We start from the raw sequence: 57,671 nt of genomic DNA on the forward strand, positions 1-57,671 counted from the left end.
ATTGGTTTTTGTTGAACCCTTCCCGTGTCAGCGAGGGTGCATTATAGAGATCCGAATCACATTGGCAAGCCCTAAAAGTAACTTTTTCTACTTTTTTCATCTGTCTGATTGTTTTTTATTCTTAATGATTAAAAAACCGCTTAAAATCAGCATAAATCACATTACAAACGCTCAACTAAGAGATAAATATGACTTCAGTTCGTAGTTTCAAAGGAATTTGCCCGCAGTTCGACTCTTCTGTCTATATAGATAACACCAGTGTCATTGTGGGGGATGTTCACCTTGGTAAAGATGTGAGTATTTGGCCATTCGTCTCAGCGCGTGGTGATGTCAATCGTATTGAGGTTGGAGACAGGACGAATGTTCAGGACAACTCTGTTTTACATGTGACCCACAAGAATCCAGATAATCCTGAAGGTTATCCATTATTGATTGGTTGTGATGTCACGATTGGTCATCAGGTCATGCTTCACGGCTGCACTATTCACGACCGTGTATTGGTTGGAATGGCAAGCATCATATTAGATGGTGCTGTCATTGAATCCGACGTGATGATTGGAGCGGGTAGTTTAGTTCCCCCAAATAAACATCTTGAAAGTGGCTACCTATACGTAGGCAGCCCAGTAAAACAAATTCGCCCACTGACAGAAAAAGAAGCCGCATTTTTACAGACGTCATCAAACAATTATGTACAAAATAAAAATGACTACATTAACCATGTTGACGTTATTCGTTAGCCCACTTTAATGTTACCTTGTTCATCGAAGTCCTCATCTTCAATGAGGGCTTCTGCACACTCTTCAATATCAAATTGCGCTTTTTTATATGCTTCGAAAGCCTCTTCTTCACTATTCACTCGCATAGAAGCTAACTGACCTAGCTTTTCAGCAGCAATAGCACAAGTAATTAGCATACCGGACTGGTTGGCATGAAATGTTAATGTCCGCGTTAGGGAATTCCACACTATGTCATCAGAAAACAATATTGATTGATTCATACTACTAATTTTCCAGATTTCTACGAAGCTCTCGCAAGATTTGTCGAGAGCCTGGGCGTAGTCCGCGCCATAGCATGAAGCTTTCTGCAGCCTGCCCCACTAACATACCCAACCCATCATAAGTGACGGCAGCACCCGATTCACTAGCCCACTGATTAAATGTTGTCAGTCCCGAACCATAAGCCATGTCATAACTCACCGTCTGCGGACCAAAAATAGCGTGGCTTATATTTGGAAGTTCTTTGTATAAACTTGCGGATGTGGAGTTGATAACAACATCATAGCTTTTCGAAATACTCGACATCTCCATGGCATTGATAGCCCCAAAGCTGGAAAAAATGCTCACTAGCTCTTCTGCTTTGCCATAAGTACGGTTGGTCAACGTAATTGAAGATGGGTTTTGATCTAAAAGTGGTTTAAGCACACCACGAGCAGCACCACCAGCCCCTATAACAAGAATTGATGCACCCTCGAGCGTCACTTGATGTTGTAATAAGTCCTGAACTAACCCTTCGCCATCAGTATTGTCTCCAATGATCTCACCATCATCGACTTTCTTTAACGTGTTAACCGCTCCAGCTAGTTGCGCTCTTTCTGTCAACCGACTCGCAAATTGATAGGCTTCTTCTTTAAAGGGAGCCGTGATGTTGCACCCTTTACCACCTTTATTAAAAAACACCTCAACGGCCGATATAAATTCTGTGTTATCCGGTTGCTGACGGCCATACTCCATATTTTGCGCAGTTTGCTTAGCAAACAAGGTATGGATAAAAGGAGATTTACTTTGGGTGATAGGGTTTCCGAAAACAACATACTGATCTGGCTTGTTCATGTCCCTGCCTGCTGCATACTAAAGTGATATGAAAGACACTATCACTTCAGCATGCTTTCGCCAAGTTACCAGTCTCTTGGCTTTAGATAGTCCGAGTAAAGCATTGCTTCTGGTGTGTTTTCTTCAGGTTGATAACTATATTCCCAGCGCGCTAAGGGTGGCATCGACATTAGTATCGACTCTGTCCGCCCACCACTTTGCAAGCCAAACAAAGTTCCACGATCATAAACGAGGTTGAACTCTACGTATCGACCACGACGATATAGCTGAAAATCTCGCTCTCGCGAGCCAAACTCGATGCCTTGCCGTTTATTTACTATTGGTAAATACGCGTCAAGATAACCATTCCCAACCGCCTGCATATATTCAAACGATTTATCAAAGCCCCATTGATTAAGATCATCAAAAAACAGGCCGCCGATACCACGGGTTTCATTTCGGTGGGGTAAAAAGAAGTAATCATCGCACCATTTTTTATGTTCGGCATAAATATCACTGCCAAATGGAGCACATAAATTTTTCGCTACTTGATGCCAATGCTGGCAGTCTTCCTCAAATGGGTAAAATGGCGTTAAATCAAAACCACCACCAAACCACCAAATAGGTTCTTCACCCTCTTTCTCTGCTACAAAAAAACGCACATTGGCGTGCGAGGTCGGTACATACGGGTTTTTGGGATGCAACACTAAAGAGACACCCATAGCTTCGAATTTACGGCCCGCTAATTCTGGCCGATGAGCGGTAGCTGACGCCGGCATTTTGTCTCCAAACACATGGGAAAAATTAACGCCACCTTGTTCAAACACTCCGCCATCTTTAAGCACTCGACTGCGCCCACCACCACCGAGTTCTCTTTGCCATTCATCTTCAACAAATTGGGCTACACCGTCTACACTGGTTAGTTGTTCGCAAATGGTATCTTGCAACTGTAACAAGAATGCTTTCACTTGATGTTTATCTACACCTGACATTGTTTATCGACCTCTCTACCCTTGCCTAATCATTTGCCCAGTTCTTGCGTCACGAATTTCACTCGGGTTTTCACGCCCGCCAACTTCACCGTTGAGAATACCAGCTAATCGCTCTCCAAGTTGTACCTTCACTTCGCCTACCGTCATGCATGAAGGCATGCCGGTTAAATTAGCGCTCGTCGATGTCACTGGCTTACCAAATTCTTGGCATAGCGCTTGAACAAGAGCATGGTCGGTCACCCTTACGGCAATAGTATCAAACTGACCACTCAACCAAGGGGATACCTTTGTACTGGCTGGCATCACCCAAGTATAAGGGCCAGGCCAAGTAGAAAACACACGTTCAAGTTGCGTCTTACTAAGTTGAGTCTCATCAATATAGGGGCGCAGCTGTTCATAACTACTCGCAATCAAAATTAGCCCTTTATCTACCGGTCTTTCTTTTACCGCTAATAGCTTTTTAATCGCTTCTATGTTGTCCGGATCACAGCCGACACCAAACACACCTTCTGTTGGATAAGCTATCACCTCACCCGACTTGAGCATATCGACAATAGAGAGAACGTTATTCACTGCGCCTTCCTTCCCTTAAATCTAAACATTTTTTTTACAATTCACCGCACTATGCTTAAAACCCTGTCTAGAATCCAGAAAAAAACCCAACTTTAACTCACGCAAACGTTTTCCTATGAAAAAAATACTCGTATAATGCGCGCAATTTAATCCATTTGAACATGCTTTGAAGGAGCTTCGGATGAAAGTCGGTATTATTATGGGTTCAAAATCAGACTGGCCAACAATGCAACTGGCTGCTGATATGCTAGACCAATTTGGTGTGGAATATGAAACGAAAGTTGTTTCCGCTCACCGCACACCACAACTACTAGCAGACTACGCGACTTCTGCCAAAGAGCGCGGGATTTCGGTTATCATCGCAGGAGCAGGCGGTGCTGCACACCTTCCTGGTATGGCAGCGGCATTCACGAGCGTTCCTGTATTAGGTGTACCAGTGCAAAGTCGTGCGCTTAAAGGAATGGACTCACTGCTTTCTATTGTTCAAATGCCAAAGGGCATTGCAGTCGGTACTTTAGCCATTGGTGAAGCTGGTGCTGCTAATGCGGGCATCCTAGCGGCCCAAATCATCGGCATTCACCAACCGGCTGTTATGGAAAAGGTCGAAGCATTCCGCCAAACACAAACGGATACTGTACTCGCAAACCCTGATCCATCAGAGGATTGATCATGAAGCACGTATTGGTTTTAGGAGCTGGTCAGTTAGCACGAATGATGGCTCTGGCTGGCGCACCCCTCAATATCAAGATATCGGCGTTTGACGTAAACAGTGAAAATATCGTCCACCCCTTAACACTTGAAATTCTGGGTAACGGTTTACAGCAAGCGATCGATCTTGCCGACGTGATTACGGCGGAATTTGAGCACATCCCACTTGCGGTTTTAGACATCTGTGAAAAAAGTGGCAAGTTTCTCCCTTCAACGCAGGCGATAAAGGCCGGTGGCGATCGACGCATTGAAAAAAATCTGCTTGATCAAGCAGAGGTAAAGAATGCCAAGTACGCCATTATTCGCTCACGACAAGATTTCGATGCGGCCATTTCTCATGTCGGTTTACCAATGGTGCTTAAAAGTGCTCTCGGTGGCTACGATGGTAAAGGTCAATGGCGGCTTAAATCACTGGATAACGTCGAATCGATTTGGGCAGAAATGCTAGCGTGTATTGAACAATCAGAGAATCAAGCGGTTGTCGCAGAAGAGTTTGTCCCTTTTCAGCGTGAGGTATCACTGATTGGTGCTCGCAATCAACAAGGTGACATTGCGATTTATCCTTTGGCAGAAAACGTGCATACCGATGGCGTATTAACGCTATCAACCGCGATCGATGAAGCAGAACTGCAGCAGCAAGCCGCTAAAATGTTCACTGCTGTTGCAGAGTCTCTCGATTATGTCGGTGTATTAGCGCTAGAGTTCTTTGACGTCAATGGTGACCTACTCGTCAATGAAATCGCCCCTCGCGTGCACAATTCCGGACACTGGACACAACAGGGTGCCGATACTTGCCAATTCGAAAACCATTTACGCGCAGTGTGCAACATGCCGCTTGGTTCAACGCAACTCACCCGCACAACGTCAATGGTCAATATCTTAGGCGAAGATTGTGTCCCAGAGGCTGTACATCAACTACCAGGCTGTCATGTACATTGGTATGGTAAAGAGAAACGAGCTGGACGTAAGATGGGGCATATTAATGTTTCAGCCTCAGACAACACAGAACTGAAAGCGACGCTTATTAAGCTCGCTGATATTCTCGACCCAGTGGCCTTTCCTGCACTGAAGCCTGCTGCACAGGCTTTATAAACACCCAAAGATATTTTTTGGTCAAAGATTATCTCATCCCAATAAAAAAACGGCTCATTAAGAGCCGTTTTCGTTTTGAATCTTATGACACGAGCGAGAAGCACATTCAAGAACCACTCCAGACGCTCGTTTCTTTTCCGTCAATAACGGATAGCCACAACTATTACACTTGCCAACTACTGGCGGGTGGTTCACTGCAAACTTACATTTAGGATAGGCATCGCAAGCATAAAAAACTTTGCCAAACCGAGACTTTCTCTCTGTTAAGTGTCCTTTCCGGCACTCAGGGCAAGCAACCTCAGCGACCTTATTCTGTTCATTGTCTTCAGGCTTATTGGGCGATTGAATAAAGTGGCATTCCGGATACCCACTGCAACCAATAAACATTCCGTAGCGACCTTGACGAAGTAATAGCTCGCGACCACAGTCAGGGCATGACACTCCTAACGATTTAATGATATGACCATCATTTTGATGCAGTGGTTTAATAAAATCACAACCCGGGTAATCGCTGCAGCCTAGAAAAGGGCCATGTTTACCATTCTTTAGTTGTAACGTACCGTGCTGGCATTGCGGACATGACTCTTTATCGAGTGCATGCTCATGAGCCGAAAATAGCTGATGATCAATTTTACCGCTCATGAAACTCTCTTTTATAAAACGTTAAGGGTCGGTTTTTAATGAACCATACCTTGTTCCGTGGTGTAGATCAGCTCTTCCATAAGCGTATATTCATTTTCATTACCAGGAACATTGAACAATACCATTAAGATAATCCATTTCAGATCATCCAATTCAAATTCACTTGTTTCCAGCCCCATCACTCGATCTATCACCATCTCGCGAGTTTCGGTCGTCAAGACACCCACTTGCTCCAAAAACATCAAGAAACCTCGGCTCTTCACGTCAATACGTGACATTTCTTTGGTGGTGTAGATACGAGTTGAAGTCGAAGCACTCATTGAAATTGCAGAGTGCTTATCAGTATCTTGAAGTTCCGCTAAGTCTTCTAACCATTGCAGCGCTTTGTAAATATCTTTTTGCTGAAAGCCTGCTCGAAGCAATTCTTCTTCCAGTTCGTCTTGGTCTACCTGTAGTTCCGCATCGCTATGGATATAGGTTTCAAACAGGTACATCAGTATGTCCATCATCATAGCTTGCCTCTCCCTTTAAGAATATAACCACCGGTAACGGCAACAATATGGCCAAGTAATTCAAGCTCAAGGAGCTGTTGCATGACCTCATGCACAGGAATATGGGTCTTTTGAGCCAAAATATCAACAGGTGTCGGCTCTATTCCTACGTTAGCCAACAGTTCTGGATATGGCAATGCTTCTTTATCAGTTACTTGCCCATCTACCGATTGGTCAAAAAAACTGGGTTGATGATCTTTAGACCAATTAGTCAACGATTCTATTTCATCCAACACATCCTGTGGTGTTTGTACGAGACAAGCACCATTTTTTATCAATGCGTGGCAACCACTGTGGAAAGGGTGTCGAATGGAGCCCGGAATAGCAAAGACATCTCGACCTTGCTCAGCGGCGTATCGAGCAGTAATTAATGAGCCACTTTTTTCTGTGGCCTCAACCACCACGACACCAGCCGCCAACCCACTAATAATACGATTTCGACGAGGAAAAAACTCTGGCCTCGGTTTGCTATAAGGAGGATGTTCGCTAATCAACGCACCTTGCTCCTGAATTCGGCTCGCGAGCCCTTTATGTCGATGGGGGTAAATATGCTGTAAGCCCGATCCCAACACCGCCACCGTTTTACCACCAGCATTCAACGCCCCTTGATGAGCGTGCCCATCAATCCCCAGTGCGAGGCCACTCGTGACAACAAAACCTTGCTCAGAAAAAGTGTGTGCGTAGCTCGATGCGGTCTCTAGCCCTTCTCGTGTGGCATTGCGGCTGCCAACCATCGCAATTTGCGGAGCACTCAACACTTGTGGATCACCAATAACAAACAGTATTGGTGGATACCCCTTGGTTTCTTTAAGCAACGCAGGGTAATAAGGGTTTATCGACAACAATATATGGTGGAATGGGCGATTCTGCCACTCTAAGCAAGCTTGCACGACTTTCGTGGCATCATTGTGAATGAACCCAATTTGCTTCTCTTTGAGACCAATGGCGCGTAACTCAAGTTCATTGAAACCAATAAGCGTTGAAGGTGCTGCGATCGCGCAAAGCTTATGAAACGTCACCGCACCAATCCCCGGACACAAAGCTAATGTCAGCCATGCTGCGAGTTCATCTTCCAACGACTTACTGCCAACCATCAGCGTTATTACCCTGCTGGCGCTTCAATTAAGGCCATCATTGATACCGGCTCTGTCGATGTCGTGATCACAGCAATGCTGAAATGTGCATACGGACGAATCACCATCAGTTGCCCGATTTCAACGTTAGGGAATATTGATGGTTCTGCGCTTTTAGTCAGTCCTTTCTCACCAGACGAAAAGCGAAAGTCTTCTGAGCGTCGTTTGATAAGGTAAGTACTCCCTTGCTTCACACTATCCAACGCCCCCACATTTAACACTACCGTCTGCCCTTGCACCGCATAGTTCAACGAATTTAACGAACCGAGCAGCTGCACGGACTTTGATGTAATTTCAGGCCCTGGTTGGGGCGAAAAACTGGCGGCTAAAGCCATATCTTGATGGACGCTAAACGGAATGACGAGGTCACCTTTTTTAAGCTCTCTTTTAAGGCTGGTTATCGCTAACGTCGTCATACCTTCGATCTGTTCAACGGTATGGGCTTCCGCCAAGAGACGTATTTCTGTCATTTCAACCAGCTCATCACTCGAACTGTAATCTTTGCCAACGCGATAAATGCCCCAGTCACGCTCTCCCCCTTCATATTGAATGTAGAGCTCATCACGATCCGTTACATAATCCAATCCACGACTGGATCCCGCAACAACTGGGAATGTGTCCAAGCGAGAAGACTCGACAAGCCCCTCTTTTTCTAGATAACGGGTAACGGTAGAGCGCTCCGCGCCCGAAATAGCCAGTTTTTGGCTAGTGCGAATACGGGGTGATAACTTTTCGACGCTCTTCTTTGTCAAGCGAGGCTTACCATTAACCCACGTGAGTGTAAGTCGATCGCCTGGGTAGATAAGATGTGGGTTGTTGATGTGCTGATTTTGCCCCCACAGCTCAGGCCACCGCCAGGGTGAATGCAAATATAATGCGGAGATTTCCCATAACGTATCGCCTGTCACAACGACATAAGTCTTAGGGACGTTGGGTTTGATCTTCAATTCATCGGAATCCACAGAAAAGCAAAGAAATACCGAGAGAATAGGCAGAATAAACGGCCACTTTGATCTCATTACTCGTTGTTTCATTATCAGCATTCCCTTGCTTTGTTTCATGGGATGCTGTCATTTAGGTGCGAAAATGTCTAGAATTGAACCAACGAAGTCCGTGCCTATTCGGCACAGTTCAATATTTTGAGTGTATATGTCTGTATTACAAGTATTAACTTTCCCGGATGAGCGCCTAAGAACAGTCGCAAAGCCTGTCACTGAAGTCACTCCGGAGATTCAAAAAGTCGTTGATGACATGATTGAAACCATGTACGACGAAGAAGGAATTGGTCTAGCGGCAACGCAAGTAGACTTCCATCAGCGTATTGTTGTCATCGATATTTCGGACACACGCGATGAACCTATGGTGCTTATCAATCCAGAAATCACCGAAAAACGCGGTGAAGACGGTATTGAAGAAGGTTGCTTATCCGTACCTGGCGCACGTGCGCTCGTTGCTCGCGCAGCAGAAGTCAGCGTGACAGCGCTTAACCGCGATGGTGAAACCTTCTCTTTTGAAGCCGATGACTTACTCGCAATTTGTGTTCAGCACGAGCTGGATCATTTAGAGGGCAAACTTTTTGTCGATTATCTTTCCCCTCTAAAGCGTAAGCGTATCAAAGATAAATTAGAAAAGATTCAGCGCTTCAACGCCAAACAATAAACATTAAGTGAGGTTTCTGTGAGCCAATCATTACGCATTGTGTTTGCCGGTACTCCAGACTTCGCCGCCCGTCACTTGGCGGCGTTATTGTCTTCGGAGCACGAAATTATTGCCGTTTACACCCAACCAGATCGACCGGCGGGTCGCGGCAAAAAACTAACCGCTAGCCCAGTAAAAGCCATGGCGGTTGAGCATGATATTCCTGTCTACCAGCCCGTGAATTTTAAGTCAGATGAAGCAAAACAAGCGCTGAAAGATTTGAATGCCGACCTTATGGTTGTCGTCGCGTATGGTTTACTGCTCCCACAAGCGGTCCTTGATACCCCTAAATTAGGTTGTATCAATGTTCACGGTTCTATTCTGCCTCGCTGGCGTGGTGCTGCGCCAATCCAGCGCTCTATTTGGGCGGGAGACAAAGAAACTGGTGTCACAATCATGCAGATGGATATCGGTCTTGATACTGGTGACATGCTGAAAATCGCAACACTCCCTATCGAAGCGACCGACACCAGCGCTACCATGTATGACAAGCTCGCCGAATTAGGTCCACAGGCTTTAGTTGACTGCCTTGATGATATTACTGCTAGTAATGCAAAGCCGGTAAAACAAGACGACGAGCAAGCCAATTACGCCAGTAAGCTGACCAAAGACGAAGCAAAAATTGATTGGTCGCAAGACGCGGAATTTATCGAGCGCTGCGTGCGAGCCTTTAATCCTTGGCCAATGAGTTTCTTCTCGGTAGAAGAGAACAACATCAAAGTTTGGCAATCTCGTGTCGAAGCGAGTACGGCAGAAATGACAGTAGGCACTATCCTTAAGGCTGATAAAACAGGAATTTACGTTGCAACCGGAAAGGGCACCTTAGTTCTGGAGCAAATCCAGATCCCAGGTAAGAAAGCCATGCCGGTCAGTGATGTCCTAAACTCCAAAGCCAACTGGTTTGAAGTCGGCAGTATCTTAGCTTAACGATACTCCCTGCATACAATCTTTAGGGCCAGTACTGACCAGTGCAGGCCCTAGTTTGTTTTAATAACAACACAATTTTAGGTAACTAACATGAACGTTCGTGCTGTTGCGGCCAACATCCTGTTTCAAGTGGTTGATAAAGGTCAATCACTATCCAATGCGCTTCCTGCCGGTCAACAGCAGGTCAAACCTCGTGACCAAGCTTTGCTACAAGAGATTTGTTTTGGTGCCCTGCGAATCCTGCCTCGCTTAGAATCTATTGCTTCTGAGCTCATGGAAAAACCGCTTAAAGGAAAACAGCGTGTTTTTCATCACCTGATTCTTGTCGGCATTTACCAAATTGGCAATATGCGTATCCCGGCACACGCCGCGGTTGGTGAAACGGTTGAAGCAACGAAAACGCTGAAAGGTCCGAAATTGCGTGGACTCATCAATGCCGTATTACGAAATTATCAACGTAATCAAGAGCAGCTTGATGAAATATCCATGAGTCACAATGCTGGAAAATATGGTCACCCAGGCTGGCTGCTAAAACTGCTGCAAACCAGTTACCCAGAGCAATGGGCAGACATTCTAGAAGCGAACAACACCAAAGCACCAATGTGGTTGCGAGTTAATCACCAGCATCACACAAGAGATGAATACCTAGAACTGCTCAAAAATGAAGGCATTGATTGCACTGTACACTCACAGGCTCAAGATGCTCTAAAATTGGCCGCGCCTTGCGACGTCAATAATTTGCCTGGCTTTGATAAGGGCTGGGTGTCGGTACAAGATGCGGCTGCGCAACTCTCGCTTAACTATCTCCAACCTAAAGATGGTGAGTTAATTCTAGATTGCTGTGCTGCGCCAGGAGGCAAAACAGCCCATATTCTTGAACGCACTACAGGCAGTAACGTCGTTGCGATAGATTGCGATGAAACCCGCCTAAAGCGCGTTCACGACAACCTGAAACGATTACAACTTAAAGCGACTGTCGTTTGTGGCGACGCAAGAACACCACAAGAGTGGTGGCAAGGCGAACAGTTCGACCGTATTTTGTTGGATGCACCTTGCTCTGCAACCGGTGTGATTCGTCGTCACCCTGATATTAAATGGTTGCGTCGAGCCGAGGACATTGCTGCGCTTGCTGAGCTGCAACGCGAAATATTTGATGCAATGTGGCAACAGCTTAAAACTGGCGGCACCATGGTGTATGCAACATGCTCAATTACACCACAAGAAAACGTGGAACAAGTAAAAGCATTCTTGGCACGCACCAATAATGCCCAGTTAATAGATTCAGATATTAACCATCCAGGTCGTCAGATTTTGCCTGGAGAAGAAGATATGGATGGCTTCTATTACGCGGTATTAAAAAAAGCATAGAATGCTAACGTATTGATAGTTATTCTAGCAACTCGTTGAGTCGACATTAAAAAAAGAGCGAAACGTTATGAAAATCATCATTCTTGGTGCAGGGCAAGTCGGTGGCACACTCGCAGAAAATCTAGTGGGTGAAAACAATGATATTACCATTGTAGATAAAAACAGTGACCGTCTGCGTGAACTACAAGATAAGTATGATTTACGAGTGGTCAACGGCTATGCCAGCCACCCCGACGTATTGCGTGAAGCGGGCGCTCAAGATGCCGATATGTTGGTTGCCGTCACCAATATGGACGAAACCAATATGGCAGCCTGTCAGGTGGCGTTTTCGCTCTTTAATACCCCAAACCGTGTCGCTCGTATTCGCTCACGTGAGTACCTCATCGAGAAAGAAACGCTGTTTAATTCAGGGGCAGTACCCGTTGACCACTTAATTGCGCCAGAAGAACTGGTCACCAGCTATATCGAACGCTTGATTCAATATCCCGGTGCCTTGCAAGTGGTCAGTTTTGCTGATGAAAAAGTCAGCTTAGTGGCGGTGAAGGCCTACTATGGCGGTCCACTTGTCGGCAATGCCCTATCAACGCTACGTGAACACATGCCGCACATCGACACTCGTGTCGCCGCTATCTTTCGCCAAGGCCGACCTATTCGACCTCAAGGCACCACGATTATTGAAGCCGATGATGAAGTCTTTTTTGTTGCCGCCAGTAACCATATTCGTTCGGTAATGAGCGAACTGCAACGTCTCGAAAAGCCTTATCGTCGCATCATGATTGTTGGTGGAGGTAACATCGGTTCAAGCCTATCGAAACGTCTAGAGCAAAACTACAGCGTTAAGCTCATCGAACGCAGTTACCAGCGAGCTGAGAAGCTTTCTGAACAACTTGAGAACACCATCGTGTTTTGCGGTGATGCTGCTGATCAAGAGTTACTTGCCGAAGAAAATATCGACCAAGTTGACGTCTTTATTGCGTTAACTAATGAAGATGAAACCAACATCATGTCTGCAATGTTGGCGAAAAAGATGGGTGCTAAGAAAGTAATGGTGCTCATTCAGCGAGGCGCGTACGTCGATCTCGTCCAAGGCGGCACTATTGATGTGGCCATATCACCCCAACAAGCGACTATTTCAGCACTGCTAACCCATGTAAGACGTGCTGACATCGTCAATGTATCGTCATTAAGACGCGGTGCCGCAGAGGCGATTGAAGCCGTCGCGCGTGGTGATGAAACCACATCCAAAGTCGTGGGCAAAGCCATTGGTGAAATCAAGTTACCACCCGGAACCACCATTGGTGCGATTGTTCGCGGTGAAGAAGTTCTGATTGCTCACGATCGAACCATTATTGAACAAGATGACCATGTGGTCATGTTCCTAGTGGACAAAAAGTATGTTCCCGATGTAGAAGCACTATTCCAACCAAGTGCATTCTTCTTATAAGGCACACTTATGGTCAATGCTCGTCCAGTCGCGTTCGTTATTGGGTTAGTTCTTTCAAAACTGGCCCTGTTTATGTACGTCCCGACATTCGTTGCCTTTTTCACGGGTACTGATGGTTTTCTTGATTTTGGCTTAGCCGTAGCAATTACTCATCTTGTGGCATTTCTATGCCTATCAATCGGTCGCACCAAAAATTTTCACCTAAGTGTGCGCGACATGTTCCTCATTACCAGCCTTGTCTGGATGATTACTAGCGCATTTGCCGCACTGCCTTTTGTGTTCATTAACCATATCAGTTTTACCGATGCGTATTTTGAAACCATGTCAGGCATCACTACGACGGGGTCAACCGTCCTTAGCGGGCTCGACAATATGGCACCCAGTATTTTGTTATGGCGCTCTATTTTGCAATGGCTTGGTGGTATTGGCTTCATTGTGATGGCGGTGGCGGTATTACCAATGCTCAATGTCGGGGGAATGCGCCTATTCCAAACTGAGTCCTCTGATTGGTCAGATAAAAGTAGCCCAAGAGCTAAAACGGTCGCTAAAAATATTGTTGTTGTGTATTTGGTGTTGACCGCTCTGTGCCTGCTTGGGTATTTGGCGACTGGAATGTCTTTATTTGAAAGCATCAATCACGCCTTTACGACACTCTCCACTGGCGGTTATTCAACCTCCGATGGGTCGATGAACCACTTCTCCAAAGGCGCTCATTGGGTGGGCACCATTTTTATGTTTTTGGGGGGATTGCCATTCCTATTGTTCGTCTCTGCGATCACAAAGCGTAACCTTCGAGTGCTAGTTAATGACGCGCAAGTTCGAGGTTTTACTTATTTGTTCTTAGCATCAAGCACCATCGTTGCATTGTGGCTAATTGTTCGAAATGATTATGCGTTGAGTGATGCCTTCCGAGTCGCGATGTTTAACATCGTCTCAGTAGTGACAACCACAGGGTTTGGTTTAGAAGATTTCACCGCGTGGGGAGCCCTACCCAGCGTTATTTTTGTGTTTGTGATGATGGTCGGCGCCTGCTCTGGTTCTACGTCTGGTGGCATCAAAATATTCCGAATTCAGATTGCCATTACGCTCTTAAACAAACAGATGATGAAGCTGATCCACCCATCTGGTGTTTTCGTTCAACGCTACAATTACCGCCCAGTCAATGATGATATTGTTCGCTCTGTTGTCGCATTTGTATTGATGTTCTTTGCAACAATTATAGCGCTTGCAGCATCACTGAGCGCGATGGGACTTGACCCTGTCACCAGTATTTCAGGGGCGATTACGGCCGTGGCTAACGTAGGGCCGGGGATGGGTACTGTCATCGGCCCTACGGGCAATTTCTCATCACTACCCGATGCCGCTAAATGGTTATTAAGTTTAGGTATGTTAATGGGACGCCTAGAGATTCTGACACTGCTTGTGCTCTTTTTTCCTGCGTTCTGGCGTCGTTAGTGGCAATGGGCTCGTGACTTAACGTGGCTGTACATACCAATAAATAGCAAAGAAGTGACAAGCCGCACCCGCTAAAACAAACACATGCCAGATAGCATGATTAAATGGAATCCGCTCACACGCATAAAAGACCGCCCCCAAGGTATACGTTACCCCACCCAACGCTAACAACATGACACCTGACGGGTCTAGGCTTTGAGATAACTGATACAAAGGGATAACCGATAACCACCCCATGGTTAAATAAGTCACTAAGGAAAAACGCTTGATACGATGGGCATAGAAAAGCTTCATGACAATACCCACGACCGCCAACAACCAAACAATGACCATAATGGATACCGCAAGCGGTGTCCGCAAACACACCAGCATAAATGGTGTATAACTCCCTGCGATTAACAGGTAAATGGCACAATGGTCAAAGGTCTTCAGACGGCGCTTTTGCGTGGGGTCATCAATAGAGTGATAGAGTGTCGAGGCCAAAAATAACGTCACCATGCTGCAGCCATAAACGCTCATACTAATGAAGGTCAGCGTATCGGCATTGGCTTGAATCGATTTTATTACAAGTAACACTAACCCAACTGCAGACAACGCAACGCCAAGCGCATGGGTCATACTATTCGCGCGCTCTTCGTGCAAACTATATGTTGAAGTTGATGACATGGTACGTACTCAAGACAGGACTTGGTTGCAGCATGACACATTCAGCTTACAAATGTAAGCTGAATAATTGACCGTATTTTTTTAGGAGGTTTGATCGAGATAATCGAGCACTTTCTTACCCGCTTCCTCTGCAGTCATTGAGCTTGGCAAGATCAATTCACGCTTCAGTTGCCCAAGCCCAATTAAGCTCGACAACATGCCTCCTACGCCATCTCTATTTCTATCTATCTCAAACCACAATTTAAGATCGTTTTCATCACGGTAGGCCACAATTTCAAGCTCTCGCCAGCGACCATGATAAGGGCCGGTTGTTGGTACAAACTCAAACTCTTGCACAAATGGCATCGCAAACCCTTTCGCCGCTTCGCATTCAACCTGTCGAATACGTAGTCCCTCATGCTCTAACGTTGAAAAAATTCCATCAAGTAAAGGATCGGGTCTTACCGTAAGTAAATCTTTATCTGTGGGATCCGCAGCTAGCGCAATATCAAGCCCGGTTTCGAGCCAAACTTTAGAGTTCCCTAACGTGACAGGCGTATTCCAAGGAACCGCCAGTTCCACTTCAAAATCTCGGGTTTCGCCTGGTTCAATCGTAAACGCATAAGGTAATGTCCACGTTTCCAACTCATAGGTTTTCGCTACTCGCTTTTTAGGGCTGCCTGGCTGATTTTGATTATCATGATGACTACGAGCGACTTCATCAATATAGCGACAACATAGACGCATATTAATATTATCGACCGTCTGGGCAGTCTTGCCACCATAAACGTGAATTGTCACTTTGACATTCTCGCCTGGATATAGGAATTCTTGGTGCAAGACCGAATCCACTCGTGCCGCACCAATCCCAAAGCTTGCTAAGGTTTTCTTAAAAAAAGACATACGCACCTCCATTCACTACTCACCGTTTTATCGCAATTAATACGATAAAACAAATATACATAGCAAAAAAACAATATGTGCAAAAAAGCAGCAATTATTTCAATTAGGCTATCGAACCGAATAACACATAGTGATATTCTATACGTGATATGCATGCATATCGTTATTCCTGATTGTTTATTCGGACTGGCAACTGCCAAAAAAGAGCCATTGTATTTCAATGACTCATAAATAATCAGGCCATTAGATTGGCAATGGAATTGCCTGACTGTTAGGTATAGCAATGCGCCCTACTCCTGTCAGGTTTTCGCACTCAAATCGTGGTGCGTCGCGTCGTCGCAGTGGCTTTGCTCCTGCTTTTGTCGCAAAACAGGCCGCTCCTTCTATGACGCTTGTTGAAAAAAGTGCTCTTTTGGCACCAACGCCAACAAAAGTCGTTAAAGCAGCATAATAAAAAAGCGCAGACACCCTGCGCTTTTTTTATGCCTAGACGTTTCTCATATTGGTTATTGCCATGAACTTTGATATTTTGATGCAAAAATCACTATAAATATTGTGGAGTAATGTATGAAGTGTCATCGCCTCAACGAAATCATCGAACTTATGCAGCCTGAGTGGCAAAAAGAACCGGACCTCAACTTAATGGAGTTCATCGTTAAACTCGCCAATGAAGCGGGTTATAACGGAGAGCTTGCCGAACTGACTGACGATGTGCTCATTTATCATCTCAAAATGCGTAATAGCCAAAAAGACGACATGATTCCAGGTCTTGCCAAAGACCAAGAAGATGACTTTAAAACCGCTTTACTGAAAGCTCGCGGCATCATCAAATAATCCCACTCTACTTTCCAAAACGCTCCTCTATCCTTAGGAGCGTTTTTATATGCGTTGATTTCATCTTTCTTGTTAAAGGTTGATAGCCTTAAAGAAAAGAGTTTGTTATCGAGGTTATAATCGGCGCGGTTTCTAGTTACATAGACACTGATACTTATCGATAGTTTTAGCTACTCGCTTTTTTCATGGGTAAACACTACCTCGCAATGTCGGAAAAAATAGAGCATGTCAAAACATGCCGCCAGCCTAAGAAGGACCGCTTCACATGAGTCAGGATAAGATTGACATAAAGGACGTGACACCAAAAACGTTCAATCCTAAAACACACAAAGGTAACGGAGATCGTTTTAACCCTAGCAATCGAATTTATGTACGTGAGAGTAAAGGAACGTTTCAAAAGCTCAGGCGCTACGGCGGCTGGTTCTTGCTGCTTTTATTCGCAATTATCCCTTGGATTCCTTATGGAGAGCGTCAAGCGATTCTCCTAGACATTGGTAACCAGCAGTTTAACTTTTTCGGTACTACCCTTTACCCGCAAGATTTAACATTACTTGCACTGCTGTTTATGGTGGCCGCTTTCGGGCTATTCTTTATCACCACCTTCTTGGGACGTGTATGGTGCGGGTATTTATGTCCACAGACAGTTTGGACCTTCATGTACATCTGGTTTGAAGAAAAACTGGAAGGCAGCGCCAATAAACGACGCAAACAGGATTCAAACAAACTCACCGCAAATCTGGCAGTCCGAAAGGCCCTGAAACATTTAGCATGGTTAACCATCGCACTGGCTACAGGCTTTACCTTTACCGGGTACTTTGTGCCGATTAGCGATTTAGTTGTCGACTTCTTTAGTTTTAACGCCAGCTTTTGGCCCGTCTTTTGGGTGTTATTTTTTGCTGGTTGCACCTACGGAAATGCCGGTTGGATGCGTTCTATCATGTGTATTCACATGTGCCCTTATGCCCGCTTTCAATCTGCGATGTTTGATAAAGATACCTTTATTGTCGGCTACAACCCAAAACGCGGGGAACAACGTGGTCCTCGCCCTCGCAAAGCCGATCACAAAGCTTTAGGACTCGGTGATTGCATTGACTGCGACTTATGTGTTCAGGTCTGTCCAACGGGTATTGATATTCGTGATGGGCTGCAGTACGAGTGTATAAACTGTGGGGCTTGTATTGACGCCTGTGATAATACCATGGACCGCATGGGCTACGAGAAAGGTTTAATTAACTACACCACAGAGCATCGTTTGTCAGGTAAACACACGAAAGTCATGCGACCAAAACTGCTCGGGTATGGCGCCATCCTTCTTGTCATGATTGCTCTGTTCTTTGTACAAATATCCACGGTCGACCCTGCTGGATTAAGTGTATTGAGGGATCGCAGTCAGTTATCTCGAACCAACAGCGACGGCTTAGTTGAAAATACCTACACGCTAAAAATAATTAACAAAACACAACAAGAACAACAATATACTCTTTCCGTCTCAGGCTTGGATTCCGTTGTTTGGTATGGACGACAAACCATAACCGTCGACCCAGGTGAAGTGTTGAACTTGCCAATGAGTCTTGGTGTTGATCCAGAACAACTCCGTTCACCCGTTGCCACAATTCAGTTTATACTGAGTGACAATAATGACTTTTCTATCGAAGTGGAAAGCCGGTTTCTTAAAAAACTCTAGGCGAGCGCCCCTTCACCATAAATAATAGGAAAAGGCTCAGCAATGAGCCTTTTTAGTTGGATAATGACAGACCAAGCGTTCAATTTTGACGCTCTAACACCAGACTTTATGTGGTATGCACTAGAGAGTATTGGTATTCGAGCGGAGTCCGGGCTTCTTCCCCTTAACAGCTACGAAAACCGGGTCTATCAGTTTACCGATGAAGACAAAAAACGATTTGTCGTCAAATTCTATCGCCCACAGCGATGGTCACTTGCACAAATTCAAGAAGAGCACGACTTTGCCCATGAATTGGTCGCCCATGATGTCCCTATTTCAGCACCTCTTATTCTTAATGGCACAACCATTCATCAATATGAAGGCTACTTTTTTACCCTCTTTATCAGCGAGGGCGGCCGACAATTTGAAGTCGACAACTTAGAGCAGTTAGAGTGGGTGGGACGCTTTCTGGGTCGAATGCATAAAGTAGGTGCAGCACAGCCTTTTGAGCACAGGCCAACTATAGGTTTGGAAGAGTACCTCTACCAACCAAGAAAGCTGCTGCAATCCTCAAGCTTTATCCCCATGCATCTCGAGAACGCCTTCTTCAGTGACCTCGATATGCTCATTGGCCAAATTGAAACACATTGGGAGCCAAGCAGCATCATTCGTTTACACGGCGATTGCCACCCGGGTAATATTCTGTGGCGCGATGGACCTATGTTTGTCGATTTAGATGACGCTAGAAATGGTCCAGCGGTGCAAGACCTATGGATGCTATTAAGTGGCGACAGACAAGATAAAATGATGCAGTTAGACATTATTCTTGAAGGCTACCAAGAGTTCCATGACTTTCCTTCTAGCCAATTGAAACTAATTGAGCCCCTGCGCGGTCTACGTATGGTGTATTACATGGCTTGGCTGGCGAAGCGCTGGAATGATCCGGCCTTCCCTTTGGCTTTTCCTTGGTTCAATGATCCTAAATACTGGGAAGGGCAAGTGCTTGGCTTTAAAGAACAAATGGCTGCCCTCAATGAAAAGCCACTTTCATTACAGCCACAGTGGTGACAAACTAACGACCATCCGCTTAAGGATTTGAATTGTACATGGAGACAACAATGAAAAGATTTATCGCATTATTTGCTACGCTTCTTGTGAGTGTAGGTGTAAGCGCTGCGCAATTTGAAGAAGGCACCCATTATAAAGTGCTAGAAACAGAACCTACCACCAAGCCAACGGTCACTGAATTTTTCTCTTTTTATTGCCCACACTGCAATAGCTTTGAGCCAATCATTGAGCAGCTAAAAACAAAAATCCCAGCTGATGCCAAGTTCCAAAAGAACCATGTATCATTCATGGGAGGCAATATGGGTATGTCAATGAGTAAAGCGTACGCCACTATGGTTGCTTTGAAAGTTGAAGATAAAATGGTGCCGGTATTATTTAATCGCATTCACACCATGCAACAAGCGCCTCGTAATGACGAAGAACTGCGCCAAATTTTCTTAGATGAAGGCGTTGATGCGAAGAAATTTGATGCGACATTTAACGGCTTTGCGGTCGACTCAATGGTGCGTCGTTTTGATAAACAATTTAAAGACAGTGGCCTTTCAGGCGTGCCTGCCGTTATCGTCAACAACCAATACCTTGTCGAAGCGGGTAGCATTCAGTCGCTCGACGAATATTTTGAGTTAGTCAACTTCCTACTGAAGAAGTAACCGCTAACCATTCACTAAACCGAGCAATTATGCTCGGTTTTTTTTCACTTCAAGAAAATACCTCTTAGTAAGCCGATGAATTTATTGTCTTGTTAGTCACACAAAACGCGCTTATTCTGATCCAATAACATAAGCGAAACATATAATTAGATTAACAACGTCTTTAAACAAAAAAGGGAAACGTATGAATTTGACATGGACTGTCATAGCAATTGCTGTCAGCAGTATTTCAGCGCCTTCAATGGCGAAGCTAGGCGAAAGTAACGGCTTTAGTGGTGAAATTGCTGTGAACGCAGCATATAGCAGCACAACGTCTAACTTAACCAACACGGATGATGAATTTCGGCTTTATAATGGAGACCCACAGAACAACAGTTCAGCTCTGGTTTTACCTCTAGGTAACGTGCAATACACGTTTGGTTCTCGTTCAAATCATCAAGTGTTTCTTGGTACATCAAGAGCGGACATTGCCGTCGGTACGGTCGCACTAGAAGCGGGCTACAAATATTTATTTAAAGATCGCACAAAAGTCAGCTTATCTATTTTGCCAACGATTCTTGAAGGCGAGGTATGGCAAGATCCCTATACGAGCGACGCGCGAACCACCACCAATGAAAAAGGCACGGCCTACCGAGTACAATTTGACAATATTGCCGGCTCGTTATTCAGCCTTGACCTGGCCTATGGTAAACGTGAACTGGACGAGGAAAAGTCTGGGTTGATAAATAGCGCCATCACATCGGAGCAAGCTCAAACTCTAGATCGCAATGCCGACATCCTCTACGGTAAGTTTAAGATGATGCTCCCCATCAGCCGAGAATTGCTTCTTTACCCAGCCTTGATTTATACCCAACAAGACGCCCAAGGTAGCGCTATGAAGCATAACTCTTATGGAGCCGAGATATCCTCTTTTGCCTCACTTGGTAATCACAAATTAGCATTCACCCTGGGCTACTTAAAACGTGATTATGATGCGAGCAACCCTCTTTTTTCCGATACAACTCGTAATGATGATGAATGGAAAGCATTCCTAGCGTACGAATACCCTGGCATTTTTTATTCTAATAACCTTTCCCTTGTTGCCTTTGGAGGTGTTACCAACAGTACCTCCAATATTGCTTTTTACGATGAAAAGAACTGGATTACTGCAGTTGGTTTAAACTGGGCCTTTTAATAGGTTACCTAACTACCCATTAGCTTGAGTGATAGTTGGCTTAACAAGGCATTTTGTTAAGCCATTTTTTATCGCTACAGTACCACCCTAAATTTTTGAAGCGGATAAATCACAAGCCTCCGATTCACTTACCACGGGATGGACAATGACTGCACGGCTGCTTTTTCTCTCACTTTTCACTTCTCTGACTTATGCCCCAGCGTCATTTGCAGCCTTAGCTCCTGTCCAAGGATTCAGTGGAGAAATATCATTGAGTAACGCAAAAGTTGGTGATAAATCGAATCTAATTGCCAGTGATAACCCCAATATCAGTACCTCTGAAGAAGCATACGATGACTTTTGGTTACCTCTAGGTACCTTAAACTACACGTACGGAGCAACGCGCAACAAACAATGGTTTTTCGGTACTTCCCGCAATGATATCGCCGTAGGCACCTTTGTACTTGAAGGTGGTTACAGACAACAATTTTCAGATAACTCTATTTGGAGTGTCTCTTACCTGCCAACCGTGGTCGGAGAACCGATTTGGAAGAATCCGTACGTTGCCGCAGACCAATTGGAGCAAGCGGAAGCTACAGGCGATGCCTATCGACTACAAATAGAAAACATTGCCGGGTCCCTATTTACCTTAGACATGGCGTATGGCACGCGAGTGGTTACCGATGAAGCCTCTGCAACTCAAAGCCCAACATCTCACGCGACCCAGTACGACCGAAATAGTGACTTTTACTATGCAAAAGGCTCTTATACATTAGCACTCAATGAGTCTTGGACGATGTTCCCATCGATTATCTACTTATTAGATGATACCAAAGGAAGCGCCGTCAATAACCAAGGTGCAGGTGGAGAACTGACCACCCTGTTTGCTCTGAACCAACATAGCTTTGCGATTACCATGAGCTACATGAACCACGAGTACCGAGGCCACAATGTCATTTTTGATCAAGCTGGCCGAATCGATGACAAATACAGTGCCTTCTTAGCTTATGAATATCTCTCTTTATGGAACATAGAATCACTCTCGCTGATCTCCTTATCGGGATACAACGCGACTGACTCAAGTATCACTTTTTATGACTCTTCAGATTGGATTACCTCAATAGGTATGAACTTCGCCTTTTAGACGGACTGCGCCGTAAGCTGCTTAAGCAAGCGATCCATAGCGCGATATCCTAATGCCTCCGCTAAATGGGCTCGTTGAATCTCAGGCTCATTAGACAAATCAGCAATGGTTCGCGCCACTTTAATAATGCGGTGATAGGCTCGAATGGATAAACCAAGCCGATGCAAAGCTCCTTCTAGAAACTCCGCATCCGGCTTCGCCAACGGACAATACTTTTCAATCTCACGGCTTTGCAGTAACGCATTGGCTTTGCCAGACCGCGCTAACATTTTGTCCCTTGCTTCGATAACTCGTAATTTTACGTCCGCCGTCGACTCTCCTCGATCGCCCCCTTCAGCAAGCATGCCTTTAGGAAGCAATGGGATTTCAATCGACATATCAAATCGATCTAACAACGGTCCTGACAATCGGCTTAAGTAACGCAAAATCGCCTGAGGTGCGACGCGAGCTTGACTCTCATCATAGTAACCCGTTGGACTCGGATTAAGAGCGCCGACAAGTTGAAAGCGCGCTGGAAAGCGGGTTTTCCCTTGCGCACGAGAAATTACAATCTCCCCAGATTCAAGCGGCTCACGTAATGAATCGAGGACTTTACGCTCAAACTCTGGCATTTCATCCAAGAACAGCAGTCCGTTATGGGCAAGAGATATTTCCCCCGGCCTAGGAATGCTCCCTCCTCCTACTAGCGCCGCCATAGAACTTGAGTGATGCGGAGCTCGAAAAGGTCTTTGTTTCCAGTTATCTTCATTAATTTCTAGTTGAGTCAAAGACCCAACAGAAGCAGTTTCAATGGCTTCCATATCACTCATGACAGGTAATAAGTCACACAACCGCGACGCTAACATTGTTTTACCAGTACCCGGCGGGCCTAAAAAAAGTAAATTATGATTGCCTGCCGCTGCTATCTCCAAGGCTCGCTTCCCTTGCTGCTGCCCGATGATGTCTTGCAGGTCTCTCACGTCTTGTTTCACGGCCTTGGTTGCCAGTGTCGTCTTTAAGCCCAACGCCTGCTGCCCCATCAAATAGGCACACACTTCCAGTAACCCTGACGCCGATTTATGCTTATCTTTCCCCACAAGAGCAGCCTGATTCGCATTGCCTTCTGGCACAATGAGTTGACGTAAAGATTTATCTGCGGCAAGCGCAGCAGGCAATACCCCTTTCACCGTCCTCAGCGCTCCCGACAACGCCAACTCTCCAATAAACTCATGCTGTAACAGCAAACTCTTAGGCAACTGTTCAGACGCTGCTAGAATGCCTAAAGCGATAGGGAGATCAAACCGCCCACCTTCCTTAGGCAAATCAGCAGGCGCAAGATTCACCGTAATACGCTTAGCCGGAAATTCAAATCGAGAATTAATAATAGCGCTGCGAACTCGGTCCTTAGATTCTTTAACCGTCGTTTCAGGCAACCCGACTAATGTAAAACCTGGCATACCATTACTGATATGCACCTCCACCGTTACGAGTGGTGCCTCGACGCCAACACTTGCTCGGCTGTAAATAATCGATAATCCCATATCATCCCTTTTTTCAGCTAAATTCATTCGATAACCCCTCAAAAATGCAGAGTTTTATAAATAGACCTTGTTATATAGCCTGATTTGATGCTGATAAAATGTGAAAAAAGAATGAGGTTTTGCTTGTCAGGTAACAGAAATATGTGATACCACTAAGGACATAGATACTTTTGTTCAACACAAAGCAAACGATTAAATATTTGAAATGACTTTTAGTGCTTATGCTCACACTCTGATTACTCTGATTATTGTGGTCCTGATTAGGAACACACGGGGGAATGTGGGCAGAAAATAGCCACTAGATTCAAAAAACCCCCGCACTGAAAAGTCCGGGGGTTTTTTTACAAACTCTAAAACGAAAATTTGATGACGGTCACGAAAACGAGTGTCACCTCGTAGCAATGACAAAACGGAAGATATGGGAGCACACTATGTGCAGTCGAACGATAGAAAACCGCAAGTCACTATGCGGTCAACAAGGAGAAAGCAATGACAGGTGCTGAGTTAGTTGTTGCTGCATTAGCGCAACAAGGTATTAAGACTGTGTTTGGTTACCCCGGTGGAGCCATCATGCCCATCTACGATGCTCTCTATGATGGCGGGGTAGAACATATTCTATGCCGACACGAGCAAGGGGCAGCGATGGCAGCAATAGGCATGGCAAGAGCCACCAAAGATGTCGCGGTCTGTATGGCAACCTCAGGCCCTGGTGCCACCAACCTTGTTACCGGCCTTGCCGATGCTTTTCTTGATTCCATCCCTCTCGTCGCAATCACTGGCCAAGTCGCCAGCACCCATATAGGTACCGATGCTTTCCAAGAAATGGATGTCATTGGTATGTCGTTATCTTGTACTAAACACAGTTACCTAGTTACCGACATTAATGATCTTGCCCCAACCTTAGCGGAAGCGTTTGAAGTAGCGAAAACGGGGCGTCCTGGCCCTGTCATCGTTGATATCGCTAAAGATGTTCAACTTGCTCAGACCCCTGTTGATATTTTACCGCCATTTACGCCTCCCGCTATACCTGTGGCAAACCCAGAGCAAATAGACCTAGCGCAACAACTTCTCAACCAAAGTTCTCGCCCTGTTTTGTATGTGGGTGGTGGAGTACAACTCGCTCATGCCACTGATTCTGTGCGCGAGTTTCTGCGATTAAACCCAATGCCATCGGTCAGTACCTTGAAAGGTCTTGGTACGATTGATCGCAATGATCCGCACTACTTAGGCATGCTAGGGATGCACGGAACTAAAGCCGCCAACATCATAGTACAAGAATGTGACCTGCTTATTGTCGTTGGCGCGCGATTTGATGACCGAGTAACGGGTAAGCTCGATACGTTTGCTCCCCATGCCAAAGTCATTCATATAGATATCGATGCTGCGGAATTTAATAAGTTAAGAACGGCCAATGCCGCTCTTCGAGGCGACATCAATGTCATTTTGTCCCAGCTAGAGCTATCTAAAGACATTTCCCCTTGGGCTCACCATAGTGAAAGCCTAAGAAGTGGCTTCAAATGGCGCTATGACCACCCTGGCGATCTGATTTTTGCACCATTACTACTTAAGCAACTATCTGACATGATGCCGGAGTCTTCCATCGTCTCTACCGACGTTGGGCAGCACCAAATGTGGGCAGCACAACACATTCAACCACGCATGCCTGAGAACTTTATTACTTCGGCAGGATTAGGCACGATGGGCTTTGGCTTGCCTGCCTCAATGGGCGCCGCCGTAGGACGTCCTGACGACCAATCAATCCTCATCTCTGGTGATGGGTCGTTTATGATGAACGTACAAGAACTGGGCACTCTCAAACGCCGCCAAATCCCGGTCAAGATGGTATTACTTAACAACCAAAGGTTAGGTATGGTTAGACAATGGCAGTCCCTCTTTTTTGATGGTCGCCACAGTGAAACCATTTTGGATGATAATCCAGACTTCGTCATGCTAGCAAAGGCATTTGATATTCCAGGTAAAACCATTACTCGAAAAGAAGAAGTCGAACCGGCTTTGAAAGAGATGCTGGAAAGTAAAACAGCCTACCTCTTACATGTATTGATCGACGAAGAAGAAAATGTATGGCCATTGGTACCACCTGGTGCCTCAAACAGCGATATGTTGGAGAATACCTAATGAACCGATACCTACTAGATATAAAAGCGGATGATAAAAGCGTCCTACTTGAGCGAGTATTGCGCGTGATCCGCCATCGTGGATTTATCATCAAGCAAGTTGCCGCGACACAAAATCATGAAAGCAAGATTGCCAGTGTAGAGATAATCGTTGATAGTGATCGTCCGATTTCTACGCTGATCAATCAGATTGAAAAACTCTGGGATATTCGTACTGTTGACGTCACTGAACTCAAAACTAACCAGCTGACGAATCACAACCTACAAGAACAAAGTGCATAAGGAAGAACGCTAAATGGCTACAAGTACAGCAGATTTTATTTGGTTTAATGGTGAAATGGTTCCATGGGCTGAGGCAAATGTTCATGTCCTTACTCATGCTATGCACTATGGTACGTCGGTTTTTGAAGGCGTGCGTTGTTACAATACTCCGAATGGCCCGGTTATCTTCCGCCACCCAGAGCACGCAAAACGTCTAAAAAACTCAGCAAAAATCTACCGTTTCCCGATCCCTTATACCGAAGAAGAGATCATGGAAGCGACCCGTGAAACCGTTCGCCAAAATAAACTCGAGTCCGCGTACATTCGTCCTCTTGGTTTTGTTGGTAACGTTGGACTAGGTGTTTGCCCACCAGAAGATTCTGTCATGGAATTGATTATTGCCGCCTTCCCATGGGGTTCTTATCTAGGTGAAGAAGCGCTTGCAAATGGCGTGGACGCCATGATTTCCAGCTGGAATCGCGCCGCTCCCAACACAATTCCAACCGCGGCAAAGGCGGGCGGTAATTACCTATCATCTTTACTTGTTGGTGGTGAGGCTCGACGTCACGGCTATGACGAAGGTATCGCTCTGAGTGTTGATGGCTACCTCTCTGAAGGTGCTGGCGAGAACATCTTCGTCATCAAAGATGGCATCATCATGACACCACCTGCCACCAGCGCAATTCTTCCTGGCATTACTCGTGACAGCATTATGACGATTGCCAAAGATATGGGTTATGACGTTCGTGAAACCAACATTGCCCGCGAAGCACTATACCTTGCCGATGAGATTTTCATGACAGGCACCGCTGCTGAAATCGTGCCGGTTCGTTCTGTAGATAAAATTGAAGTGGGCGAAGGAAAGCGTGGGCCTATTACTAAAGTCATGCAAGACGCTTACTTTGGTCTGTTCAACGGTACCACTGAAGATAAATGGGGTTGGCTCGACTATGTCTACCCACAAGACGCTAACAACACTGCATCAGTAAAATAAGGAGCGAGTACAATGCCTATCTACAAATCCGCGACCTCAACACACGGTCGTAATATGGCGGGTGCTCGTGCACTTTGGCGAGCAACGGGTGTTAAAGACGAAGACTTTGGCAAGCCAATTATTGCTGTCGTCAACTCGTTCACCCAATTCGTCCCAGGTCACGTCCATCTTAAAGATATGGGTCAGCTGGTGGCGGGGGAAATTGAAAAAGCCGGCGGTATTGCTAAAGAATTTAATACGATTGCTGTTGATGATGGCATTGCGATGGGTCACGGCGGCATGCTGTATTCACTGCCATCACGAGAGCTGATTGCCGATTCGGTTGAATACATGGTCAATGCGCACTGTGCCGATGCTATGGTGTGTATCTCCAACTGTGACAAAATCACCCCAGGAATGATGATGGCAGCAATGCGCCTCAACATTCCAGTTATCTTTGTCTCTGGCGGTCCTATGGAAGCGGGTAAAACCAAGCTTTCCGATCAAATCATTAAACTGGATCTGGTTGATGCCATGATCCAAGGTGCCGATCCAACGATTTCTGATGAGCAAAGTGAGCAAGTTGAGCGTTCTGCCTGCCCAACTTGTGGTTCATGTTCTGGTATGTTTACGGCCAACTCAATGAACTGTCTAACAGAAGCTCTCGGCCTTTCTCAACCAGGTAACGGTTCTATGTTAGCGACCCACGCTGACCGTGAACAATTATTCCTCAATGCCGGCAAGCGCATCATCGAACTAACCAAGCGTTACTACGAACAAGACGATGAATCTGCACTGCCACGCAATATTGCCAACCGTGCTGCGTTTGAGAACGCGATGGCGCTAGACATTGCGATGGGTGGGTCAAGTAATACCGTTCTGCACCTCTTAGCCTCCGCGCAAGAAGGTGAGATTGACTTCGACATGAATGATATCGATGAGATGTCACGCCGTGTCCCACACCTATGTAAAGTGGCACCATCGACACCGAAATACCATATGGAAGATGTCCACCGTGCTGGTGGTGTGATGGCGATTCTGGGTGAACTTGATCGTGCAGGATTGCTCAATAACGATACGCGTACTGTACTCGGTCTTTCTATGAAAGAGCAATTGGCGCAATACGACATCATGCAAACCGAAGATGAAGACGTGCTAACGTTCTTCCGCGCTGGCCCTGCCGGCATCCGCACCACAAAAGCCTTTTCTCAAGATTGCCGTTGGGATCGCCTCGATGATGATCGCAAAGAGGGCTGTATCCGCACCAAGGAAAATGCCTTTAGCCAAGAGGGCGGACTAGCCGTACTGAGCGGAAACATTGCCGTCGATGGCTGTATTGTCAAAACCGCTGGTGTCGATGAAGACAGCCTCATCTTCCGTGGCCCGGCCGTGGTTTTTGAAAGCCAAGAAGATGCGGTAGACGGTATTTTGGGTGGTAAAGTCAAAGCGGGCGATGTTGTCATTATCCGTTATGAAGGCCCTAAAGGTGGCCCTGGTATGCAGGAAATGCTCTACCCAACCACATACCTCAAGTCTATGGGACTGGGTAAAGAATGTGCGTTGCTTACCGACGGTCGCTTCTCAGGTGGTACGTCAGGCCTATCGATTGGTCACGCCTCTCCAGAAGCCGCTAACGGTGGCGCCATTGGCCTGGTAAACAATGGCGATATTATTAATATCAATATCCCTGCGCGTTCTATTTCTCTGGATGTCCCAGAAGAGGAGTTAGCAGCTCGACGTGAAGCACAAAACCAGCTGGGCTGGAAACCTGCCAATCGTGAGCGTGTCGTTTCTTTGGCACTTAAAGCGTATGCGAGTATGGCAACAAGTGCGGATAAAGGTGCAGTGCGAGACAAGTCTAAACTCGAGGGGTAGTATCAAAAATGAGTACTGATAGTTTTCCCAAAACCGGCGCAGAGTATCTGCGCCAGGTATTACGCGCTCCCGTTTACGAAGTGGCGACATTAACGCCATTGCAAGATATGCCTCGCTTATCTGCTCGTATTCAGAATAACGTGCAAATCAAACGTGAAGATCGCCAGCCCGTGCATTCATTTAAGCTACGCGGTGCCTATAACATGGTATCCAACCTTACTGAAGCGCAAAAAAAAGCGGGCGTCATCGCGGCCTCAGCAGGTAACCACGCACAAGGTATGGCGCTGTCTGGTACCAAGCTAGGCATTAGCACGACCATCGTGATGCCTAAAACCACGCCAGATATTAAAGTGGATGCGGTGCGAAGTTTTGGTGGTCAGGTTGTCTTACATGGCAACAACTTTGATGAAGCAAAAGCCGAAGCAGAGCGTTTATCCGATTTGCACGGTTTTACCTTTGTGCCTCCCTTTGATCACCCCCTTGTCATTGCTGGACAAGGCACGATTGGAATGGAAATGCTGCAACAAAATGGTCATCTCGACTATATTTTTGTTCCAGTCGGTGGCGGTGGTTTGGCGGCTGGCATCGCGGTATTAGTCAAACAACTGATGCCGGAAATCAAAGTTATCGCAGTGGAGCCTGAAGACTCTGCGTGCTTGAAAGCTGCACTAGACGCTGGAAAGCCCGTCGCTTTAGACCAAGTGAGTATGTTTGCTGATGGCGTTGCGGTGAAAATTATCGGTCAAGAAACCTTCCGCCTTTGCCAAGAATACATTGATGGGCACATTACCGTCTCCAGTGACGAAATATGTTCTGCAGTAAAAGATATTTTCGAAGACACGCGAGCCATCGCAGAGCCTTCTGGCGCGCTTGCGTTAGCAGGGCTTAAAAAGTTTGCCGAAAAACACGCGCTGCAAGATAAGCAATTGGGAACGGTACTTTCTGGCGCAAATACCAATTTTCATGGCTTACGCTATGTTTCTGAACGCTGTGAGCTCGGTGAAAAGCGAGAAGGTTTACTCGCGGTCACGATCCCAGAACATCAAGGTGCCTTCTTTGAATTCTGTAACATCATTGGCGGCCGCGCTGTCACTGAATTCAACTACCGTTACAATGATGACAAGCTGGCGAATATCTTTGTTGGTGTGCGCCTTGCTGGTGGTCAAGAAGAGCTCGATAGTATCATCAAAGATTTACGAGCAGGCGGCTACCCGGTTGCTGACCTGTCTGATGATGAGATGGCCAAACTGCATATCCGTTATATGATTGGTGGTAAGCCCTCTAAGCCTCTTCAGGAGCGATTATATAGCTTTGAATTCCCAGAGTATCCAGGCGCTCTTTTGAAGTTCCTAAGCACGCTGGGGACGCATTGGAATATCAGCCTATTCAACTACCGCAACCATGGTGCTGACTACGGTCGTGTACTGTGTGGCTTCGAGCTACAAGAAAGTGATCTCTCTGAGTTTTCCTCACATCTACGTGAATTGGGCTACCAATGTAAAGATGAAACGGATAACCCATCGTATCAATTTTTCTTGTCATAACACCTAGCTTCACTCACGCGCTATGCCAATTTAGAGCCCAGGCTTTACCTATTAAAAAACGCCTCATTAGAGGCGTTTTTTTTATTAATTTTTTCTTAGTCAGTGCAACTACTGATTTTCAACCAAACCAAGGTCCGGCGATTTAAATTCATTGTACTGTCGATAGTTCACCACTCGGTCCCTTCCGTGATCTTTCGCTAAATAGAGGGCTTTATCTGCCATCTTAATCAACGCTTCTATATCGGACGCGGGATCAGGGTACGTCGCAACACCAATCGAAACACTCAATTGCCCCAAAGATAGTCCTTTATGCTCTAAATGCATGGTTCGAATCTGATTAACAATGTTATTGGCGTATTCAGTGGCGTCTAGCATATCGCAGTGCGGTAAGATTACCGCTAACTCTTCGCCACCTAATCGGCACGCTATTTCATCATCCGCGACCATTCGTTTAAGTAAAGAGCTGATCTCTTTTAAAACATAGTCTCCGGCATCATGACCGAAGTTGTCGTTAAAACGCTTAAAGTGGTCAAGATCAAGCATGAGTAGTGACAATGACTCACTGCTCGTTGCTGAGTTATTGGTGTGCTCTGTCAGTTTTTGTTCAAAGAATCGGCGATTGTAAAGTCCCGTTAATGGGTCGCTTAACGCCTGTGAGCGGAGTTTTTCTTGTAAGCTTAAATTCGCTAGCGCTAAGCCAAGATGCTCCGCCACACTGTATGCCAGTTGGGTAGTGAGTTCATCCACCTCTATTCCACCCTGTCCAAAATACAAATGCATAATACCAATCGTATTACCATGGGCCGTTAGCGGAATACATAAGGTTTGATTGTTATCTATCGCCGACATATGCTCACACGATAAATGATGAAACTCTTCAATCGATAAATGACTCCGTCCTGTGCGTAACGACCAACATTCATCGGGAGCGAAACTCTTACTACCAGGCCATTTATCCCCCCAATCCAATTGATTAACTAGTTGGTTTCTCGAAGAACGCATCAATGAAATACTGCCATTTACTCGCCCAAGAATTCGCGGCACGATATCCTCAACCACACGCTGAGCTTCCACCAAGTTCTGACATGCCGCTAGCATGTTGGCCAAACGGTGCATCAGTTCAATCTCTAAAGTACGCTGACGTATACGTTCATCCTGCTTGTTCTTTTCAGCTGTGACGCTGGCTTCTATCTGACGATGACTCAGTAAAGAAGTAGCAATAAGCATCGTAATACTTAACAACGCCAAACCGATTAAGATACTCATTAATTGAAAGGTCATGTCTTTGAGGTGATGCATCGGCACAGAGAGAACCACCACGAAGTCTTGTTGGTCAATATAGACTTTTCGGGAGGAATATAACAAATCGACAGATAGAACCGAGCTAAAGCGAACATCACCACCCGCCCCATTTTCCCATGCTTGAATAAACTCTGGTCGGTTTGCATGACTATCGAGATCAACTAAGGCGCGATCTGACAATGCCGTATCGCCAACGACAACGCCATTGCTATTGATAACCTGAATTCGGGCATCGGCATCTGCCTGAGTGAGGTCTCCAATATAATCATCAATTTGTAAGCTGTTATTGAAACGAGGGCTGTCTTCTTGAATTTCATAAATGACATCAGTCAATAGAGAATCTGTTGTACGCTTTACTGACTCGTGAACCAAGCGCTCTAAGGTAAAATAAAACCCATACAAGCCCCCAATCATCACAGCGGACAGAGCAATAACGGGTAGCAGCTGCCACTTTTTATCAATTAACTTCGACATTCACTACAACTTATTTACCGAACAGCGTTCAAAAGAAAAACAACATAGCGTTCTTTTTAACCAAGAGCAATCAGAATATCGCCTAATTTAGTGTTTTAACCAATCCGAATTCAATTGGTTTGATGAGCCAAGATAATTAAGCATCCACTGAATCAACTTATTGCTGTCATCCTTACGCCAAACTAAACAACACTGGCTATCTATGGTGTCATTGTTCAGCGATCGCGCCACCAGCAAACCGCTATCAATAAGGGGCTCTGCGATATGTCGAGGCATGTAGCCGATACCAACACCATTTTTCAGACACTCTATTGCCGAATACCAATTCGGCAATAATAAGCGACGCTGTCTAGGGCTATGCTGAGTATGACGCTTTGGTAATACGCGTGATGTGTCATCGAGACAAATAGCGGGAAACTGACTAGCAAACTCTTCATTTAACTCAGTCGCTTGCGCGCACGGGTGTAAGGGGGACATCACCAATGTCCACTGTAACTCCCCCATTGGTCTCACTCCATATTCTCCACTAACCGGAATCGCCGACGTCGCGCCAATCACAATATCCGCTCGCTGCTCAGAAATTGCCTCCCAAGAGCCATTGTATACTTCCATATTGATCTGTAATTCTGCCGACTCAAATTCAGCGTAAAAATCTTCAATCAACACCGACAATTTATCGACTTTTACAATGTTGTCTAAGGTCAACTTAAGTCTCTTCTGCCACCCCGAGGCCGCCCGCCGAGTATGACGAGTCAGTTCATCCATTTGGCGAAGTAGTCGTCTCGCCTCTGCGATAAACACTTCTCCCGCTGGTGTCAGTTCCACACGACGAGGTAATCGCTTAAACAAAGGGGTGCCAATCTCTTGCTCTATCTGTCGTACGCTATAACTGATTGCAGACGGGACTTTATGCAATGCTTCTGCTGCCGCACTAAAACTGCCGAGTCGTGCAATCATATCTAACATTTCAAGTGACGGACGAGAGTACATATTCTACCTTTCAATTTTTTTGATTCATAACCACAAAATATAGCGTTTTATTTTTAGTAATTCCAAAAATAGAATACACCACAACAACAGCATGGGCTGGAAACAACTCATTCCTGTGAAAAAAATTCAAAGGAATTACAATGAAGATCTCTAAACTGCAACTCATCTATCTATCTATTCTGTCCATGCTTGGATTCATCGCCACAGATATGTACTTGCCTGCGTTCAAGTTAATCGAACAAGATTTTGCTACCGGACCAGAACAAATTGCATTGTCATTGACTGTATTTTTAGTTGGTATGGGCTTAGGACAATTTGTTTGGGGTCTGGCGAGCGATCGCTTTGGTCACAGAAAAACCCTTTTTACTGGCTTAGTTGTCTTTACTGTCGCGTCAATAGGTCTCGCTTGGAGTCAAGAAGTATGGCAATTGCTAGCATTACGAATGCTACAAGCCATCGGCGTGTGTGCTCCCGCTGTCATTTGGCAATCGATGGTTATCGACAAGTTTGATAAAAAGACCAGCCAACAAATTTTCGCAACGATCATGCCGTTAGTCGCACTATCCCCAGCCCTTGCGCCTCAACTTGGCGTACTCCTGACGGAGTTCTGGGGTTGGCACAGTATTTTTGTTGTCCTTGCAATGACAGGTGCGTTATTAGCGCTCATCACTTTATCGATGAAAGATCATAGCAGCGCTAAGGTTAAATCAACGTCGGTCTCTACTGATCTAAAAAGCTTATTAGGATCGAGAGACTATATCGGGAATGTGCTTATTTATGCCGTTGCATCAGCGGCATTTTTTGCTTACTTAACTGGTATGCCAGAAATTATGAGCCAGCTTGGCTACTCAGCGAAAGATATTGGATTGAGCTTTATCCCACAAACTATCGCGTTTATGGTCGGTGGTTATATGGGTAAGAAACTTGTGGCCAAGCTCGGTGATGAAGCCGTTCTTAAGCAACTGTTAGGGCTTGAGACCGTAGCTATTTTGCTGGTATTTGCGGCTTGCCAATGGCAATTGACCTCGGTGTGGCCAATATTGGCGCCGTTCTGTCTACTTGCGGTCGCCAACGGAGCGATCTATCCAATCGTGGTCAACCGTGCCCTTTCTAGCGCACCACATTGCTCCGCCACAGCAGCAGGTCTGCAAAACAGTATTCAGATAGGTGTAAGTAGCTTGGCAAGTGCTCTCGTCGCCACATTCGCTGTGGTAGCTCAAGCGGCTGTGGGTTATGTCATCCTAGGGTGTTTAGTATTAATGTGGCTAGGGTATGTCATTTCAAACCCAGCATTAACAAGCGAGCTGACCATTCCTGATAACTCACGAGTGGCGAATGACGAGTAGTTCATAACGTGTGAATCATTCTTATGGCAAGCGCTTGAAGTAAGCGCTTAAAATAACATTTTTTAGTAAACAGCACGCAAAGTAAAAAGGGCGACATGGTCGCCCTTTTTTAATTAGAGACTTTTTAGCCCCCACTTCGCCGCCGTTTCATCAAAGAAACCCTGAGTCTTTTTCAATTCGACCCAATGGTTAACGTAGTTAATCCAGACTTGGTCTTTTTGCGGTAATAGCATTGAGATGGGCGTTGGCTTACGTGGTTCTTCAACAGGCACTATCGCTAATTGCTTGAATTTCGTTACCAAGGTAGCCGCTTCAACATTTGAGGTGACTGACACATCAGCACGACGAGCTAAAAGCTCTTGGAAATCTCGTGCAGGCGCTTCAATAACAATATGTTTTGCGTCTGGAAAAAAGTCCTTTACCATTTTTTCCTGCACAGTACCGAGCGTCGCAGCCACTTTTACATCAGGCTTATTAAAGTCAGACCAATCAGAGAACTTCTGTAGATCTTTTTTCTGCACCACTGGGACAAATGCTAAATAAAAATATGGCTGGCTATATCCTGCGACTTTAGCGCGCGACATATTCAGTGAAGCACTTCCTGTGATGTCATATTTATTCGCCGTGATCCCATTAACCAGAGTTTTCCAGTCAGTCGCCACATACTCGACCTTAACCCCAAGATCCTTGGCTAGCTCTGTTGTCACATCAATATCAAAACCACGATATGAATTGGTCGCAGGATCTTTCACTGTCATTGGATTCCAATCACCTGTGGTCCCTACTCTGAGTACCCCGGCGTCCAGTATTGCTTGTAATCGACTCGTTTCTGCTACAGCTTGCCCAATAGACAATACCGCAATGATAAAACCAAGAATCCACTTCTTCATTGATTAGTCCCTAAAATTATTAAACATTCATAGTACAACCTTGATAACATAGCAGTAACAGATGGAATTTTCAGGGAAAATTAGGGACGTTTGTGAGCTATCGAATACTAACTATCATGCTGTGCTTACCCATATTATCAGGCTGCTCTGACTACGAGTGGGGATGGTATGTCTTAAATCCAACCACCGAACAAGGTCAAATCAACCTTAAGTTTCTTCTTGCCGGTTTTAAAGACACGATTTATGTTTCTTTACTCAGCATGTTGTTTGCGATGTCCATTGGGTTGCTGGTGGCCTTTCCAGCTCTCTCCAGTAACAACTGGCTCAAGGCTATAAACCGAATCTATGTTGAGGTGATTCGTTCTATTCCTGTTTTGGTGTTATTGCTCTGGGTTTACTACGGCATGCCAACCCTAATGGATATTTCTCTTAATCATTTTTGGGCGGGTGTGATTGCTTTAACTATCGCAGAAAGCGCCTTTATGGCTGAAGTCTTTCGGGGTGGGATTCAAGCGATCTCCAGAGGGCAGCACGAAGCATCCGAATCGCTAGGGCTAAACTATTGGCAAAAAATGCGACTGGTCATTTTACCTCAAGCTTTCAGGCAGATATTGCCACCACTTGGGAATCAGTTTGTCTACATCCTCAAGATGTCATCACTGGTGAGTGTCATTGGCTTAAGCGACCTCACGCGTCGTGCCAATGAATTGGTGGTTAATGAGTACTTACCACTAGAGATTTATAGCTTTTTAGTCCTAGAATATTTGGTTCTCATTCTTGTGGTATCACAAGGGGTGCGTTGGGTAGAAAAGCGCATCGCCATCCCAAGCCACTAAAAACGAAAAAGGCCTCGAAGAGGCCTTTTATCAATATAGATTCACACTTTAAAAAGTGATAACTACTTTTTCTTTACTGGGCGCACCCAGCCTGCGATACGGCGTTCTTTAGCGCGGGTAATGACTAACTCACCGGCAGCTACATCTTTCGTTACCGTTGCTCCAGCACCAACAGTGGCGCCATCCGCAATCGTGACGGGCGCAATTAACTGAGCGTCAGAACCAACAAAAACATCGTCGCCGATTAACGTCTTAAACTTATTCGCACCATCGTAATTACACGTAATCACACCTGCACCAACATTAACTCGCTGACCGATCTCTGCATCACCAAGGTAAGTCAAATGATTGGCTTTAGAACCTTCACCCAAACGGGTATTTTTCACTTCAACAAAGTTACCCACGTGTGAGTCATTGCGAAGATCAGCGCCAGGACGAAGACGGGTAAACGGCCCAACAGTACAAGCCTCACCAATGGTAGCCCCTTCAATCACACTGTATGGACGAACAATCGTGTTGTCATCAATTTCACAATCTTTCAGTACGCTACCCGCACCGATAACTACGTTATCACCTAAAGAGACGGATCCCTCAATAACCACGTTCACATCAATCTCTACGTCCATGCCACATTGCAATTGACCACGTAGATCAAAACGGCTTGGATCGCGCAGCATCACACCCTGCTCTAGCAGTTTTTGCGCTTGCATAGATTGGAAAGCTCGTTCCAGGCGAGCAAGCTGAGCGCGATCATTAACCCCTTCCACTTCAATAGGGTTTGCTGGATGTACCGCCTCTACCGCGCGACCTTCATTATGAGCGGCGGCTATAACATCTGTCAGGTAGTATTCACCTTGCGCATTGTCATTACTCAAACCAGATAACCAACGCTTAAGATCACCGCCAGTTGCAACCATCACACCGGTATTGATCTCTTTAATCAGCTTCTGCTCTTCCGTGGCATCTTTTTGTTCCACAATCGCCACAACCGGACCATTCTTACGCACGATACGACCATAGCCCATAGGGTTATCCAAAACCACGGTCAATAACGCAATACCGCCATTTGGTTGAGCGTCAAGTAGGTTTTCAATGGTCTGGTCTGAGATAAGCGGTACATCACCGTAAAGCACCAATACTTTTTCATCATCAGCAAAGTGAGGCGAAGCTTGGTCAACGGCATGACCCGTCCCTAATTGGTCCGCTTGCAATACCCAGTTTACACGCTCTTGTTGCAACTCGGATTGCATCATCTCCCCACCATGACCGTAGACCAGATGAATATTTTGCGACCCTAAGCCTTCGCATGTATCAATAACATGCTTAACCATCGGCTTTCCAGCAAGTGTATGTAACACTTTCGGTTTATTAGAATACATGCGGGTACCTTTACCCGCGGCAAGCACAACTGCACTAAATTTCATTATTATTGACCATCTGACGTTAATTTAAGCTGAATCCATTCTAACGATGATTGAGCCGGATGTTAATTCTGTTGTGATAGATTTTTCGTGATGTATTAAAGTTAAATATATAACTTTAATACATACATAGAGCAAAAAGGCGACCATAAGGTCGCCTTTCTCATCGCTGCTAATCGAGATTAGCGACGTTTTTTTGTCAGCTCGATTACTCGAAGCTGAGCAATGGCTTTAGCCAGTTCACTGGCCGCTTGCGCGAAGTCCATATCGCCATGCTGATTCGAAATATTCTCTTCAGCTTTGCGTTTGGCTTCTTCTGCCTTTGCTGCGTCTAGCTCTTCACCACGAATTGCAGTATCAGCCAGTACAGTCGCTGTACCAGGCTGAACTTCAACAATACCACCCGAGACATAAATGAACTCTTCGTGGCCGTGCTGTTTAACGATACGCACCATACCAGGCTGAATAGCGGTCAGCAGCGGTGTGTGACCATGGAAAATACCAAGTTCACCTTCGCTACCGGACACCTGAAACGTCTCAACAAGACCTGAGAAAAGTTTTTGCTCAGCGCTTACTACGTCTAGGTGAAAGGTTATTGCTGCCATATCGCCTCCTATTTAGCCTTATAGCTTCTTAGCATTCTCGATAGCATCGTCGATAGTACCGCAGTACATAAACGCTTGCTCTGGAATGTCATCGTAGTCACCAGCTAGTAGACCTTTGAATCCACGTAATGTCTCTTTAAGAGGTACATAGATACCAGGGTCGCCAGTAAATACTTCTGCTACGTGATAAGGCTGAGTTAGGAAACGTTCAATCTTACGAGCACGAGATACAAGTTGCTTATCTTCTTCAGAAAGCTCATCCATACCTAGAATCGCAATGATATCTTTCAGCTCTTTATAACGCTGAAGCGTTTGCTGAACACCACGAGCCACATCATAGTGCTCTTGACCAACAACTAGTGGGTCAAGTTGACGAGATGATGAATCCAGTGGGTCGATTGCAGGGTACAAACCCATTGCAGCAATACTACGGTTTAGCGTTACTGTCGCATCCAAGTGAGCAAACGTTGTTGCTGGTGATGGATCCGTCAAGTCATCCGCTGGTACGTATACCGCTTGAATCGAAGTGATCGAGCCTGATTTCGTTGATGCGATACGCTCTTGTAGTACACCCATCTCTTCTGCAAGAGTTGGCTGATAACCTACCGCTGATGGCATACGACCTAGAAGTGCCGATACTTCTGTTCCCGCAAGGGTATAACGATAAATGTTATCGATAAACAGTAGTACATCACGACCTTCATCACGGAATCGCTCAGCCATTGTCAAACCAGTCAGGGCAACACGTAAACGGTTTCCTGGTGGCTCGTTCATTTGGCCGTAAACCATTGCTACTTTAGATTCTTCAGGGTTTTCAACGTTTACAACGCCTGCTTCCTGCATCTCAAAGTAGAAATCGTTACCTTCACGAGTACGCTCACCTACACCAGCAAATACTGATAAGCCTGAGTGTTGTAGTGCGATGTTGTTGATAAGTTCCATCATGTTGACGGTCTTACCTACACCAGCACCACCAAACAAACCAACTTTACCACCCTTCGCGAATGGGCAGATCAAGTCGATGACTTTTACACCCGTTTCGAGAAGCGAAGTTTCGCTAGATTGCTCTTCATAGCTTGGTGCACTACGGTGAATTGCATAACTTTCTTCTGCACCGATCTCGCCACACTCATCAATCGCGTCACCAAGGACGTTCATGATACGACCTAGGGTCTTAGTACCGACTGGAACTGAGATTGGAGCGCCAGAATTCTCAACTGTCAAACCACGACGTAAACCATCAGAGCTACCCATTACGATACAACGAACTACGCCACCGCCTAGCTGTTGCTGAACTTCAAGAACAAGACGTTCTTTTGATTCATTTACGTTCAGAGCGTCATATATATTAGGAACATCGCTCTGTGGGAACTCTACGTCGACTACCGCACCGATGATCTGTACGATCTTACCTGTAGCCATCGTTAATCCTCTATCTATTTCGTTTTACCTAAGCTAAACCGCAGATGCACCTGAAACGATTTCTGACAGCTCTTGTGTAATCGCCGCTTGACGCGCCTTGTTGTACACAAGCTCTAAGTCATCTATCAGGTTGCTCGCATTGTCTGTTGCAGCTTTCATTGCAATCATTCGAGCCGCTTGCTCACTGGCAAGGTTCTCTACCACACCTTGATACACTTGAGATTCGATATAACGAAGCAATAGTGCATCTAGTAATGGTTTAGGCTCTGGCTCATAAATGTAGCCCCAAGAATGTTCACGCTGCATTTCTTCGCTGTCTGATTTAGGCAAAGGTAGCAATTGATCGATCGTTGGTTCCTGTACCATAGTGTTAACAAAATGGTTATACACTACATACAGGCGATCTAATTCGCCGTCGTCATATTTCTTCAGCATAACGCCAACCGTACCGATGAGTTCTTCTAAGCTTGGGCTATCGCCCAGACCAGAGACCTGTGCCGCTACTTTTGCGCCGCTGTTATTGAAAAATGCTGTTGCTTTTGAGCCTATTACTGCCAGCTCAATCTCAGCACCTTTCTCTTTCCAATCCTTAAGTTCAAGGACGGTTTTTTTGAACAAGTTAATGTTCAAACCGCCACACAAACCACGGTCGGTAGAAATAATGACGTAACCAACACGCTTGGCTTCACGCTCTTCTAGGTACGGATGTTGGTACTCTAGATTTGCGTTTGCCAAATGACCGATCACTTTACGCATAGTTTCAGCGTATGGACGAGAAGCTTCGCGCAGTTCTTGCGAACGACGCATTTTTGAAGCTGCTACCATTTCCATCGCTTTCGTAATTTTCTGAGTGCTCTTCACACTACCGATTTTATTACGTATCTCTTTTGCGCCGGCCATCGTTACTCTCCATAAGCGGTGACCAAAAGGTCACCCACTAATTACCAAGTCTGGGTTGCTTTGAAATCGTCCGTCAGCGTTTTCAGCTGCGCTTCGATTTCTTTGTTGTAAGCACCCGTTGTGTTGATCTCTTTAATAAGATCAGCATACTGGATTTGAGCGTACGATAGTAAAGCTGCTTCGAAGTCTAGAATCTTATTGATTTCTACATCTTCCAAGTAACCACGTTCCGCTGCAAAGATCACTAGCGCTTGGTCAAATACTGACATAGGAGCGTATTGCTTCTGCTTCATCAACTCAGTGACTTTTTGACCGTGGTTCAACTGACGCTTAGTTGCTTCATCTAGATCAGATGAGAACTGAGCAAAAGCTGCTAGCTCACGATAAGCCGCTAGTGCAGTACGAATACCACCCGATAGCTTCTTGATAATCTTAGTCTGAGCTGCACCACCTACACGAGAAACTGAAATACCAGGGTCAACGGCAGGGCGTACGCCCGAGTTGAATGCTTCAGTTTGTAGGAAGATCTGACCATCAGTAATCGAGATTACGTTTGTCGGTACGAATGCAGATACATCACCAGCTTGAGTTTCGATAATAGGAAGAGCGGTCAAAGAACCAGTCTTACCTTTTACTTCACCATTTGTGAAACGCTCTACGTACTCTTCGCTTACACGAGCTGCACGCTCTAGAAGACGAGAGTGAAGGTAGAATACATCACCAGGGAAAGCCTCACGGCCAGGTGGACGTTTCAATAGTAGAGAGATCTGACGGTAAGCGACGGCTTGCTTAGATAAGTCATCATAAACAATCAGCGCATCTTCACCACGGTCACGGAAGTACTCACCCATTGCACAACCTGAGTATGGAGCCAGGTATTGAAGTGCAGCAGATTCAGATGCCGACGCAACAACCACAACTGTGTTTGCTAGCGCGCCATGCTCTTCCAGTTTGCGTACTACGTTTGCAATTGTTGATGCCTTTTGGCCAATCGCTACATAGATAGAGAAGATACCAGAATCTTTCTGGTTAATGATTGAGTCGATCGCCAGTGCTGTTTTACCAATCTGACGGTCACCGATAATAAGTTCACGTTGACCACGACCGATTGGGATCATTGAGTCAACAGACTTATAGCCGGTTTGTACTGGTTGATCGACCGATTTACGGTCGATTACGCCAGGTGCAATCACTTCTACTGGTGACGTAAGCTTCGCTTCAATTGGACCTTTACCGTCAATCGGCTCACCTAGTGTGTTAACAACACGACCAAGCATTTCAGGACCAACTGGTACTTCAAGAATACGACCAGTTCCGGTTACTTTCATGCCTTCTCTAAGGTTGGCATATGGTCCCATTACTACCGCACCAACCGAGTCACGCTCGAGGTTAAGTGCAAGTGCGTAACAGCCACCCGGTAGTTCAATCATTTCGCCTTGCATCACGTCCGCTAGGCCGTGAATGCGAATGATACCATCGCTTACCGATACGATAGTACCTTCATTACGAGCTTCACTTACAACGTCGAAAGATTCGATACGTTGCTTGATTAGGTCGCTAATTTCTGTGGAATTAAGTTGCATGCTCCATCCCCATCAAGACTGCATTGCATCACTCAGGCGGTTCAAACGACCGCGTGCTGAGTTATCAATTACAAGATCTCCGGCTCGAATAATAACCCCACCAAGTAGGGTCTCATCTACACTGCAATTCAGCTTAACTTTACGCTCAAAGCGTGTTTCAAGTTTGCTACTGATCTCAGCAATTTGCTCATCGGTTAGTTCGCTTGCAGACATTACGTCTACATCGATGAGTTTTTCGTGCTGTTTTTTCAGCGCGACAAACTCAACTAACACGGTAGGCAATACCGCTAATCGACCGTTTTCAGCCATCACTTTTATCAAGTTATGACCAAAAGCATCAAACTGTTCACCGCCAACCGTAATGAAAATCTCTGCAATTTTTTCTGCAGTCACAGAACCTGAAAGCAAGTCTGCGATATTTTCATTGCTGGCGATTTCCGCGGCGAAAGTTAGCATGTCGACCCATTGGTCTAATGCGTTCTTTTCAACCGCAAAGTCAAAAGCTGCTTTAGCATAGGGGCGTGCAATTGTTGTCACTTCAGACATGGGCGCCCCTTGCTTTAAAGTTTTGCAGTAATGTTATCAAGAATATCTTTTTGCGCATCTTTATCGATACTACGCTCAAGGATTTTCTCAGCACCAGCTACAGCCAGAGTTGCAACTTGTTTGCGCAGCTCATCGCGGGCACGGTTACGTTCAGCTTCAATTTCTGCTTCCGCTTGCGTTAGGATGTTCTGACGTTCAGTCAGAGCTTCTTCACGGGCTTCATCAACAATTTGTGCTTTACGCTTATTTGCCTGCTCAATGATCTCAGTTGCAGTGCGCTTCGCTTCTTTCATTTGGTCAGAAGCGTTGGCTTGTGCTAGATCCAAGTCCTTTGCAGCTCGTTCAGCTGCCATAAGACCGTCAGCAATTTTTTTCTGACGTTCTTCAATCGCATTCATGATTGGTGGCCATACATATTTCATGCAGAACCAAACAAACATAGCAAATGAGATTGCTTGACCTAGCAGAGTTGCGTTCATATTCACAACAGCTACCCCTCTAATATTTCATTGATTAGCTAAAATTAATCAGATGACAAGTCCAAAACCTGTCAGAGAAAAGCTGATTAACCTAGCTGACCAACGAATGGGTTCGCGAATGTGAATAGCAGTGCGATAACCACACCGATCATAGGAACCGCATCAAGTAGACCAGCGATGATAAACATCTTAACTTGAAGCATCGGAGCCATTTCAGGTTGACGAGCTGCGCCCTCAAGGAATTTACCACCTAAAAGACCGAAGCCGATCGCCGTACCAAATGCTGCCATACCGATCATGATACCTACGGCGATTGCAGAAAAGCTCAGTAAAGTTTCCATTACTATCTCCAATTTATAGTTGTTGGCTTAAAGTTGCCCAAATAAAAAGCGTTAATTAAATAATTAGTGATCGTCTTCGTGAGCCATTGATAGATAAACAATTGTTAACATCATGAACACGAAAGCTTGGATCAAAATAACTAGAATATGGAATATTGCCCATGGTAATGAGCCCATCCATTGTAAATACCACGGTAGCATTGCAGCACAAAGAATAAATACAACTTCACCCGCAAACATGTTACCAAACAAACGCATACCTAGTGATAGTGGCTTCGAAAGCAAAGACACAACCTCGATAAGCATGTTAAATGGAATCATGATTGGATTGTTAAATGGGTGGAGTGTCAACTCCTTGATGAACGTTACTGGTCCTTTTACTTTGATGCTGTAGTAAATCATCAGAGCAAAAACACCTAACGCCATAGCCATGGTGATATTAACATCTGCAGAAGGAACCACTTTCATATAAGGGATACCAATCTGCTCTGCAGAGTAAGGTATGAAGTCAATAGGAACTAAGTCCATGACGTTCATTAAAAATACCCAACAGAAGATAGTTAGTGCTAAGGGTGCTATTAGCGCATTGCGTCCATGAAACGTTTCTTTGACGTTTTCGTCAACGAATTCAACGACCATTTCAACAAAACACTGCAGCTTGCCCGGCACACCAGCTGTTGCTTTCTTAGCTACTGAGCGAAATACTCCTAAGAATATAAGACCAGTCAACACAGAAAAAAACAGGCTATCGATATGTACGTTCCAGAAACTCGTCTCCTCCACTAAACCTAAACTTCCTAACGAAAGGTTAGTTAAGTGGTGAGAGATGTATCCGGCCGATGTAAGCGCTTCACCTGGCGCAGCCATAACTCATCCTATTTTTTGTTGTTAACGACAATTACTGGCGCCATAAGGTTAATTAAGAGAGCCAGTAAAAATGTGAAATTCAAGGGAATCACTTCCACCTGAATATACATGTAAGCTATTGAAAATAGAGCCGCCGTAATGAGGATTTTCAATGCAGCCCCTGCATAGAAAGACGCCGCTACCTTTTGAGCAGCACGCGCCCCGCTAAACAGAAATGCACAATACGCAAATGTTGCATTGGCGATAACAAAAATGCCACCTCCAATCAACGCTGAAATTCCCCACTCAGCATTTACGGCAACTGTCATTCCAACAGCTACAAATGTAACCGCGCACACTTGAATCAGCAACAATCGCTTTGCAAGCTCTCGTCCTGGTTTAGTTAGCACTGCTACCATGTATTCTTTACCTTTATTAAATTCGCAACACGCAATAGATATTGCGCCGCGAGATTCGCAAAAATTATACGTTCCAACAAAGTATTTGCAATCAAAGTGCATCAAAAAAACGCACTTTATTCACAAAAGCATAACTTTCGCACAGAAAACCAATTGTAATACAAATAACTTTCGCATAAAATCAATTGTCATACAATTGATCGATATCAAATAACTTTCATAAAAAAAGATTGTAAGATATTTGATGTATATCAATTATCTCATTTAGCTTTCAAGCTTGGCAATAAGTTGCTCTAATTTGTGAGGCTCATCAAGACTTATCGTAACTTTTGCTTTTCCGCTTGCATTTCGAATTAAAGACACTTTAGAACCAAGTTTTTCACTTAAACGACGTGAAATTTCTTGTGCAGCACTGTCTTCTGACTGTTTTTGGTCTGAAGAGTTCGGTTTTAAGCATTTTTTCACTAAATCTTCAGTCTGACGGACCGTGAGACTCTTCTTAGCAACGCTTGCTGCAATATCGCACTGAAGCTCACCTTCAAGAGCAAGCAGTGCTCTTGCATGTCCCATATCTATTTTTCTGTTTTCAACGAGTACCTTAACGGGTAACTCTAATTGATTAAGTCGTAGCAAATTACTCACCGCAGTTCGCGACTTGCCAATCACGTCAGCCACTTGTTGATGTGTGAGTTCAAACTCGTCTTGTAGGCGCTCTAATGCCTGAGCTTCTTCGATTGCATTTAAGTCTTCACGCTGGATATTTTCTATCAACGCCATCGCAATAGCGGCTTTATCCTGCACATTTTTAATAATGCACGGTACCTGCTTCAAACCCGCTTGTCTGGCTGCCCGCCAGCGCCTCTCACCGGCAATAATCTCATATTGCTCGTGATCGACCTGTCTTACCACGATAGGCTGGATAATACCTTGAGATTGGATTGATGCAGACAGCTCTTCAAGCGCCTCAGGCGCCATATCTTTGCGGGGTTGATATATACCTGGACGTAAGCTATTAATCGATAAATCGGTTAAGTCGCCATCCGAAGAAAGCGATTGACTATGGGTGGCAACTTGCTGCTTCTCTCTCGCCATAGAGCTCGTCGACAACAGTGCATCGAGTCCTTTTCCTAAACCACGTTTAGACATTCCATCAATTCCTTAAGAGTGTTATACCAGTGTTTCTTCACGTCGAAGCATCTCACCGGCAAGGGCAAGATAAGCCTTAGCACCAGCAGAGTACTTATCGTAATACATCGCTGGTTTTCCATGACTCGGCGCTTCGGCAAGACGAACATTCCTAGGAATGACAGTTCGGTAAACTTTGTCACCAAAATGTTTCTTTAACTGATCAGACACCTCATTCGAAAGTCGATTTCGAGGGTCGTACATGGTTCGGAGCAAACCTTCAATTTTGAGATTCTCATTTACTACCGCTGCCAGCTTACTAATGGTATCCATTAGCGCTGTGAGTCCTTCTAACGCAAAATACTCACATTGCATCGGCACTAATACAGAATCTGCAGCAGCCATTGCGTTAATTGTAAGTAGGTTGAGAGAAGGAGGACAATCGATAAAGATGAAATCATAGTTATCGCGGATTGGCGCAAGAGCATGTTTTAAGCGAACTTCGCGCGCAAACACTTCCATTAATTTTATTTCAGCAGCAGTCACATCGCCATTGGCCGCAATCAAATCATACTGGCCCGATGTGTGCTTACAGACTACTTGTTCAAAAGGAAGCTCATCAACCAGCAAATCGTAAGCAGTTGTTTCGATTTGATACTTATCGACACCACTCGCCATTGTCGCATTGCCCTGAGGATCTAAGTCGATCACCAAAACCTTACGTTTGGTCGCAGCCATTGATGCCGCCAAATTAATACACGTTGTTGTTTTTCCTACGCCACCTTTCTGGTTGGCAATAGCGACAATTTTTCCCACGACAACTTCTCCATCATCCCTGTTTGGACAAGATTACAAGATGACGGTCACCTTCCAACTCAGGAACTTGCAAAGGTTTGATATCGGTCACAGAACACCACTCAGGTAAGTCAGAAACTTCTTGTTCATGAACTTGACCTTTGAGTGCATAAAAGCGCCCTGTCGATTCCTTGGGTAAATGTTTACACCAGTTAACCATATCTGTCATGGATGCAAAAGCTCGACTTAACACGCCATCAAATCCACCTTCTGGGTCAAATTCTTCTACGCGAGACTGAACAGCTGTGACGTTCTCAATACCAAGTTCATGAACGACTTGCTTGATGAAACGAATGCGTTTTCCCAAGCTATCAAGCAAAACAAACGTTTTATTTGGATGCATAATGGCCAAAGGAATTCCTGGCAAGCCCGGTCCTGTCCCCACATCAATAAAACGCTCACCGGCAATATGTTCACCGACCACAATACTATCAAGAATATGTTTCACTAACATATCTTCAGGCTGTCTCACTGAAGTCAGGTTGTAGGCCTTATTCCACTTATGCAGTAGCTCTACATACCCTACGAGCTGTTTCTTTTTATTATCAGAAACTTGCAATGAAGTTTCTGATAGTAATTGTTCTAATTTTTCTAGTAGAGCGCTCACGCTGCTTCACCTTTTTTAAGTAAACCTTGCTTCTTAAGATAAACAAGAATGATCGAAATTGCAGCGGGTGTAATGCCTGAAATACGAGAAGCAATTCCTACCGTTTCTGGTTTAGCTTCTGTCAATTTAGCGACCACTTCATTTGATAAGCCGCTTACTTCGCTATAACTAATATCTGCTGGAATTGCAGTATTTTCATGGCGCATGGCTTTGGCAATTTCGTCTTGCTGTCTTTGAATATAACCTTCGTATTTCACTTGAATTTCAACTTGCTCAGCCGCTTGTTGATCTTCAATCGCAGGAGCAAACGTATTCAGTGACGTCAGTGACTGATAAGTCATTTCTGGGCGTCTCAGTAAATCTTCGCCACTAGCTTCGCGAGAAATAGGCGTTTTCAGCAATGCGTTGAGCTCATCGATACCTTCAGATTTAGGGTTAACCCATGTTTCCTTCAAGCGTTGACGCTCAGCCGTTAGATTATCCATTTTCTCGTTGAAGCGTTGCCAGCGATCATCATCAATCAGTCCAAGCGATCTTGCTTGTTCCGTTAAACGCATATCAGCATTGTCTTCACGCAGCAACAAGCGGTATTCGGCGCGAGAGGTAAACATTCGATAGGGTTCTTTGGTTCCCATCGTTGATAAATCATCAATTAATACGCCCATATAAGCTTGATCGCGACGTGGGCTCCAGCCTTCTTTTCCTTGGCTGAACAAACTTGCGTTTAAACCAGCCATCAAACCTTGTGCAGCCGCTTCTTCATAGCCTGTTGTTCCATTAATCTGTCCAGCAAAGAACAAGCCTTGGATAAATTTCGTTTCATACGTTTGCTTCAAATCACGTGGATCAAAGAAATCATATTCGATCGCATATCCAGGGCGAACAATGTGGGCATTTTCAAATCCTTTCATGGAACGAACAATTTGGATCTGCACATCAAATGGAAGACTGGTTGAAATACCATTTGGGTATAATTCGTGTGTCGTTAAGCCCTCAGGTTCAATAAAGATCTGGTGGCTATTCTTATCTGCAAAGCGCATGACTTTGTCTTCGATCGACGGGCAGTATCGAGGTCCAATGCCTTCAATCACACCAGCGTACATAGGGCTACGATCGAGGTTCGCTCGAATAACATCATGTGTTTGCTCATTGGTGTGTGTAATAAAACACGGAATTTGAGTTGGGTGCTGCTCACGCTTACCGACAAAAGAAAACACTGGTGTTGGATTGTCGCCATGCTGAGCTTCTAAAACTGACAAGTCGACACTGCGAGCATCGATACGAGGTGGCGTTCCGGTTTTTAGACGATCGACTCTAAATGGTAAATCACGAAGTCGATTGGCAAGCGCGATGGACGGTTGATCGCCCATGCGTCCACCTGATGAACTTTCCATGCCGATATGGATCTTTCCACCAAGGAATGTCCCTACCGTTAGCACAACAGCTTGTGCATGGAACTTTAACCCCATCTCAGTCACAACGCCGCGAATTTGATCGTTTTCTACGATCACATCATCTACGGATTGCTGAAATAGTGTCAGGTTTGGTGTGTTCTCAAGCGCATTACGGACATAAGCCTTGTACAACGCTCGATCAGCTTGAGCTCGAGTTGCTCTTACTGCTGGCCCTTTAGAGGCGTTTAATGTACGAAATTGAATACCAGAATGATCGATCGCATTGGCCATCAAACCACCTAGAGCATCGACTTCTTTGACTAAATGACCTTTACCAATGCCACCAATCGCTGGGTTGCATGACATCTGCCCCAGCGTATCAATATTGTGCGTCAGCAAAAGTGTTTTTTGCCCTGTACGGGCAGATGCGAGTGCGGCTTCCGTTCCTGCATGTCCGCCACCGACTATGATGACATCAAATGTTTCGTGATAAAGCATGAACCGACCTCGTATTCAATCGACAAAATGAACTAACCAAAAGGAGACGTATTCTACCGCTTTTCTTGTAGCGAGAACATCGCTTTTCGCAACTTTTGGATCTTGCTAAAAAGAACTATTAAATAGGGATCTATATATATGATCTTTTATTAGATCTATTATTAGGATCGTCCAATTCTGTGGATAAGTGGAAAATGATCAACAAAACCATGGATCTTTTTATGATCAGTTCTTGTGATCTTGCTTTGATCTAGTCTTGTATTAGCTGGGATCAAAATGGCTACTTATACACAGGCGGATCAAAAGGGAAAAGTTGTTATTTGGATAAATATAGCTTTTACACTGGAAATAGTATTAGTTATCCACATGGGATTGGTGTTTTTTTTCAGTATTAGCTAACAGATTGGCGGGGAAAGTTATGCACATTTGTAAAAAAAAGCGGCTTTCACCGCTTTTTCTTTATTGGAATTTGCTGATATGTTCGTTGAGCCACGCTTCAGCGGTATCTTCCGGGACTTGATCGTTGAGAATGTCGATTTCTAGACCTTCTGCGATTGGTGTTGCTCCTATGTCCTCGAGAAGATCAAAAGCATGTTTACCTGCCGCGCAAAATGTATCGTAACTTGAGTCGCCAATACCAATAACGGCGTACTTTACTGTCGACATTCGGGGTGGGGTGTTCTGTAGGTCAGCAATGAAAGGTTGAATATTATCTGGATAATCACCCGCTCCGTGAGTTGACGTGATAATGAACCAGATGCCATCCGCTTCAATGTCGGCGAGCTGAGGTTGATTATGAATGGTTGTGGTTAGCCCTTGCTCTATGAGTAGATCGCTTAGGTGGTCACCCACATATTCGGCACCACCAAGTGTGCTACCTGTAATGATATGAATCATGCTCATTCCTTTATTTACCAATACAAAACGATGAGAAAATACGACCCAGTAGATCATCTGAGCTAAACTCGCCCGTAATTTCATTGAGATGCTGTTGAGTTATTCTTAGCTCTTCCGCAAGAATTTCTCCTGCCATGTAGCCTTCAAGCTGTTGTTGGCCAATATTGAGGTGTTCTGCGGCACGCTCTAATGCATCAAGGTGACGCCTTCGAGCCATAAAGCCACCTTCGTTCGCACCAGAAAAGCCCATAATAGACTTTAAATGCTCACGAAGTGCGCCAATGCCTTCACCGGTTCGAGCCGACAGGCGAATCAGTGTTGGCGAGTTGACATGACAGATACCAAGTGCCTCATTGGTTTCATCAACCTTATTGCGAATCACGGTGATACCAATAGACTCTGGAAGGCGATCCATGAAATCAGGCCATATCTCTTTTGGATCCGTGGCATCTGTCGTGGTGCCATCAACCATAAAGAGAACACGATCGGCTTGGTTGATCTCTTCCCAAGCCCGTTCTATCCCAATTTTTTCTACTTCATCAGACGCTTCGCGTAGACCTGCTGTATCAATGATGTGTAAAGGCATCCCATCGATATGGATATGCTCTCTGAGCACATCTCGTGTTGTGCCCGCTATGTCGGTCACGATCGCGGACTGTTTACCTGAAAGCGCATTCAGCAGACTTGATTTACCAGCATTGGGGCGGCCAGCGATGACGACCTTCATGCCTTCGCGCATGATTGAACCTTGGTTGGCTTCTTTTCTAACGGCCTCCAGGTTATCAATTATCGACTGTAAGTCATTAGATACCTTACCGTCGGCTAAGAAATCAATTTCTTCTTCGGGAAAATCAATGGCTGCTTCCACGTAGATTCTTAGATAAATCAGGGATTCCACCAGCACGTGTATGCGTTTAGAGAATTCACCTTGCAGTGATTGAAGGGCTGACTTTGCCGCTTCTTCTGAACTGGCATCAATAAGATCGGCAATGGCTTCTGCTTGTGTTAAATCCATTTTGTCGTTCATGAAGGCACGTTCGGAGAATTCGCCTGGTCGTGCTGGGCGAACGCCAGGAATAAGCAAAATACGTTTAATCAGCATATCCATGACCACCGGGCCACCATGGCCTTGAAGTTCTAGGACATCTTCACCAGTAAAGGAGTGTGGATTTGGGAAATACAGGGCGATGCCTTGGTCAATTTCTGAATCATCGTCAGATTTAAAGGCAAGGTATTCTGCATAACGCGGTTTAAGTTCACGTCCGGTGACGGCAAGCGCAACCTGAGATGCCGCTGGGCCAGAGACGCGGATAATACCGACGCCACCACGGCCGGGTGCAGTGGCTTGTGCCACGATAGTGTCTGTTGTCATTGGTTTTGCCTTAATCGCAATACGTTAGCCAAATTGTAATCATGGAGACGAAAAAAGGCGACCCTAAAGGTCGCCTTTTATTTGAATTGCTTCGTTCAGGTTACTTAGTGTGTAACCCTTTCTTTTCCAGAGCACGATAAATCAGTGTTTGCTGGATAAGCGTAACAATGTTTGAAACCAACCAGTAAAGAACAAGACCGGATGGGAACCAAAGGAAGAAGAAGGTAAACATAACCGGCATAAAGGTCATGATCTTCTGCTGCATTGGGTCGGTAACCGTTGTTGGGCTCATTTTTTGAATCATGAACATACTCGCACCCATCAACAGAGGAAGGATGTAGTACGGGTCTTGTGCTGAAAGGTCAGTGATCCAGCCAAAGAATGGCGAGTGACGCAGTTCAACAGATTCCATGAGTGCCCAATAAAGCGAAATGAAGATTGGCATCTGTAAGATAATTGGAAGACAGCCGCCCAGCGGGTTCACTTTCTCTTTCTTATACAGTTCCATCATTTCTTGGCTCATACGTTGACGGTCGTCGCCAATACGCTCACGCATTGCTTGCAGCTTAGGCTGTAGCATGCGCATTTTTGCCATTGATGTGTATTGAGCTTTCGTCAGTGGGTACATAGCACCACGTACGATGAAGGTTAAGCAGATAATCGCTAGACCCCAGTTCACGACAATGCCTTGAATAAACGACAATAGCGTGTGAAGTGGTTTTGCAATAAACCATAACCAACCGTAATCCACTACAAGGTCAAGGTTTGGCGCTGTCGCGGCCATTTGGTCTTGTAGTTTAGGGCCAGCCCAAAGCGTTGCTTTAAGTTCAGCCGTTTGGCCATTACCAATTGTCTGATTTGGCATACGAACGCCAATGTCAGCAAGGTTGCCAATAACACGAGTATAAAGATTGGTACCTGGTGCTTCGCGTGGGATCCATGCTGCTGCAAAGTAATGCTGGATCATTGCTGCCCAACCTTGACCATCAGTCAGGTTAAGAGACAGGTTACGATCTTGCATATCGTCGAAGCTGTATTTCTTATAACGCGTGTCTTGAGTTGAATAAGCACCGCCATTATAAGTTGGCATAGTAATGCTGCCGCCTTTATCCTGAACATTTTGTCTCAGGTGTGCGTACATACCAAACGTCGCGTTTTGGCCAGATTGGTTGTCGATGTTGTATTCAACATCAACCGCATAGCTGCCACGCTTAAGAACGAAGGTTTTAACATAGTTAATTCCGTTCGCAGTAAACGTCATAGGGATACGAAGTTCATCCTGACCATCTTGCAACGTCAAGCTTTCTGCTGAAACTTGGTAAGCCGGGCGGTCGGTACTGCTTAAATCAATACCTTGAGGACCAACAAGACCACTTTGTGCAATAAACTGATGACCTTGTGAATCTTTAAGAAGTTCAAAAGAGTCTGCTGAATCTTGCTCAATCGCGTATTCGTTAAGATCTGCTGTTACTACATCGCCACCGATCGTATTGATGCCAAGCGTTAGCACATCAGTTTTCACTGTGATGATTTTCTCTGCGGCTGAAGTATGACCAGGAGCTGGATCATGTTCATCAGCGAAAGATGGTGCAGGTAGGGTACTACCTTGAGCCTGTTGTGTCGGTGCCGGTGCTGGATTCTTGTACGATTGCCATTGGTTAAATAGCAAAAAAGAAACTAACGCCAAGCCGATTAACAGAATATTACGTTGAGAATCCATCGTTATTTATCTCTGTCTTGTTTTTGGACTGGTGGAATGGGGTCGTATCCCCCTTCATTCAAAGGATGACATCTTAATAGACGTTTGCCAGTTAGCCAACACCCTTTTACAAAACCGTGAGCTTGTAAGGCTTCTATGGCGTAACGGGAACAAGTTGGGGTAAACCGACAGCGAGGTCCTATAAGGGGACTAATGGTCCATCTATAAAGATAGACAAGTCCTATTGCTAACCACGCGAAGGGCGAGACAGGCGATGCCATAGTTTATCGAGAAGTTGGAACATTTCATCGTTGCTTAGAGTTTGGGCACTCTTCTTTGCAATAACAACAAAATCTTTGTTTGGAAGTTCATGTTGTTTGTTACGAAAGCTTTCACGAGTAAGTCGTTTAAAGTGATTTCTAGCAACAGCTGTTTTTATCTGTTTTTTAGGAACCGCAAGACCGAGACGTGGGTGTGAAAGAGAGTTTTTACGAGCAATGATGGTGAAGTGAGGGGAGCCGGCTCTGTGAGCTTGCTTAAATACGTTTTGATAATGCTCGGGAGTTAACAAACGTAACTCCCGAATAAAGGCGTGCTTCTTATTCAAAATAGTCAATTATTTTGAAAGACGCGCACGGCCTTTTGCACGACGTGCATTAATTGTTTTACGACCGTTCTTAGTCGCCATGCGTGCACGGAAGCCGTGAGTACGCTTGCGCTTTAGAACTGAAGGTTGAAAAGTGCGTTTAGACATGGTTATTACCTTTACTGATCAGTAGTTTTAGGTTCTCGTTGAACCCGGCGTGGGAGAAATACCCTTCTCTATAAATAAAGAGGAAATCCGACGCCTCTCAACAAAGAGGCGGAATTGTAATCACTGTGGCTCAAAGAGTCAATAATCAGTTCAATTTCAATTCCGGTCGGCGGATTATACGTTTTGTGAGCGAGAGCGCAAGGATCCTTATTCGATCCCGACCTGATTTAGGAACTTTTTTAACTGTATATCCTGTGGATCGTTAAAAATTTGCTCTGGTGGACCTTGTTCTACGATATGACCATTGGCCATAAAGATCACTTTATCAGCGACTTCGCGGGCAAATTGCATTTCGTGAGTAACCACTAACATCGTTTGATGTTGAGTCGCTAATTTTTTCATTAAATTTAATACTTCGCCGACCCATTCAGGGTCAAGAGCGGAAGTGGGCTCATCAAAAAGCAATAATTCGGGTTGCAGCGCCATGGCGCGTCCAATTCCAACTCGCTGTTGCTGACCACCGGAAAGTGAGGCAGGGTACTGATGTGCTTTGTCGCCTAAGCCGATATCATCAAGAATTTGCTGAGCACGCGCTAAGGCTTGTGGTTTTTTCCAACCTTTTACGGTAATTAAACCTTCTGCAATGTTTTGTATTGCCGTCATATGGGCAAATAAGGCGTAGTTTTGGAACACGAACCCGGTTTTTCTGCGTAGCGCCAATACTTCGGCTTTGGTGTGGTTTTGGCAGTCGACCGTCACATCATCAATCGAGATAGTGCCTTGGTTGGCTTCTTCAAGGAAGTTAACGCAACGAAGTAATGTGGATTTTCCTGTGCCACTGGAACCAATGACCACCACTATTTCACCCTGTTTTATGTCGATATCGATGCCTTTTAAGACTTCGGTATCGCCAAAGCGCTTATGAATATTATGTAATTTGATCATCGTTGGTACGCCTTATTCAATCTTTGTTCCGCCCATACTTGAACGCGAGTAAGCACTAACACGACCCCCCAATAAATAAGAGCGACGGCTAAGAAGGCTTCAAAAAATCGAAAGCTTGAAGAGGCTTCCATTTGAGCTTTTGCCATGATTTCGGCGACACCTAGCGTAAATGCAAGCGATGTTGATTTGATCATATCAATGAAGTAATTCATCAATGATGGCAGTGCGACTCGTGTTGCTTGCGGCAAAATGATACGGCGCATAGCTTGGCTTTTGGTCATACCGACAGAAAGACTGGCTTCCATCTGACTGCGATCGATACCGATAATGGCCGCTCGAATACTTTCTGCCATATAGGCGGCGAAGTGCAAGGTTAGGCCGATCACCGCGGCGCTAAACGCGTTAAGCCCCACCATCCATGGAAATACTTGAGGTAAACCGTAATAGAGCAGAAATAACTGCACCAGGAGTGGCGTGCCACGGAAGAAACTAATATAAAGTTGACTGAGTTGGTCCAATACTGGGATTTTGAACACTCGAATATTGGCTAATATCACTGATAAGATCAGTGAGAAAAACAACCCCCATATTGCCATCTCCATCGTCGTACCAAGGTACTTAAATAGTATTGGCAATAGATCGAGCATGTATTGAAAATCAAATCCCATAACGCATCCAAAACTTAAAAAAATAAACGCCCACTACCGATAAGAGTAGTGGGCGTATGCATAGTGTTCACTTACTTTTTAGTGATATCGGCACCAAACCACTTTTCAGAAATGCTCGCCAAAGTACCGTCCGCACGCATCGCGGCCAGAGCGGTGTTGACTTCTTTCTGCAGTTTTTGACCATTTTCGTTATCGACAAACGGCCAAGCGTTTTCAATCGTTTCAAAAGGTTCGCCTGCTAATTGTAGTGGAAGACCAGTCTTCTTGATTAGTTCAAGGGCAGACAAGCGATCCATGACAAATGCATCTGAACGGCCTAGCGCGACATCGTGTTCAATACCGGTGTCGTAGGTTTTGATGTTGATTTTTCCGTCTTTATCGTATTGACGTAACAACTGTTCAAAGTTTGAACCTAAGTTAACCGCCACGTTTTTACCGGAAAGGTCATCAATACCTTGAATACTGTCATTGCCTTTACGGACGGTAATTTGTGCACCGTCGATGACATAAGGGTCAGCGAAGAGATATTTTGCTTTGCGCTCGTCGGTAATGGTAATTTGATTCGAAATCGTATCAATTCGTCCCGTTTCAAGTAAGCCAAATAGGCCTGAAAAACTGGCAGTAACGTACTCGACGTTGTAGTCATTGCGACGTCCGATTTCGTCCCATAAATCGACTTCAAAGCCTTGTAATTTGTCTTGCTTCACAAACGTAAATGGGAAGTAGCGACCAGACATTCCCACTTTCACGTCTTGTGCGACTGCAGCATATGCTGCTTGAGATACGGTTGCAGAAAGTGCTAAGGCTGTTAATGCGCCTTTAATCCAGTTTTTCATTTTACTACTCCTTATGTTTGTAGGGAGGAATGTTACTGGTAAAGTTGTCGATAAGTTAAATAACTAGTTGTTATTAACCATAACAAACTCGTGGTTGAACGGTGAAGCTTTCACCACCTTTTTGATCAATTGTCCTCACCTGATGACAGATTAATCACTGATCTATGCACAAGTTGGATCAATGTGGGGTATTGTGAGTAGATCGCAATTTTGTGCATGAATGTGTGAGTAAAATAAGGGCAAATTGTGTGGATCCAAGCTAAATGACCCTAAAAATTGTGAATAACTTCGATCTTATTCACTGTAAGCTCGATCATTTGCTGGCGATCTTGGTTATCAACAGGTAAAATTGACAGTCTTCCCCAAATTCAATAATAGAGTGAGCGCAACGTGTCATCTTCGCTTTGGTTGCAATGCATGCAACAACTACAAGAAGAGCTACCAGCTACCGAATTCAGCATGTGGGTAAGACCACTGCAAGCTGAGCTTAATGACAATACCCTAACTCTATTTGCGCCAAATCGTTTTGTACTCGATTGGGTTCGAGATCGTTACCTCAATAGCATTAATCGTTTACTGCAAGAATATTGTGGTAATGATGTCCCAAGCCTGCGTCTTGAAGTGGGCAGCCGACGAGTATCGGCGCCGCCTCCACCTAAACCTGTGAAGAGCGCGGCTGATGTCGCAGCAGAATCTTCAGCACCAGCAAGATTACAAGCCAGACAGCCAGTGCATAAAACGTGGGACAATGAAGTCGAAGTGGCGGACATCAATCACCGCTCTAACGTTAACATTAAGCACAAATTTAATAACTTTGTGGAAGGTAAGTCGAACCAATTAGGTTTAGCGGCAGCGCGTCAAG

General features: G+C 45.2%; 60 protein-coding genes (1 of these 60 running past the window's edge). 23 read left to right on the forward strand and 37 right to left on the reverse strand.

Going from position 1 to position 57,671, the window contains the following annotated elements:
• Positions 1-188 precede the first annotated feature (188 nt).
• Positions 189-737, forward strand: coding sequence for a gamma carbonic anhydrase family protein (locus M9196_RS19880; RefSeq protein WP_250619258.1), 549 nt, complete (start codon positions 189-191; stop codon positions 735-737).
• Here M9196_RS19880 and M9196_RS19885 read toward each other — a convergent pair.
• From M9196_RS19885 to M9196_RS19900, 4 genes are all read right to left on the reverse strand, one after another.
• The gene (locus M9196_RS19885) at positions 734-997 is read right to left on the reverse strand and encodes a DUF1488 family protein (protein ID WP_250619259.1); all 264 of its coding nucleotides are present in this window, start codon (positions 995-997) and stop codon (positions 734-736) included. The genes M9196_RS19880 and M9196_RS19885 overlap by 4 nt on opposite strands.
• 4 nt (positions 998-1,001) lie before the next feature.
• Entirely contained in the window at positions 1,002-1,829 is an 828-nt protein-coding gene (aroE, locus tag M9196_RS19890) for a shikimate dehydrogenase (RefSeq protein ID WP_250619260.1), read from the reverse strand.
• A gap of 65 nt (positions 1,830-1,894) precedes the next feature.
• The gene (hemF, locus tag M9196_RS19895) at positions 1,895-2,800 is read right to left on the reverse strand and encodes an oxygen-dependent coproporphyrinogen oxidase (protein WP_250619261.1); all 906 of its coding nucleotides are present in this window, start codon (positions 2,798-2,800) and stop codon (positions 1,895-1,897) included.
• Between the two features lie 15 nt (positions 2,801-2,815).
• Positions 2,816-3,373, reverse strand: coding sequence for an L-threonylcarbamoyladenylate synthase (locus tag M9196_RS19900; RefSeq protein ID WP_319946372.1), 558 nt, complete (start codon positions 3,371-3,373; stop codon positions 2,816-2,818).
• 181 nt (positions 3,374-3,554) lie between these two features.
• Between M9196_RS19900 and purE the strand changes: the two genes are divergently transcribed.
• Positions 3,555-4,040, forward strand: a complete 486-nt coding sequence (gene purE / locus M9196_RS19905) for a 5-(carboxyamino)imidazole ribonucleotide mutase (protein ID WP_250619262.1) — start codon at positions 3,555-3,557, stop codon at positions 4,038-4,040.
• A gap of 2 nt (positions 4,041-4,042) precedes the next feature.
• Positions 4,043-5,173, forward strand: coding sequence for a 5-(carboxyamino)imidazole ribonucleotide synthase (locus M9196_RS19910; protein WP_250619263.1), 1,131 nt, complete (start codon positions 4,043-4,045; stop codon positions 5,171-5,173).
• Positions 5,174-5,230: 57 nt separating this feature from the next.
• Here the strand turns inward: M9196_RS19910 and M9196_RS19915 are convergent, their stop codons facing one another.
• Genes M9196_RS19915 through M9196_RS19930 form a run of 4 tightly spaced genes read right to left on the reverse strand, consistent with a single transcriptional unit; the run spans position 5,231 to position 8,533 of the window.
• On the reverse strand, positions 5,231-5,815 hold the full coding sequence (locus tag M9196_RS19915; protein WP_250619264.1) for a topoisomerase DNA-binding C4 zinc finger domain-containing protein: 585 nt from the start codon (positions 5,813-5,815) through the stop codon (positions 5,231-5,233).
• 35 nt (positions 5,816-5,850) lie between these two features.
• Positions 5,851-6,327, reverse strand: coding sequence for a DUF494 family protein (locus M9196_RS19920; RefSeq protein ID WP_284677237.1), 477 nt, complete (start codon positions 6,325-6,327; stop codon positions 5,851-5,853).
• Complete coding sequence (gene dprA / locus M9196_RS19925; protein WP_250619265.1) at positions 6,324-7,460, reverse strand: DNA-processing protein DprA; 1,137 nt, start codon at positions 7,458-7,460, stop codon at positions 6,324-6,326. The genes M9196_RS19920 and dprA overlap by 4 nt, the downstream gene beginning before the upstream one ends.
• 8 nt (positions 7,461-7,468) lie before the next feature.
• Complete coding sequence (locus M9196_RS19930; protein ID WP_250619266.1) at positions 7,469-8,533, reverse strand: LysM peptidoglycan-binding domain-containing protein; 1,065 nt, start codon at positions 8,531-8,533, stop codon at positions 7,469-7,471.
• A 115-nt stretch (positions 8,534-8,648) separates the two neighbouring features.
• On the opposite strand from M9196_RS19930, the gene def reads away from it, so the two are divergent.
• The 5 genes from def to M9196_RS19955 all read left to right on the forward strand — a co-directional run bounded on the left by def (position 8,649) and on the right by M9196_RS19955 (position 14,391).
• A complete protein-coding gene (gene def, locus M9196_RS19935; protein ID WP_250619267.1) occupies positions 8,649-9,158 on the forward strand; it encodes a peptide deformylase in 510 nt (169 codons plus the stop codon).
• A gap of 18 nt (positions 9,159-9,176) precedes the next feature.
• Positions 9,177-10,124, forward strand: a complete 948-nt coding sequence (gene fmt / locus M9196_RS19940; protein ID WP_250619268.1) for a methionyl-tRNA formyltransferase — start codon at positions 9,177-9,179, stop codon at positions 10,122-10,124.
• Positions 10,125-10,214: 90 nt separating this feature from the next.
• Entirely contained in the window at positions 10,215-11,492 is a 1,278-nt protein-coding gene (gene rsmB / locus M9196_RS19945) for a 16S rRNA (cytosine(967)-C(5))-methyltransferase RsmB (protein WP_250619269.1), read from the forward strand.
• A gap of 67 nt (positions 11,493-11,559) precedes the next feature.
• Positions 11,560-12,936 (forward strand): Trk system potassium transporter TrkA, encoded by a 1,377-nt coding sequence (gene trkA / locus M9196_RS19950; RefSeq protein WP_250619270.1) that lies wholly within the window; start codon positions 11,560-11,562, stop codon positions 12,934-12,936.
• Between the two features lie 9 nt (positions 12,937-12,945).
• A complete protein-coding gene (locus M9196_RS19955) occupies positions 12,946-14,391 on the forward strand; it encodes a TrkH family potassium uptake protein (protein ID WP_250619271.1) in 1,446 nt (481 codons plus the stop codon).
• Between the two features lie 18 nt (positions 14,392-14,409).
• On the opposite strand, the gene trhA is transcribed toward M9196_RS19955, so the two are convergent.
• Both trhA and M9196_RS19965 read right to left on the reverse strand, forming a co-directional pair.
• Positions 14,410-15,057: a PAQR family membrane homeostasis protein TrhA gene (gene trhA / locus M9196_RS19960; protein WP_250619272.1), complete on the reverse strand. Its 648-nt coding sequence runs from the start codon at positions 15,055-15,057 to the stop codon at positions 14,410-14,412.
• A gap of 81 nt (positions 15,058-15,138) precedes the next feature.
• Complete coding sequence (locus M9196_RS19965; RefSeq protein WP_250619273.1) at positions 15,139-15,939, reverse strand: sporulation protein; 801 nt, start codon at positions 15,937-15,939, stop codon at positions 15,139-15,141.
• A 283-nt stretch (positions 15,940-16,222) separates the two neighbouring features.
• Between M9196_RS19965 and M9196_RS19970 the strand changes: the two genes are divergently transcribed.
• The 7 genes from M9196_RS19970 (at position 16,223) to M9196_RS20000 (ending at position 22,451) form a co-directional block, all read left to right on the forward strand.
• On the forward strand, positions 16,223-16,390 hold the full coding sequence (locus tag M9196_RS19970) for a hypothetical protein (protein ID WP_250619274.1): 168 nt from the start codon (positions 16,223-16,225) through the stop codon (positions 16,388-16,390).
• Between the two features lie 116 nt (positions 16,391-16,506).
• Entirely contained in the window at positions 16,507-16,773 is a 267-nt protein-coding gene (locus M9196_RS19975) for a YihD family protein (RefSeq protein ID WP_250619275.1), read from the forward strand.
• Positions 16,774-17,038: 265 nt separating this feature from the next.
• Entirely contained in the window at positions 17,039-18,457 is a 1,419-nt protein-coding gene (gene ccoG, locus M9196_RS19980; protein ID WP_250619276.1) for a cytochrome c oxidase accessory protein CcoG, read from the forward strand.
• Between the two features lie 63 nt (positions 18,458-18,520).
• Complete coding sequence (locus M9196_RS19985) at positions 18,521-19,504, forward strand: serine/threonine protein kinase (RefSeq protein ID WP_250619326.1); 984 nt, start codon at positions 18,521-18,523, stop codon at positions 19,502-19,504.
• Positions 19,505-19,554: 50 nt separating this feature from the next.
• Positions 19,555-20,154, forward strand: coding sequence for a thiol:disulfide interchange protein DsbA/DsbL (locus M9196_RS19990; protein WP_250619277.1), 600 nt, complete (start codon positions 19,555-19,557; stop codon positions 20,152-20,154).
• 184 nt (positions 20,155-20,338) lie between these two features.
• Entirely contained in the window at positions 20,339-21,328 is a 990-nt protein-coding gene (locus M9196_RS19995; RefSeq protein ID WP_250619278.1) for a DUF2860 family protein, read from the forward strand.
• 145 nt (positions 21,329-21,473) lie between these two features.
• A complete protein-coding gene (locus tag M9196_RS20000; RefSeq protein WP_284677238.1) occupies positions 21,474-22,451 on the forward strand; it encodes a DUF2860 family protein in 978 nt (325 codons plus the stop codon).
• On the opposite strand, the gene M9196_RS20005 is transcribed toward M9196_RS20000, so the two are convergent.
• Positions 22,448-23,971: a YifB family Mg chelatase-like AAA ATPase gene (locus M9196_RS20005; protein ID WP_250619327.1), complete on the reverse strand. Its 1,524-nt coding sequence runs from the start codon at positions 23,969-23,971 to the stop codon at positions 22,448-22,450. The two genes, M9196_RS20000 and M9196_RS20005, sit on opposite strands and share 4 nt — an antisense overlap.
• A gap of 489 nt (positions 23,972-24,460) precedes the next feature.
• On the opposite strand from M9196_RS20005, the gene ilvG reads away from it, so the two are divergent.
• Genes ilvG through ilvA form a run of 5 tightly spaced genes read left to right on the forward strand, consistent with a single transcriptional unit; the run spans position 24,461 to position 30,759 of the window.
• Positions 24,461-26,107 carry an acetolactate synthase 2 catalytic subunit gene (gene ilvG, locus M9196_RS20010; RefSeq protein ID WP_250619280.1) on the forward strand — a complete coding sequence of 549 codons (1,647 nt, stop codon included), beginning with the start codon at positions 24,461-24,463 and terminating at the stop codon, positions 26,105-26,107.
• A complete protein-coding gene (ilvM, locus tag M9196_RS20015) occupies positions 26,107-26,388 on the forward strand; it encodes an acetolactate synthase 2 small subunit (protein WP_102470035.1) in 282 nt (93 codons plus the stop codon). The genes ilvG and ilvM overlap by 1 nt, the downstream gene beginning before the upstream one ends.
• 13 nt (positions 26,389-26,401) lie before the next feature.
• Positions 26,402-27,361, forward strand: a complete 960-nt coding sequence (locus M9196_RS20020; protein ID WP_250619281.1) for a branched-chain amino acid transaminase — start codon at positions 26,402-26,404, stop codon at positions 27,359-27,361.
• Positions 27,362-27,373: 12 nt separating this feature from the next.
• On the forward strand, positions 27,374-29,215 hold the full coding sequence (gene ilvD, locus M9196_RS20025) for a dihydroxy-acid dehydratase (protein WP_250619282.1): 1,842 nt from the start codon (positions 27,374-27,376) through the stop codon (positions 29,213-29,215).
• Between the two features lie 8 nt (positions 29,216-29,223).
• On the forward strand, positions 29,224-30,759 hold the full coding sequence (gene ilvA / locus M9196_RS20030) for a threonine ammonia-lyase, biosynthetic (RefSeq protein ID WP_250619283.1): 1,536 nt from the start codon (positions 29,224-29,226) through the stop codon (positions 30,757-30,759).
• A 108-nt stretch (positions 30,760-30,867) separates the two neighbouring features.
• On the opposite strand, the gene M9196_RS20035 is transcribed toward ilvA, so the two are convergent.
• Both M9196_RS20035 and punR read right to left on the reverse strand, forming a co-directional pair.
• Positions 30,868-32,535, reverse strand: a complete 1,668-nt coding sequence (locus M9196_RS20035; protein WP_250619284.1) for a diguanylate cyclase — start codon at positions 32,533-32,535, stop codon at positions 30,868-30,870.
• Positions 32,536-32,622: 87 nt separating this feature from the next.
• The gene (punR, locus tag M9196_RS20040; protein ID WP_250619285.1) at positions 32,623-33,525 is read right to left on the reverse strand and encodes a DNA-binding transcriptional activator PunR; all 903 of its coding nucleotides are present in this window, start codon (positions 33,523-33,525) and stop codon (positions 32,623-32,625) included.
• A 140-nt stretch (positions 33,526-33,665) separates the two neighbouring features.
• On the opposite strand from punR, the gene punC reads away from it, so the two are divergent.
• The gene (punC, locus tag M9196_RS20045; protein WP_250619286.1) at positions 33,666-34,871 is read left to right on the forward strand and encodes a purine nucleoside transporter PunC; all 1,206 of its coding nucleotides are present in this window, start codon (positions 33,666-33,668) and stop codon (positions 34,869-34,871) included.
• Positions 34,872-34,984: 113 nt separating this feature from the next.
• On the opposite strand, the gene M9196_RS20050 is transcribed toward punC, so the two are convergent.
• A complete protein-coding gene (locus tag M9196_RS20050; RefSeq protein ID WP_250619287.1) occupies positions 34,985-35,761 on the reverse strand; it encodes a transporter substrate-binding domain-containing protein in 777 nt (258 codons plus the stop codon).
• Between the two features lie 116 nt (positions 35,762-35,877).
• Here M9196_RS20050 and M9196_RS20055 point away from each other — a divergent pair, with 116 nt between their 5' ends.
• Entirely contained in the window at positions 35,878-36,597 is a 720-nt protein-coding gene (locus M9196_RS20055; protein ID WP_284677240.1) for an amino acid ABC transporter permease, read from the forward strand.
• Between the two features lie 62 nt (positions 36,598-36,659).
• Here the strand turns inward: M9196_RS20055 and glmU are convergent, their stop codons facing one another.
• The 23 genes from glmU to M9196_RS20170 form a co-directional block, all read right to left on the reverse strand.
• Positions 36,660-38,021, reverse strand: coding sequence for a bifunctional UDP-N-acetylglucosamine diphosphorylase/glucosamine-1-phosphate N-acetyltransferase GlmU (gene glmU, locus M9196_RS20060; protein ID WP_250619289.1), 1,362 nt, complete (start codon positions 38,019-38,021; stop codon positions 36,660-36,662).
• A gap of 179 nt (positions 38,022-38,200) precedes the next feature.
• Positions 38,201-38,623, reverse strand: coding sequence for a F0F1 ATP synthase subunit epsilon (locus M9196_RS20065; protein ID WP_250619290.1), 423 nt, complete (start codon positions 38,621-38,623; stop codon positions 38,201-38,203).
• 18 nt (positions 38,624-38,641) lie between these two features.
• Positions 38,642-40,045, reverse strand: coding sequence for a F0F1 ATP synthase subunit beta (gene atpD / locus M9196_RS20070; RefSeq protein WP_250619291.1), 1,404 nt, complete (start codon positions 40,043-40,045; stop codon positions 38,642-38,644).
• Positions 40,046-40,078: 33 nt separating this feature from the next.
• Positions 40,079-40,945, reverse strand: coding sequence for a F0F1 ATP synthase subunit gamma (gene atpG / locus M9196_RS20075; protein ID WP_102470023.1), 867 nt, complete (start codon positions 40,943-40,945; stop codon positions 40,079-40,081).
• Positions 40,946-40,986: 41 nt separating this feature from the next.
• Positions 40,987-42,528: a F0F1 ATP synthase subunit alpha gene (gene atpA, locus M9196_RS20080; RefSeq protein WP_250619292.1), complete on the reverse strand. Its 1,542-nt coding sequence runs from the start codon at positions 42,526-42,528 to the stop codon at positions 40,987-40,989.
• Positions 42,529-42,540: 12 nt separating this feature from the next.
• Entirely contained in the window at positions 42,541-43,074 is a 534-nt protein-coding gene (gene atpH / locus M9196_RS20085) for a F0F1 ATP synthase subunit delta (protein WP_250619293.1), read from the reverse strand.
• A 14-nt stretch (positions 43,075-43,088) separates the two neighbouring features.
• Positions 43,089-43,559 carry a F0F1 ATP synthase subunit B gene (atpF, locus tag M9196_RS20090; RefSeq protein ID WP_250619294.1) on the reverse strand — a complete coding sequence of 157 codons (471 nt, stop codon included), beginning with the start codon at positions 43,557-43,559 and terminating at the stop codon, positions 43,089-43,091.
• 80 nt (positions 43,560-43,639) lie between these two features.
• Complete coding sequence (gene atpE / locus M9196_RS20095) at positions 43,640-43,894, reverse strand: F0F1 ATP synthase subunit C (RefSeq protein ID WP_102470019.1); 255 nt, start codon at positions 43,892-43,894, stop codon at positions 43,640-43,642.
• Positions 43,895-43,957: 63 nt separating this feature from the next.
• Positions 43,958-44,761: a F0F1 ATP synthase subunit A gene (gene atpB / locus M9196_RS20100; protein WP_250619295.1), complete on the reverse strand. Its 804-nt coding sequence runs from the start codon at positions 44,759-44,761 to the stop codon at positions 43,958-43,960.
• Positions 44,762-44,769: 8 nt separating this feature from the next.
• Positions 44,770-45,159 carry a F0F1 ATP synthase subunit I gene (locus tag M9196_RS20105; RefSeq protein ID WP_250619296.1) on the reverse strand — a complete coding sequence of 130 codons (390 nt, stop codon included), beginning with the start codon at positions 45,157-45,159 and terminating at the stop codon, positions 44,770-44,772.
• A 264-nt stretch (positions 45,160-45,423) separates the two neighbouring features.
• Positions 45,424-46,305 carry a ParB/RepB/Spo0J family partition protein gene (locus M9196_RS20110; protein ID WP_250619297.1) on the reverse strand — a complete coding sequence of 294 codons (882 nt, stop codon included), beginning with the start codon at positions 46,303-46,305 and terminating at the stop codon, positions 45,424-45,426.
• 21 nt (positions 46,306-46,326) lie between these two features.
• The gene (locus M9196_RS20115; protein ID WP_102470016.1) at positions 46,327-47,100 is read right to left on the reverse strand and encodes a ParA family protein; all 774 of its coding nucleotides are present in this window, start codon (positions 47,098-47,100) and stop codon (positions 46,327-46,329) included.
• 13 nt (positions 47,101-47,113) lie between these two features.
• Entirely contained in the window at positions 47,114-47,746 is a 633-nt protein-coding gene (gene rsmG, locus M9196_RS20120) for a 16S rRNA (guanine(527)-N(7))-methyltransferase RsmG (protein WP_250619298.1), read from the reverse strand.
• Positions 47,743-49,638 (reverse strand): tRNA uridine-5-carboxymethylaminomethyl(34) synthesis enzyme MnmG, encoded by a 1,896-nt coding sequence (gene mnmG, locus M9196_RS20125; RefSeq protein ID WP_250619299.1) that lies wholly within the window; start codon positions 49,636-49,638, stop codon positions 47,743-47,745. The genes rsmG and mnmG overlap by 4 nt, the downstream gene beginning before the upstream one ends.
• Positions 49,639-50,097: 459 nt before the next feature.
• Positions 50,098-50,535 carry an FMN-binding protein MioC gene (gene mioC / locus M9196_RS20130; protein WP_250619300.1) on the reverse strand — a complete coding sequence of 146 codons (438 nt, stop codon included), beginning with the start codon at positions 50,533-50,535 and terminating at the stop codon, positions 50,098-50,100.
• 10 nt (positions 50,536-50,545) lie between these two features.
• Positions 50,546-51,907, reverse strand: coding sequence for a tRNA uridine-5-carboxymethylaminomethyl(34) synthesis GTPase MnmE (gene mnmE, locus M9196_RS20135; protein ID WP_250619301.1), 1,362 nt, complete (start codon positions 51,905-51,907; stop codon positions 50,546-50,548).
• Between the two features lie 100 nt (positions 51,908-52,007).
• On the reverse strand, positions 52,008-53,627 hold the full coding sequence (gene yidC, locus M9196_RS20140; RefSeq protein WP_250619302.1) for a membrane protein insertase YidC: 1,620 nt from the start codon (positions 53,625-53,627) through the stop codon (positions 52,008-52,010).
• Positions 53,628-53,629: 2 nt separating this feature from the next.
• Complete coding sequence (yidD, locus tag M9196_RS20145; protein ID WP_250619303.1) at positions 53,630-53,887, reverse strand: membrane protein insertion efficiency factor YidD; 258 nt, start codon at positions 53,885-53,887, stop codon at positions 53,630-53,632.
• Positions 53,854-54,222 (reverse strand): ribonuclease P protein component, encoded by a 369-nt coding sequence (gene rnpA, locus M9196_RS20150; protein WP_250619304.1) that lies wholly within the window; start codon positions 54,220-54,222, stop codon positions 53,854-53,856. Before rnpA ends, yidD begins: the two co-directional genes overlap by 34 nt.
• Complete coding sequence (rpmH, locus tag M9196_RS20155) at positions 54,223-54,360, reverse strand: 50S ribosomal protein L34 (RefSeq protein ID WP_102470009.1); 138 nt, start codon at positions 54,358-54,360, stop codon at positions 54,223-54,225.
• 207 nt (positions 54,361-54,567) lie between these two features.
• Entirely contained in the window at positions 54,568-55,305 is a 738-nt protein-coding gene (locus M9196_RS20160; protein WP_250619305.1) for an amino acid ABC transporter ATP-binding protein, read from the reverse strand.
• A complete protein-coding gene (locus M9196_RS20165; RefSeq protein WP_250619306.1) occupies positions 55,302-55,973 on the reverse strand; it encodes an amino acid ABC transporter permease in 672 nt (223 codons plus the stop codon). Before M9196_RS20165 ends, M9196_RS20160 begins: the two co-directional genes overlap by 4 nt.
• 71 nt (positions 55,974-56,044) lie before the next feature.
• On the reverse strand, positions 56,045-56,809 hold the full coding sequence (locus M9196_RS20170; RefSeq protein ID WP_250619307.1) for an amino acid ABC transporter substrate-binding protein: 765 nt from the start codon (positions 56,807-56,809) through the stop codon (positions 56,045-56,047).
• A 390-nt stretch (positions 56,810-57,199) separates the two neighbouring features.
• Between M9196_RS20170 and dnaA the strand changes: the two genes are divergently transcribed.
• A protein-coding gene (gene dnaA, locus M9196_RS20175) for a chromosomal replication initiator protein DnaA (RefSeq protein WP_250619308.1) crosses the window boundary here: on the forward strand, positions 57,200-57,671 show its 5' portion. The gene runs 935 nt beyond the window's last position; the window shows 472 of its 1,407 coding nt (coding positions 1-472); its start codon is at positions 57,200-57,202; its stop codon lies beyond the right edge, outside the window.

Source organism: Vibrio methylphosphonaticus, from assembly GCF_023634655.1.
Taxonomy (GTDB): Bacteria; Pseudomonadota; Gammaproteobacteria; order Enterobacterales; family Vibrionaceae; genus Vibrio; species Vibrio methylphosphonaticus.

Excerpts from the sequence above, each read along its gene's own strand:
- M9196_RS20050 (WP_250619287.1), bottom strand. The coding sequence starts at position 35,761 with ATGAAGAAGTGGATTCTTGGTTTTATCATTGCGGTATTGTCTATTGGG.
- M9196_RS19970 (WP_250619274.1), top strand. The coding sequence starts at position 16,223 with ATGCGCCCTACTCCTGTCAGGTTTTCGCACTCAAATCGTGGTGCGTCG.
- M9196_RS20000 (WP_284677238.1), top strand. The coding sequence starts at position 21,474 with ATGACTGCACGGCTGCTTTTTCTCTCACTTTTCACTTCTCTGACTTAT.
- M9196_RS20165 (WP_250619306.1), bottom strand. The coding sequence starts at position 55,973 with ATGGGATTTGATTTTCAATACATGCTCGATCTATTGCCAATACTATTT.
- yidC (WP_250619302.1), bottom strand. The coding sequence starts at position 53,627 with ATGGATTCTCAACGTAATATTCTGTTAATCGGCTTGGCGTTAGTTTCT.
- M9196_RS19975 (WP_250619275.1), top strand. The coding sequence starts at position 16,507 with ATGAAGTGTCATCGCCTCAACGAAATCATCGAACTTATGCAGCCTGAG.
- M9196_RS19920 (WP_284677237.1), bottom strand. The coding sequence starts at position 6,327 with ATGATGATGGACATACTGATGTACCTGTTTGAAACCTATATCCATAGC.
- M9196_RS19915 (WP_250619264.1), bottom strand. The coding sequence starts at position 5,815 with ATGAGCGGTAAAATTGATCATCAGCTATTTTCGGCTCATGAGCATGCA.
- dprA (WP_250619265.1), bottom strand. The coding sequence starts at position 7,460 with ATGGTTGGCAGTAAGTCGTTGGAAGATGAACTCGCAGCATGGCTGACA.
- mnmG (WP_250619299.1), bottom strand. The coding sequence starts at position 49,638 with ATGCTTTATCACGAAACATTTGATGTCATCATAGTCGGTGGCGGACAT.
- M9196_RS20105 (WP_250619296.1), bottom strand. The coding sequence starts at position 45,159 with ATGGTAGCAGTGCTAACTAAACCAGGACGAGAGCTTGCAAAGCGATTG.
- punC (WP_250619286.1), top strand. The coding sequence starts at position 33,666 with ATGAAGATCTCTAAACTGCAACTCATCTATCTATCTATTCTGTCCATG.
- M9196_RS19910 (WP_250619263.1), top strand. The coding sequence starts at position 4,043 with ATGAAGCACGTATTGGTTTTAGGAGCTGGTCAGTTAGCACGAATGATG.
- def (WP_250619267.1), top strand. The coding sequence starts at position 8,649 with ATGTCTGTATTACAAGTATTAACTTTCCCGGATGAGCGCCTAAGAACA.
- M9196_RS19995 (WP_250619278.1), top strand. The coding sequence starts at position 20,339 with ATGAATTTGACATGGACTGTCATAGCAATTGCTGTCAGCAGTATTTCA.
- M9196_RS20160 (WP_250619305.1), bottom strand. The coding sequence starts at position 55,305 with ATGATCAAATTACATAATATTCATAAGCGCTTTGGCGATACCGAAGTC.
- M9196_RS19885 (WP_250619259.1), bottom strand. The coding sequence starts at position 997 with ATGAATCAATCAATATTGTTTTCTGATGACATAGTGTGGAATTCCCTA.
- trkA (WP_250619270.1), top strand. The coding sequence starts at position 11,560 with ATGAAAATCATCATTCTTGGTGCAGGGCAAGTCGGTGGCACACTCGCA.
- rpmH (WP_102470009.1), bottom strand. The coding sequence starts at position 54,360 with ATGTCTAAACGCACTTTTCAACCTTCAGTTCTAAAGCGCAAGCGTACT.
- ilvM (WP_102470035.1), top strand. The coding sequence starts at position 26,107 with ATGAACCGATACCTACTAGATATAAAAGCGGATGATAAAAGCGTCCTA.
- ilvA (WP_250619283.1), top strand. The coding sequence starts at position 29,224 with ATGAGTACTGATAGTTTTCCCAAAACCGGCGCAGAGTATCTGCGCCAG.
- hemF (WP_250619261.1), bottom strand. The coding sequence starts at position 2,800 with ATGTCAGGTGTAGATAAACATCAAGTGAAAGCATTCTTGTTACAGTTG.
- yidD (WP_250619303.1), bottom strand. The coding sequence starts at position 53,887 with ATGGCATCGCCTGTCTCGCCCTTCGCGTGGTTAGCAATAGGACTTGTC.
- M9196_RS20005 (WP_250619327.1), bottom strand. The coding sequence starts at position 23,971 with ATGGGATTATCGATTATTTACAGCCGAGCAAGTGTTGGCGTCGAGGCA.
- atpH (WP_250619293.1), bottom strand. The coding sequence starts at position 43,074 with ATGTCTGAAGTGACAACAATTGCACGCCCCTATGCTAAAGCAGCTTTT.
- atpD (WP_250619291.1), bottom strand. The coding sequence starts at position 40,045 with ATGGCTACAGGTAAGATCGTACAGATCATCGGTGCGGTAGTCGACGTA.
- M9196_RS20020 (WP_250619281.1), top strand. The coding sequence starts at position 26,402 with ATGGCTACAAGTACAGCAGATTTTATTTGGTTTAATGGTGAAATGGTT.
- mioC (WP_250619300.1), bottom strand. The coding sequence starts at position 50,535 with ATGATTCATATCATTACAGGTAGCACACTTGGTGGTGCCGAATATGTG.
- M9196_RS19880 (WP_250619258.1), top strand. The coding sequence starts at position 189 with ATGACTTCAGTTCGTAGTTTCAAAGGAATTTGCCCGCAGTTCGACTCT.
- M9196_RS19985 (WP_250619326.1), top strand. The coding sequence starts at position 18,521 with ATGACAGACCAAGCGTTCAATTTTGACGCTCTAACACCAGACTTTATG.
- mnmE (WP_250619301.1), bottom strand. The coding sequence starts at position 51,907 with ATGACAACAGACACTATCGTGGCACAAGCCACTGCACCCGGCCGTGGT.
- glmU (WP_250619289.1), bottom strand. The coding sequence starts at position 38,021 with ATGAAATTTAGTGCAGTTGTGCTTGCCGCGGGTAAAGGTACCCGCATG.
- punR (WP_250619285.1), bottom strand. The coding sequence starts at position 33,525 with ATGTACTCTCGTCCGTCACTTGAAATGTTAGATATGATTGCACGACTC.
- ilvD (WP_250619282.1), top strand. The coding sequence starts at position 27,374 with ATGCCTATCTACAAATCCGCGACCTCAACACACGGTCGTAATATGGCG.
- purE (WP_250619262.1), top strand. The coding sequence starts at position 3,555 with ATGAAAGTCGGTATTATTATGGGTTCAAAATCAGACTGGCCAACAATG.
- aroE (WP_250619260.1), bottom strand. The coding sequence starts at position 1,829 with ATGAACAAGCCAGATCAGTATGTTGTTTTCGGAAACCCTATCACCCAA.
- M9196_RS20110 (WP_250619297.1), bottom strand. The coding sequence starts at position 46,305 with ATGTCTAAACGTGGTTTAGGAAAAGGACTCGATGCACTGTTGTCGACG.
- M9196_RS20035 (WP_250619284.1), bottom strand. The coding sequence starts at position 32,535 with ATGTCGAAGTTAATTGATAAAAAGTGGCAGCTGCTACCCGTTATTGCT.
- ccoG (WP_250619276.1), top strand. The coding sequence starts at position 17,039 with ATGAGTCAGGATAAGATTGACATAAAGGACGTGACACCAAAAACGTTC.
- M9196_RS20055 (WP_284677240.1), top strand. The coding sequence starts at position 35,878 with ATGCTGTGCTTACCCATATTATCAGGCTGCTCTGACTACGAGTGGGGA.
- ilvG (WP_250619280.1), top strand. The coding sequence starts at position 24,461 with ATGACAGGTGCTGAGTTAGTTGTTGCTGCATTAGCGCAACAAGGTATT.
- rsmB (WP_250619269.1), top strand. The coding sequence starts at position 10,215 with ATGAACGTTCGTGCTGTTGCGGCCAACATCCTGTTTCAAGTGGTTGAT.
- M9196_RS19990 (WP_250619277.1), top strand. The coding sequence starts at position 19,555 with ATGAAAAGATTTATCGCATTATTTGCTACGCTTCTTGTGAGTGTAGGT.
- M9196_RS19965 (WP_250619273.1), bottom strand. The coding sequence starts at position 15,939 with ATGTCTTTTTTTAAGAAAACCTTAGCAAGCTTTGGGATTGGTGCGGCA.
- M9196_RS19930 (WP_250619266.1), bottom strand. The coding sequence starts at position 8,533 with ATGAAACAACGAGTAATGAGATCAAAGTGGCCGTTTATTCTGCCTATT.
- trhA (WP_250619272.1), bottom strand. The coding sequence starts at position 15,057 with ATGTCATCAACTTCAACATATAGTTTGCACGAAGAGCGCGCGAATAGT.
- M9196_RS19955 (WP_250619271.1), top strand. The coding sequence starts at position 12,946 with ATGGTCAATGCTCGTCCAGTCGCGTTCGTTATTGGGTTAGTTCTTTCA.
- atpG (WP_102470023.1), bottom strand. The coding sequence starts at position 40,945 with ATGGCCGGCGCAAAAGAGATACGTAATAAAATCGGTAGTGTGAAGAGC.
- atpB (WP_250619295.1), bottom strand. The coding sequence starts at position 44,761 with ATGGCTGCGCCAGGTGAAGCGCTTACATCGGCCGGATACATCTCTCAC.
- atpE (WP_102470019.1), bottom strand. The coding sequence starts at position 43,894 with ATGGAAACTTTACTGAGCTTTTCTGCAATCGCCGTAGGTATCATGATC.
- M9196_RS20170 (WP_250619307.1), bottom strand. The coding sequence starts at position 56,809 with ATGAAAAACTGGATTAAAGGCGCATTAACAGCCTTAGCACTTTCTGCA.
- atpA (WP_250619292.1), bottom strand. The coding sequence starts at position 42,528 with ATGCAACTTAATTCCACAGAAATTAGCGACCTAATCAAGCAACGTATC.
- M9196_RS20065 (WP_250619290.1), bottom strand. The coding sequence starts at position 38,623 with ATGGCAGCAATAACCTTTCACCTAGACGTAGTAAGCGCTGAGCAAAAA.